The organism is Streptomyces sp. NPDC000075, assembly GCF_040301925.1.
GTDB lineage: Bacteria > Actinomycetota > Actinomycetes > Streptomycetales > Streptomycetaceae > Streptomyces > Streptomyces polychromogenes.
The window spans coordinates 56,473-98,321 of record NZ_JBEPFL010000033.1; the positions used below are offsets into that span (position 1 = coordinate 56,473).

The 41,849-nt window shown below is 74.4% G+C and carries 41 protein-coding genes and 1 pseudogene (1 of these 42 running past the window's edge); 24 read left to right on the forward strand and 18 right to left on the reverse strand.

Annotated elements, in window-relative coordinates; all coding sequences use genetic code 11:
* The 3 genes from ABT403_RS30425 to ABT403_RS30435 form a co-directional block, all read right to left on the reverse strand.
* On the reverse strand, positions 1–150 hold the 5' portion of the coding sequence (locus ABT403_RS30425) for a YncE family protein (protein ID WP_344166898.1). The gene continues 1,008 nt to the left of window position 1, outside the view; 150 of the gene's 1,158 nt are visible here — the first part of the coding sequence; its start codon is at positions 148–150; its stop codon lies off the left edge, out of view.
* Positions 147–785 (reverse strand): ankyrin repeat domain-containing protein, encoded by a 639-nt coding sequence (locus tag ABT403_RS30430; RefSeq protein ID WP_344166896.1) that lies wholly within the window; start codon positions 783–785, stop codon positions 147–149. The genes ABT403_RS30425 and ABT403_RS30430 overlap by 4 nt, the downstream gene beginning before the upstream one ends.
* A gap of 118 nt (positions 786–903) precedes the next feature.
* The gene (locus tag ABT403_RS30435) at positions 904–1,485 is read right to left on the reverse strand and encodes a hypothetical protein (protein WP_344166894.1); all 582 of its coding nucleotides are present in this window, start codon (positions 1,483–1,485) and stop codon (positions 904–906) included.
* 278 nt (positions 1,486–1,763) lie between these two features.
* Here ABT403_RS30435 and ABT403_RS30440 point away from each other — a divergent pair, with 278 nt between their 5' ends.
* Together ABT403_RS30440 and ABT403_RS30445 are read left to right on the forward strand one after the other, a co-directional pair.
* Positions 1,764–2,876: a glutamate--cysteine ligase gene (locus ABT403_RS30440; protein WP_344168374.1), complete on the forward strand. Its 1,113-nt coding sequence runs from the start codon at positions 1,764–1,766 to the stop codon at positions 2,874–2,876.
* A gap of 97 nt (positions 2,877–2,973) precedes the next feature.
* Complete coding sequence (locus ABT403_RS30445; RefSeq protein WP_344166892.1) at positions 2,974–4,002, forward strand: S66 family peptidase; 1,029 nt, start codon at positions 2,974–2,976, stop codon at positions 4,000–4,002.
* Positions 4,003–4,008: 6 nt separating this feature from the next.
* On the opposite strand, the gene ABT403_RS30450 is transcribed toward ABT403_RS30445, so the two are convergent.
* Positions 4,009–5,010 carry a rhomboid family intramembrane serine protease gene (locus ABT403_RS30450; protein WP_344166890.1) on the reverse strand — a complete coding sequence of 334 codons (1,002 nt, stop codon included), beginning with the start codon at positions 5,008–5,010 and terminating at the stop codon, positions 4,009–4,011.
* A 116-nt stretch (positions 5,011–5,126) separates the two neighbouring features.
* On the opposite strand from ABT403_RS30450, the gene ABT403_RS30455 reads away from it, so the two are divergent.
* The 4 genes from ABT403_RS30455 (at position 5,127) to ABT403_RS30470 (ending at position 8,354) form a co-directional block, all read left to right on the forward strand.
* The gene (locus tag ABT403_RS30455; protein ID WP_344166888.1) at positions 5,127–5,771 is read left to right on the forward strand and encodes an ArsR/SmtB family transcription factor; all 645 of its coding nucleotides are present in this window, start codon (positions 5,127–5,129) and stop codon (positions 5,769–5,771) included.
* Positions 5,768–7,108, forward strand: coding sequence for an MFS transporter (locus ABT403_RS30460; RefSeq protein WP_344166886.1), 1,341 nt, complete (start codon positions 5,768–5,770; stop codon positions 7,106–7,108). The genes ABT403_RS30455 and ABT403_RS30460 overlap by 4 nt, the downstream gene beginning before the upstream one ends.
* A gap of 40 nt (positions 7,109–7,148) precedes the next feature.
* Positions 7,149–7,688: a GNAT family N-acetyltransferase gene (locus ABT403_RS30465; RefSeq protein ID WP_344166884.1), complete on the forward strand. Its 540-nt coding sequence runs from the start codon at positions 7,149–7,151 to the stop codon at positions 7,686–7,688.
* 96 nt (positions 7,689–7,784) lie between these two features.
* Positions 7,785–8,354, forward strand: a complete 570-nt coding sequence (locus tag ABT403_RS30470; RefSeq protein ID WP_344166882.1) for an LppU/SCO3897 family protein — start codon at positions 7,785–7,787, stop codon at positions 8,352–8,354.
* A 62-nt stretch (positions 8,355–8,416) separates the two neighbouring features.
* On the opposite strand, the gene ABT403_RS30475 is transcribed toward ABT403_RS30470, so the two are convergent.
* Complete coding sequence (locus tag ABT403_RS30475) at positions 8,417–8,821, reverse strand: MerR family transcriptional regulator (RefSeq protein WP_344166880.1); 405 nt, start codon at positions 8,819–8,821, stop codon at positions 8,417–8,419.
* Positions 8,822–8,947: 126 nt separating this feature from the next.
* Here ABT403_RS30475 and ABT403_RS30480 point away from each other — a divergent pair, with 126 nt between their 5' ends.
* From ABT403_RS30480 to ABT403_RS30495, 4 genes are all read left to right on the forward strand, one after another.
* Positions 8,948–9,616: a class II aldolase/adducin family protein gene (locus tag ABT403_RS30480; RefSeq protein WP_344166878.1), complete on the forward strand. Its 669-nt coding sequence runs from the start codon at positions 8,948–8,950 to the stop codon at positions 9,614–9,616.
* A complete protein-coding gene (locus tag ABT403_RS30485; protein WP_344166876.1) occupies positions 9,613–10,092 on the forward strand; it encodes a carboxymuconolactone decarboxylase family protein in 480 nt (159 codons plus the stop codon). The genes ABT403_RS30480 and ABT403_RS30485 overlap by 4 nt, the downstream gene beginning before the upstream one ends.
* Before the next feature lie 261 nt (positions 10,093–10,353).
* Complete coding sequence (locus tag ABT403_RS30490) at positions 10,354–10,779, forward strand: subtilase-type protease inhibitor (RefSeq protein WP_344166874.1); 426 nt, start codon at positions 10,354–10,356, stop codon at positions 10,777–10,779.
* Between the two features lie 62 nt (positions 10,780–10,841).
* Positions 10,842–12,893, forward strand: a complete 2,052-nt coding sequence (locus ABT403_RS30495) for a hypothetical protein (protein ID WP_344166872.1) — start codon at positions 10,842–10,844, stop codon at positions 12,891–12,893.
* Positions 12,894–12,918: 25 nt separating this feature from the next.
* Here ABT403_RS30495 and ABT403_RS30500 read toward each other — a convergent pair whose 3' ends face one another.
* The gene (locus ABT403_RS30500; protein ID WP_344166870.1) at positions 12,919–13,164 is read right to left on the reverse strand and encodes a hypothetical protein; all 246 of its coding nucleotides are present in this window, start codon (positions 13,162–13,164) and stop codon (positions 12,919–12,921) included.
* Positions 13,165–13,475: 311 nt separating this feature from the next.
* On the opposite strand from ABT403_RS30500, the gene ABT403_RS30505 reads away from it, so the two are divergent.
* Entirely contained in the window at positions 13,476–14,117 is a 642-nt protein-coding gene (locus ABT403_RS30505; RefSeq protein ID WP_344166868.1) for a dihydrofolate reductase family protein, read from the forward strand.
* Between the two features lie 42 nt (positions 14,118–14,159).
* Here ABT403_RS30505 and ABT403_RS30510 read toward each other — a convergent pair whose 3' ends face one another.
* Positions 14,160–14,795 carry a TetR/AcrR family transcriptional regulator gene (locus ABT403_RS30510; RefSeq protein ID WP_344166866.1) on the reverse strand — a complete coding sequence of 212 codons (636 nt, stop codon included), beginning with the start codon at positions 14,793–14,795 and terminating at the stop codon, positions 14,160–14,162.
* An 88-nt stretch (positions 14,796–14,883) separates the two neighbouring features.
* On the opposite strand from ABT403_RS30510, the gene ABT403_RS30515 reads away from it, so the two are divergent.
* The gene (locus ABT403_RS30515) at positions 14,884–16,494 is read left to right on the forward strand and encodes an FAD-dependent monooxygenase (RefSeq protein WP_344166864.1); all 1,611 of its coding nucleotides are present in this window, start codon (positions 14,884–14,886) and stop codon (positions 16,492–16,494) included.
* A gap of 20 nt (positions 16,495–16,514) precedes the next feature.
* Here the strand turns inward: ABT403_RS30515 and ABT403_RS30520 are convergent, their stop codons facing one another.
* Positions 16,515–18,146 carry an amidohydrolase gene (locus tag ABT403_RS30520; RefSeq protein ID WP_344166862.1) on the reverse strand — a complete coding sequence of 544 codons (1,632 nt, stop codon included), beginning with the start codon at positions 18,144–18,146 and terminating at the stop codon, positions 16,515–16,517.
* 27 nt (positions 18,147–18,173) lie between these two features.
* Entirely contained in the window at positions 18,174–18,902 is a 729-nt protein-coding gene (locus ABT403_RS30525) for a TetR/AcrR family transcriptional regulator (RefSeq protein ID WP_344166860.1), read from the reverse strand.
* A 70-nt stretch (positions 18,903–18,972) separates the two neighbouring features.
* On the opposite strand from ABT403_RS30525, the gene ABT403_RS30530 reads away from it, so the two are divergent.
* Positions 18,973–20,430, forward strand: a complete 1,458-nt coding sequence (locus ABT403_RS30530; RefSeq protein ID WP_344166858.1) for a purine-cytosine permease family protein — start codon at positions 18,973–18,975, stop codon at positions 20,428–20,430.
* A gap of 19 nt (positions 20,431–20,449) precedes the next feature.
* Here the strand turns inward: ABT403_RS30530 and ABT403_RS30535 are convergent, their stop codons facing one another.
* Positions 20,450–21,706: a serpin family protein gene (locus tag ABT403_RS30535; protein ID WP_344166856.1), complete on the reverse strand. Its 1,257-nt coding sequence runs from the start codon at positions 21,704–21,706 to the stop codon at positions 20,450–20,452.
* A gap of 73 nt (positions 21,707–21,779) precedes the next feature.
* Positions 21,780–22,214 (reverse strand): VOC family protein, encoded by a 435-nt coding sequence (locus tag ABT403_RS30540; RefSeq protein WP_344166854.1) that lies wholly within the window; start codon positions 22,212–22,214, stop codon positions 21,780–21,782.
* Between the two features lie 350 nt (positions 22,215–22,564).
* Between ABT403_RS30540 and ABT403_RS30545 the strand changes: the two genes are divergently transcribed.
* Complete coding sequence (locus ABT403_RS30545; protein WP_344166852.1) at positions 22,565–24,154, forward strand: TROVE domain-containing protein; 1,590 nt, start codon at positions 22,565–22,567, stop codon at positions 24,152–24,154.
* A gap of 50 nt (positions 24,155–24,204) precedes the next feature.
* On the opposite strand, the gene ABT403_RS30550 is transcribed toward ABT403_RS30545, so the two are convergent.
* Together ABT403_RS30550 and ABT403_RS30555 are read right to left on the reverse strand one after the other, a co-directional pair.
* Positions 24,205–25,023, reverse strand: a complete 819-nt coding sequence (locus ABT403_RS30550; RefSeq protein WP_344166850.1) for a M15 family metallopeptidase — start codon at positions 25,021–25,023, stop codon at positions 24,205–24,207.
* A gap of 146 nt (positions 25,024–25,169) precedes the next feature.
* Positions 25,170–26,406 (reverse strand): annotated as a pseudogene (locus ABT403_RS30555) (glycosyltransferase).
* A 142-nt stretch (positions 26,407–26,548) separates the two neighbouring features.
* Here ABT403_RS30555 and ABT403_RS30560 point away from each other — a divergent pair.
* The gene (locus tag ABT403_RS30560) at positions 26,549–27,739 is read left to right on the forward strand and encodes an alpha/beta hydrolase family protein (RefSeq protein ID WP_344166848.1); all 1,191 of its coding nucleotides are present in this window, start codon (positions 26,549–26,551) and stop codon (positions 27,737–27,739) included.
* Between the two features lie 25 nt (positions 27,740–27,764).
* Here ABT403_RS30560 and ABT403_RS30565 read toward each other — a convergent pair whose 3' ends face one another.
* Entirely contained in the window at positions 27,765–28,328 is a 564-nt protein-coding gene (locus ABT403_RS30565; RefSeq protein ID WP_344166846.1) for a pyridoxamine 5'-phosphate oxidase family protein, read from the reverse strand.
* Between the two features lie 240 nt (positions 28,329–28,568).
* Here ABT403_RS30565 and ABT403_RS30570 point away from each other — a divergent pair, with 240 nt between their 5' ends.
* Positions 28,569–29,246, forward strand: coding sequence for a macro domain-containing protein (locus tag ABT403_RS30570; RefSeq protein WP_344166843.1), 678 nt, complete (start codon positions 28,569–28,571; stop codon positions 29,244–29,246).
* 73 nt (positions 29,247–29,319) lie between these two features.
* Positions 29,320–30,978 carry an ADP-ribosyltransferase domain-containing protein gene (locus ABT403_RS30575; protein ID WP_344166841.1) on the forward strand — a complete coding sequence of 553 codons (1,659 nt, stop codon included), beginning with the start codon at positions 29,320–29,322 and terminating at the stop codon, positions 30,976–30,978.
* A gap of 60 nt (positions 30,979–31,038) precedes the next feature.
* Here ABT403_RS30575 and ABT403_RS30580 read toward each other — a convergent pair whose 3' ends face one another.
* Complete coding sequence (locus ABT403_RS30580; protein WP_344166839.1) at positions 31,039–32,052, reverse strand: polysaccharide deacetylase family protein; 1,014 nt, start codon at positions 32,050–32,052, stop codon at positions 31,039–31,041.
* Between the two features lie 217 nt (positions 32,053–32,269).
* Here ABT403_RS30580 and ABT403_RS30585 point away from each other — a divergent pair, with 217 nt between their 5' ends.
* Positions 32,270–33,892 (forward strand): putative glycoside hydrolase, encoded by a 1,623-nt coding sequence (locus ABT403_RS30585; RefSeq protein WP_344166837.1) that lies wholly within the window; start codon positions 32,270–32,272, stop codon positions 33,890–33,892.
* Positions 33,893–33,958: 66 nt separating this feature from the next.
* Here the strand turns inward: ABT403_RS30585 and ABT403_RS30590 are convergent, their stop codons facing one another.
* A complete protein-coding gene (locus ABT403_RS30590; RefSeq protein WP_425580310.1) occupies positions 33,959–34,747 on the reverse strand; it encodes an SDR family NAD(P)-dependent oxidoreductase in 789 nt (262 codons plus the stop codon).
* A 95-nt stretch (positions 34,748–34,842) separates the two neighbouring features.
* Here ABT403_RS30590 and ABT403_RS30595 point away from each other — a divergent pair, with 95 nt between their 5' ends.
* The 3 genes from ABT403_RS30595 (at position 34,843) to ABT403_RS30605 (ending at position 36,372) form a co-directional block, all read left to right on the forward strand.
* Positions 34,843–35,439, forward strand: coding sequence for a TetR/AcrR family transcriptional regulator (locus ABT403_RS30595; RefSeq protein ID WP_344166833.1), 597 nt, complete (start codon positions 34,843–34,845; stop codon positions 35,437–35,439).
* 74 nt (positions 35,440–35,513) lie between these two features.
* Positions 35,514–35,900, forward strand: a complete 387-nt coding sequence (locus ABT403_RS30600) for a VOC family protein (protein ID WP_344166831.1) — start codon at positions 35,514–35,516, stop codon at positions 35,898–35,900.
* A gap of 97 nt (positions 35,901–35,997) precedes the next feature.
* Positions 35,998–36,372, forward strand: a complete 375-nt coding sequence (locus ABT403_RS30605; RefSeq protein ID WP_344166828.1) for a hypothetical protein — start codon at positions 35,998–36,000, stop codon at positions 36,370–36,372.
* 172 nt (positions 36,373–36,544) lie between these two features.
* Here ABT403_RS30605 and ABT403_RS30610 read toward each other — a convergent pair whose 3' ends face one another.
* On the reverse strand, positions 36,545–38,359 hold the full coding sequence (locus ABT403_RS30610) for a DUF8508 domain-containing protein (protein ID WP_344166826.1): 1,815 nt from the start codon (positions 38,357–38,359) through the stop codon (positions 36,545–36,547).
* A 223-nt stretch (positions 38,360–38,582) separates the two neighbouring features.
* Positions 38,583–39,212 (reverse strand): TetR/AcrR family transcriptional regulator, encoded by a 630-nt coding sequence (locus ABT403_RS30615; protein ID WP_344166824.1) that lies wholly within the window; start codon positions 39,210–39,212, stop codon positions 38,583–38,585.
* Between the two features lie 68 nt (positions 39,213–39,280).
* Between ABT403_RS30615 and ABT403_RS30620 the strand changes: the two genes are divergently transcribed.
* From ABT403_RS30620 to ABT403_RS30630, 3 genes are all read left to right on the forward strand, one after another.
* Positions 39,281–40,894: an FAD-binding oxidoreductase gene (locus ABT403_RS30620; RefSeq protein ID WP_344166822.1), complete on the forward strand. Its 1,614-nt coding sequence runs from the start codon at positions 39,281–39,283 to the stop codon at positions 40,892–40,894.
* Between the two features lie 118 nt (positions 40,895–41,012).
* Positions 41,013–41,285 (forward strand): DUF6400 family protein, encoded by a 273-nt coding sequence (locus ABT403_RS30625; RefSeq protein WP_344166820.1) that lies wholly within the window; start codon positions 41,013–41,015, stop codon positions 41,283–41,285.
* On the forward strand, positions 41,272–41,535 hold the full coding sequence (locus ABT403_RS30630; RefSeq protein WP_344166818.1) for a hypothetical protein: 264 nt from the start codon (positions 41,272–41,274) through the stop codon (positions 41,533–41,535). Before ABT403_RS30625 ends, ABT403_RS30630 begins: the two co-directional genes overlap by 14 nt.
* Positions 41,536–41,849: the final 314 nt, after the last annotated feature.

The window sequence follows — 41,849 nt, forward strand, 5'->3', positions numbered from 1 at the left end:
CGGGGCGGCGGTGCGGGGCGCGCCCGCCCCCGCGCCGCCCTCGGCGCCGCCGGCCGCGGTGCCGGCCGTGGTGCCCGCCGTGGTGCAGCCGCCCAGCAGGGCGGCGACGGCCGGCACGACGGCGAGCAGCGCCCGCGCCCGGCGGCTCACCGGGCGCCCCCGGTGCCCCGGCCGTCACGGCCGGAGCGTTGCTGCGCCGCCCGCAGGAGCAGCGCCAGGCCGTCGAAGCCGCGTCGCACCGCGTGCTCGTACGCGGTCACGCCCTGGGAGTCGGCGAGCCACGGGTCCGCGCCGGCGGCCAGCAGCAGCCGGACGACCTCCTCGTGGCGGGAGCCGCCGTCGCCGAGGATCACCGCCTCCAGCAGTGCGGTCCAGCCGAGCCGGTTGACGTGGTCGACGTCGATGTCCGTCTCCGCCAGCACGGCCCGCACGTAGGCGACGTGCCCGCGTTCGGCGGCCGGGATGACGGAGATCCCGCCGAACCGGTTGCGCCGGGTCAGGTCGGGGCCGGCCGGGAGCAGGGCCCGCATCATGCGGACGCTGCCGGTCACCCCGGTGACCAGCCAGGCGGTGTCCTCACGGGAGTCGGCGGCGTCGGGGTCGGCGCCGGCGGCGACCAGCACCTCGGCGACGTCGACGTGGTCGCCGAGCGCGGCGAGCAGGAGCGGTGTGCGGAGGTCCTCGTCGCGGGTCCCGGGAGCGGCGCCGGCGGCGAGCGCGGCGCGCACCCCGTCCGCGTCCCCGGCCCCGGCGGCGTCGAGCAGCAGTCGGTCGTGCGGGTTCATGCCCCCATCGTGCTCCGGCCCGCCGGGGCGGCAGGTCCCCCCGCCGTCCCCTCCTCCCCGCTCACCCGGCCGACCCGCGCGTCATCCGATCGGCCGATCCGCGCCGTCCCGGTGTCCGCTACGCCGTCGTGGGGGAGGCGGCCGCCGGGTCCGGCAGTCCCGCGAGCAGCCGGAGGTCCGCGCGGAGCTCGGAGTCGAGCACCTCGTCGGGCAGGCCCGCGTCGTCGACCAGCTCGCGCACCAGGTGCGCGTTCGCCGCGAACGCGGCCCTGCACCGTTCGCCCTCCGGCTGCTCGTCGCCGCTGAACCAGAAGTCCTCCTCGCCCGGCCTGGCGGGACGGCTCAGTTCGGCGGCGAAGCCCAGGAAGCCGAGCAGGGGCCCGCGCGCCGGGAGTTCCGGCTCGACGGCGAGCCTCAGGAGGAAGGGCAGGGCGGCCGGCGTCGCCGGGCCGAGCAGGAGCATGTGGCTCATCAGGGTGTTGGTGAGGACGCGCTGGGCCTCGTGGCCGGCGGCCGGGTCGAGCAGCCCGTGCAGCAGCGCCGGTATCTGCGCGGTGCATCCGGTCAACTCGGCCCAGGGGACCTCCTCGCAGCCCCGCAGCGCGGGGTGTTCACCGCCGCCGGGCCGCCCTGCCCCCGGGTACTCCGCCAGGAACCGCGCCACCATGGCCTCTCTGGCCGCGCAACTCAGCGTGCACATGAGCCCGCCCCTCTCCGTCATCCTTCATCGATCACATGATCCTCTCGCAGGCCGGGACCGCCGACGAGCGGGGGCGGTCCGGCAAGGCGATCCCGCGCGCCCGGCCCTCACGGGTGCCCGCGTCCGCCGGAGCCGAGAACCGTCCGGGCGGCGTGGCGAACGGCCGCCTGCGGGGCAGGAGCGTGGTCGCTGGGCATCGTTGCACCCGGCGCGTGCGCGGCCGGCCCGGGCGCGCGCCACCCGTACGGAGCCGATGAGAGAGGGACGCGATGACGAACATGCGCACCGTCGGTGTCGAGGAGGAACTGCTGCTGGTCGACCCCCGGACCGGCGAGCCGCTCGCGCTGTCGGCGGCGGTGATGTCGGCCGCCTCCCGGGAGGGGAACGGGAAGGACGGGCCGGCGGCCGGCGCGCTGGAGTCGGAGCTCAAGTGCGAGCAGGTGGAGTTCGCCACCCGGCCCGTCCTCGGGATGGGGGAGCTGGCCGAGGAGATCGTCCGCTGGCGCGCCGAGGCGGCCCGGCACGCCGCCGACGCGGGCGGGGCCCTGGCGGCCCTGGCCACGTCCCCGCTGCCGGTGACGCCGTCCACGATGCCCGGCGAACGGTACGGCTGGGTGAGCCGCCAGTTCGGCCTGACCGCGCGGGAGCAGCTCACCTGCGGCTGCCACGTCCACGTCTCGGTGGCATCGGACGACGAGGGCGTGGGCGTCCTCGACCGGATCCGGCCCTGGCTGCCGGTCCTGACCGCCCTCAGCGCCAATTCGCCGTTCTGGCAGGGCCAGGACAGCGAGTACGCCGGCTACCGCAGCCGCGTGTGGAACCGCCTGCCCTCCGCCGGCCCCACCGAACTCTTCGGCAGCGCGGAGAACTACCACCGGCAGGTGCGCGACATGATCGCCACCGGGGTGCTGCGCGACACCGGCATGATCTACTTCGACGCCCGCCTCTCCGCCACCTACCCCACCGTCGAGATCCGCGTCGCCGACGTCTGCCTCGAACCCGGCACCCCCGTCCTGCTCGCCGCCCTGTGCCGCGCGCTGGTGGAGACCGCCGCCCGCGAGAGGCGCGCCGGACGCCCGCCGGCCCCGGTCGGCGTCGGCATGCTGCGGCTCGCCGCCTGGCGGGCGGCCCGATCGGGCCTGGACGGCCCCCTGCTCGACCCGCGCGACATGAGCCCCGCCGCTCCCGAAGCGGTCCTCGACGTGCTGGTGGAGCACGTACGGGACGCCCTCGACGACCACGGCGACCTCGACCTCGTACGCGAGGGGCTCGCCCACCTCCTCGCCCACGGCAACGGCGCCCGCATCCAGCGCCGCCTCCTGCGCACCACCGGCGACCTGGGCGCCATGGTGGCGGAGTGCGCCCGCCTGACGGTGGCGCGCACGCTGTAGGGACGAGGCCGGCGCGGGCGGGTGACCGGGCCCCGGCCGCGCGCGGCCCGCGGAATTCGGTGATCTTCGCGCGCCCCCGCGTGCCAGAATCCGCCGTATGCCCATTCGATATCCACGTCCCCTGCGTCCCGGCGACCGCATCGGCGTCACCTCTCCGTCCAGCGGGGTCGCGGAGGCGATGCGCCCCCGCCTCGACGTCGCCGTCCGCGACCTGGAGGACCGGGGTTACGAGGTCGTCGTCGGCCGGTGCATGGACGGCGCCGGGCACATCAGCGCCCCGGCCGCAGACCGGGCGGCGGAACTGACGTCGATGCTGACCGACCCGGGCATCCGGGCCGTCGTACCGCCGTGGGGCGGCGAGACCGCGATCGACCTGCTGCCGCTGCTCGACTGGGCCCGCCTGCGCGAGGCGGAGCCGACCTGGATCGTCGGGTACTCCGACATGTCGACCCTGTTGACGCCGCTGACCCTGCTGACGGGCACGGCGACCGTCCACGGGACCAACCTGATGGACACGCCCTACCGCGTGCCCGAAGGCCTGCGGTCCTGGCTGGACATCGCCGAGGCGCCGCAGGAGCACGGCTTCACCCAGACCCCGCCCGGCCGCCACCGGGCCCCCGGATTCGACGACTTCGCGGCCTTCCCCGGGATACGCGAGCACACCCTCGACCGCGCGGGGACCTGGACCCGGCTCGACGGGAGCGGCGACGTCATCGCGGAGGGGCGGCTGATCGGCGGCTGCGTCGAGACCCTGTGCAACCTCACGGGAACCCCCTACCTCGACGTCGCGGCCTTCGCCGACGCCGAGGCGCCCGACGGGCTCCTCGTGTACGTGGAGGCGGGGGGCGACGATGCGTTCACCATCTGCCGCAACCTGCACGGCATGCGGCTCGCCGGGTTCTTCGACCGGGCGAACGCGGTGCTCGTCGGCCGCACTTACGCACCGGACAACCGCTCCCTCAGCCAGCACGAGGCCGTCCTCGACGCCCTGGGCCCGCTCGGCGTGCCCGTCATCGCCGACGTCGAATGCGGGCACGTCGCACCGTACCTGCCCCTCGTCAACGGGGCGCACGGCCGCGTCGTCCACACCCCGGGCCGGAGCGAACTCACCCAGACCCTGCGCTGACGGCTGTCAGCGCCCCTGCGGCGCCCGGGACTCCAGCAGCTCCCCGGCGCGCTCCAGCAGCACCGGCATCAGCCTCTCCCGCCACGCGTCGAGGGAGACCGAGCCGCTGGACATGCCGCCGTGGGGCTGTGCGTACCGCTCCAGGTACACGGACGACGCCGCGCTCTCGTAGAGGTCCTCCCCGACGAGCTCGCGGAACGCCACCCGCAGGCGGTGGGCCACGGCCTCGGGAGAGGCCGGGAGGTCGGTCCCGGACAGGGCGTCGCGCAGCGCCCGCCACAGGTACGGGTCGCCCCGCAGGCCCCACCGGCCGGGCTCGGGGTCGAAGAGCACGGACATCCGGGGGAGCGGCACCTCCACAGGTGCCCCGGCGGCGAGGCCGGCCAGGGCCGCACCCAGCCCGCCGCCCACGAGCAGTCCCACTCCGTGGTTGTCGGCGAGGAGGCACAGCACCAGTCCGGCGGCGGGGACGAGGAGGGCCGCCCCCCGCCGCGCTCCGTCACCGCGCACCACGTACCAGGCGGCGAGCGCGCCCACGAGGCCGCAGATCGCCACCGAGTCGCCGCCCCCGCGCGGGCTCCAGCCGGCCATGCTCACCGCCTGCGCCGCGACCCCGCTCACCGCGAAGACCAGCACCGTCCGCCAGGCCCCGAACTGCCGCTCGGCCACCGGCGCGACCACCGCGAGCGCGGCCAGGTTGAGCAGGAGCTGGCCCCATCCCGACGACTGCACCCCCAGGGCGGTCACGGCCCGCCACCACCCGCCACCGGGTTCCCGCTCCAGCGCGCCGACCATCCCGGGCACGACGTTCTGCGCCACCCCGAGCACCACCATGACGGCCACCATCCCCGCCGCGACCGGCGGCACGGGCCGCCGCCACGCCCGTATCAGGGCCACCGGAGGAGGCACGTTCCCGTCGTCCCGCGCGACGAGCGCCGCGAGCACCCCGACCCCCGACGCGACGACGGCCACCGCGCACCCATAGAGCACCACCCTGTGCATGTCCATGATCAAAGCCTGTCAGACCCTCCGGCCATCCCCGCCAGGGGCTTGCGTCGACCAACTCCCAAATAAATTCTGCAAAAATACTTTTGGAAAGTCGGCGGGGGTCCTAACCTGCCGTCATGGTCAGCGAAGAACCCAGACGCGTCCTCGATCCCGAGCGCGACGCCGCGGCCCTGAAGGCCCTCACCCACCCCTTGCGCATCAAACTGCTCGGGCTGCTGCGCCAGCACGGACCGGCGACCGCCAGCGAACTCGCCGTCAGAACGGCCGAGTCGTCCGCTTCCACCAGCTATCACCTTCGTGTCCTCGCCAAGTACGCGTTCGTCGCCGAAGCCGAGCACCGTGACGGGCGCGAACGCCGCTGGCAGGCGGTGCACTCCGCGACCTCATGGAGCGGCGAGGCCATGAGCGCCACGCCGGCCAGCCGCGCCTACGTCGGCGTGTCACGCAGGGTCCAGATCGAGCACCTGGAGACCTCCCTCGTCCGGCACGAGGCCGACGTCGCCGACGGGCGGCTGGGGGAGGAGTGGGTGGGCCCGTCCGGGATCAGCGACCGGCTCCCCCGGCTGACCCCCGAGTCGCTCGCCGAACTCTGGGACGCCCTCGACCGGAAGCTGGAGGAACTGACCGCCCGTGACGCGGCGGACCCGCGCGCCGCGCAGGTCGTACTCCTCACCGCCGGACTGCCCCTGGCACCCGCACCCCGGCCCGTCGACGCTCCCCAGGCCCCCGGCGCACCGTCCGATGCCGAGAGTGCGATATGACCAGTCCGCCGCTGGACCTACCCGCCGCGCGCCGCCGCTACGTCACCGTCTGCGCGCTCTTCTGGCTGCCGCTGGGCCTGACCATCGCACCCCTGATCCTGCTGTTCACCGAGCGCGGGATGACGACGGCGGCCATCGCGGGCTTCCTCGCCGCGCACTCCCTCACCGCGGCGGCGCTGGAACTGCCCACCGGGGGACTGTCCGACGTACTGGGACGCCGTGTCGTCCTGGCCGCCGCCGGCCTGCTGGACCTGGCCGCCCTGACCCTCCAGGCGCTGGGCACCACGCCCTGGCTGCTCGCCCTCGGCGCGGCCCTGATGGGTGCCGGCCGCGCACTGTCCAGCGGACCGGCCGAAGCCTGGTACGTCGACACCGTCCACGCCCACGCCGGCCCCGGCGCCGACCTGCGTACCGGCCTGGCCCGCGGCTCCTCCGCGACGTCCGCCGCGCTCGCGGCCGGCACCCTGCTCGGCGGCGTCCTCCCCTGGCTGCTCGGCCTCGGACCCGATCTCGGCTCCCGGCTCGGCGAGGCCACCTCCGGGCTGGTGCTGCCCCTGTCCGTCCCGCTGCTGCTGGGCGCGGTGGTGGAGATCGCCTTCGTGCTCTACGCGTGGACCGCGCTCCCCGAACCGCCCCGCCCGGCGGCCGCGCTGCGTGACGTGCTCCGGGACGTCCCGGCCACGGTCGCGGCCGGGCTGCGCCTGGGCGGCGGTGACGTGCTGGTCCGCCGGGTGCTCCTCAGCGCGGGGGCCGCGGGCGGCGCCGTGGCCGCGGTCGAACTGCTCGTGCCGGGCCGCGCGGCCGCCCTCACGGGTGCGCCGGAGTCTGGGGCGGTGCTCTTCGCCGCCCTGGCCTGCGCCGGGTTCGTCTGCGCGGGTCTCGGCAGTCAGCTCGCACCGCTGACCGCCCGCCTCGCGGGCGGCGGTGAGCGCGCCGTCCTGGCCGGCCTCGCCGCCGGCGCCTGCGGGCTGTTCCTGCTCGGAGCCACCTCGGCGTTCACGGGCGCGGTTCCCGTGGTGCTCGCGGTCGTGGGCTACGGCCTGCTCTACCTCGGGCTCGGCTCGGCGGGCCCGAGCGAGAACGAGGCCCTGCACCGCCGTGTCGACGGCGCGGGACGGGCGACGGCGCTGTCCGTCCAGTCCCTCGCCCTGCAACTGGCCGGCGCCCTGGCCGGGTTGATCACCGGTGTCCTTCCGAAGGGCCCGCTGCCCTGGCTGCTGGGAGGTGCCGCGCTGCTGTCGGCGGCCCTCCTGTGGGTCCGGCCGCCCGCACACCCCGAGCCCGGTGCTGCGGACGCCGCACCCCGGCCGCACGCGGGACACCGAGCCGCGTCGTAAATCGGTTCCCCGCCCGCGACCCCGGCCCTAGAGTGCGGCCGTGGAGATCACCTATGAGCGTGTCGAGCCCGCCCACGCGCGGCAGTTGGCCGAGTTCCTCTGCGGTGACACCTGGCCGTTCCACGGCTCGGAGGTCGTCGGCGAGGAGCAGGCGCGGGGGTGGGTCGGGGACGGTGCGGGCGACCGTGTCTTCTGGATCACCCTGGCCGGCGAACGGGCCGGGCTCGTCCGGCTGATGGACCTGGGCGACCCGACACCGCTGTTCGACCTGCGGATCCGTACCGAGTACCGGGGGCGGGGCCTCGGGGGAGCGGCCCTGGTCTGGCTCACCGGGTACGTGTTCACGCAGTTCCCGGACGTCCGGCGGATCGAGGGCACCACCCGCCGGGACAACGCGGCGATGCGCCGCGTCTTCCGGCGCGCGGGCTACGTGAAGGAAGCGCACTACCGGGACGCCTGGCCCGCGGCCGGCGGACGGGTGCACGACGCCGTCGGGTACGGCGTCCTGCGCCGGGACTGGCTCTCCGGCACCACGACGGCTCCCGACTGGGACGACGAGCCCGCCGCCAGGGGCGATTGAGGTCTGGCCAGTGGACGGATTCAGCCGATGGTGATCGATTGATATAGCGTGCCCACGTCAATCAGACGTAGCGCGTGACCATCGAGGGATTCCCCTATGACCTACCCGCCGCAGCAGGGCTCCGGCCCCTACGGCCAGCCCGGACCTTACGCTCAGCAGCCGCAGGGGTACCCGCCGCCGCAGCCCGGGTACGCGTACCCGCCGCCGCAGGCCCAGCCGCCGTACGGCGGGGCGCCGCAGCAGCCGGTGTACCCGAACCAGCCGCACCCGCAGATGCAGCCGCCCCCGCAGCAGTGGGCCGCGCCCCCGGCGCCCCCGGCCCGGAGCGGGGGCATCGGGCCGATGAAGATCCTCAAGGGCATCGGCATCGTGCTCGTCCTCATCGTCGCCGCCGTGGGGTACTTCCTCAGCCAGGACGACGCCGACCACGCCGAGGTCGGCGACTGCCTGAAGAACAACGGCACCTCGGCGGCCACCCTGGACCTCCAGGTGGTCGACTGCGGCACCGCCGGCGCCACCTACAAGGTCGTCGACGTCATCTCCGGCACGCTGGACACCAACCGCTGCCAGGGCAAGTCCGACATGGGCTACTACGAGCAGACCCGGGGCTCCCGCCGCCACTCCGGCAAGCAGTTCGTGCTCTGCCTCAACCAGATCAAGAAGTAGGCACCTCGGCGCCCCGCGGGGGCCGCGCCGGTCATCCGACCCGGCGCGGCCCCCGCCCGCGTTCACGGCGCCGGATCGGCCGTCCGCCAGGAGGCCATCTGCTCCCGGAACTTCGGGCAGACGACGATGTCCTCCTCCCCGCACCTGAGGGCGTGCGTCAGGAGCTGGTGCGCGTGTTCGAGGTCGACCATGCGCTGCTCGATCTCGCCGATCTTGGCGCGGATCATCGCCTCCCTGAGCGGCTGGTCCCGCTGGAACTCCTTGATCTCGACCAGCGTCAGCCCGGCCTGCTGGCAGGTGCGCAGCACCGTGATCCGCTCCGCGGCCTCCGGCGGATAGCGCCGCTGCCCGCTCACCCGCTCCGGCGCGGGCAGCAGCCCGTTGCGCTCCCAGTACCGGATGGCCGACGCCGGCACCCCGGTGAGCCCGGCGAGCCGGCCGATCGTCATCCGTGCGTCGCTCCGCATCCCCGCCCCTCCTCCTCGTCCCCTCGTCCCTCGTCTTGACTTGAACCTTAGTTCAAGTTGAAGAGTGGTCCGCAGGACGGCGGGGGCGAACGGGCCACCGCCTACAGGACACCGGGAGGTGCCCCCATGGGGGAGACGTACGCACGGGCCGAGAGGGCCGAGCAGCTGGTGGAGGCCGCGGAGGCGCTCTTCGAGGCCGGGGTGATGTCCCACTCCGGGCACGCCAACCTGAGCGCCAGGCTCGACGGCGGTGACCACTTCCTGCTGACGCCGGGATTCGTCCGCGGACTGCGGCCCGGGCAGCTGGCGACCGTCTCGTTCGACGGCCGCGTACTCGACGGCGAACTCCGCTCCGTCAGCGCCGAGATCACCGCCATGCACACCGCCGTCTACGCGGCCCGGCCGCACGTGGGCGCGATCATCCACACCCATTCGCCCTCCGCGACCGCCTTCGCGGTGGCCCACCGGCCGCTGCCCTGCCGCACCGAGCCGATGCTGCGCTTCGGGCAGGCCGAGGAGGTCCCCGTGGTCCCCTGGGGACCGCGCGGATCGGACGTCTCGGTCCGCGGCATCGCCGAGGTGCTGGAACGCCGCCCGACCACGGCCGCGGTCCTGCTGGCCAACCACGGCCTCCTGGTGTTCGGCCCGGATCCGGCGGCCACCGCCCACCTCGTGGTGGCGATCGAGGAGAGCGCCGAGGCGGAGATCGCCGCCGCGGCGATCGGCGGGGCCGTGGACTTCCCCCCGGGCGCCCAGGAGGCCGTGCGCGCAGCGATCGCGCGGGCCGCGTCATGACGGACGACACCCTCACCACCCGTACGGAGGCGGTCCGCGACCGGTACCGCTCCACCCTCGGCACCGTCCCCGGCGGCGTGCAGGACAGGCTGCGCCTGGCGGCGCGGTACGACCGGCTGCCGACCGAGGAGGCGCTCGCGGCCCTGCGCCACATCGTGCTGACCGGCAATCCGCTGGGCGCGCGGGTGCAGCAACTCGTCCACTTCGGGCAGCTGCTGGCCCTCGGCCGGGCGCACCCCGCCCGGATCCACGCCCAGGGCGCCCTGCACGCCGGAGCCGCCATCGCCGACCTCATCGGCGTCGCCGAAACGGCGCTCATCACCGCGGGCGTCCCGGCGTACGCGCTCGGCACCGAGATCATCGCCGAACTCCTGCCGCAGGAAGGCGGGGACGGGGACGACGGGGACGGGGACGGCGCGGGCGGCGCGGACGGGGACGGCGGCGGCCGCGCGGACGGGGAGCCGGCCCGGTTCTGATGCCGGGGCGGTCGCGCCGGGGCCGCCACCGCACTGATCCGGTCACCCTGGACGGTCAGTGCGGGCGCCCCGGCACCACCGCCACCAGCACACCGGGGAACGGCGGCGCCCCCACCTGCGCGCTCCGATATCCGAACCCCCTGTCCGTAACCCGATCGTCGGCATGCGGCCTCCCTTCGAATCTGAAAGCCTCGACCCTGTCGGGCCGTCGCTACGGTCTTCACGGTCATCCAACGCCTTCGATCCGAAAGGGATGTGATCATGCGTCACCGTCTGGCCGCCACTTCCGCCGCCACCCTCCTCTGCCTCGGCGCGGCCGCGGGTGCGGCGCAGGCCGCGCCCGCGAGCCCGTCCGCCCCCTCCGCCATGGTCCTCACCGTCACCCGGGGGAACGACGCGGCCTCGGGCACCGTCCTGCGGGCGGCCGTCCTCAGCTGCGCCTACACCGCCGAGGGCACGCACCCCGACCCCAGGGCCGCCTGCGACGCCGCGAACGCCACCGGCGGCCGGTTCGACCGCCTCCTGGCCGCCCCGGACGCGGGCCGCGCCTGCCCGAAGCACCTCGACCCCGTCACGGTCACGGCGGACGGCAGCTGGCAGGGCGGACGGGTCGCCTGGAAGCACACCTTCGCCAACGCCTGCGTGATGTCCGCGGCCCTGAACGGCAATCCGCTCTTCGCCTTCTGAAGCCCCCTCGGGCTTGACCGGTTTCGCTGATGCGCGGCGGCGTCCTGCGGTAGAAGTACCGCATGATGCCCGTAGAGGAAGCCCAGGACGAACTCAAGCACCTGCTGAGCCGTTGTGAACGCTGGTTATGCGACGAGGACGGAGCGCGCGACCTTCTCGACGACGCGGCCGGCCTGGCCGGCGACGCCGCCCGCATCGAGGCCCTGCGCACCCGTGTCCTGTCCTCCATGCTCAACGTGGCCCTGCTCGGGCGGCAGTCGTCCGGCAAGAGCTTCCTGATCAGCGGCCTCCAGGGCGGCCTGGAGTACATCCCCATCACCGACGAGGACGGGATGCCGTCGGCGGAGTTCCTCGGGGTCCTCCCGTCGTCCGCGCGCCCGACCACCGCGTGCCCGTGCACGGTCATCCCCGTCGGAGACGAGCCCGCCGGGACCGGGGAGGGCCGGGCGATGCTGCGCGCCCGGTTCGCGGGCGGCAGGGTGGAGGACATTGGCACGGACCTGCCGCCCGCCGTGGTCTCCGCGTACGGGGCGGTGGACGGCGACATCACCAACCGCCGCCGCGAACACATCAACCTGCGCGTCGAGTCGATCGAAGTGCTCCTCTCCGACGCCCGCCTGCCGGTCAAACTCTTCGACCTGCCCGGCTCGGAGTCCCCGATCGAGGAACACGAGATCATCATGCGGGAGGCCTGGGCCAAGGCCGACTGCTTCATCTACGTGAGCCACGCGACCTCGGCCCTCACCGCCAACGAGCTCCAGCTCATCCGGGACCTCTACGCCCACCACATGCAGAGCAACGCGAACAAGAAGGTCCTGTGGGTCCTCAGCGGGATCGACCTGGCCACCCAGCGCGAACAGGGCCAGGCCGCCTGGAAGAGCGTGCTCGCCACGAACAACGCCTATCTGCGCACCCACTTCGGCGGCCCCGGCGGGCAGTTCATCGGCGAGGGGTTCCTGCCGGTCTCCGCCGCCTGGGAGGCCGAGGGCGAGTTCAAGAAGGCCCAGGGCGAGGACGGTGAGACCCTCGGGCGGCTCAGCGGCATGGAGACCCTGCGCGAGCACCTCCGCGACCTGATGGAATCCGGCGCGGGCCACGCGCACCTGCGCCAGGTCGCCGACGAGGCGCGCTGGCTGATGCGGCGCCGCCAGCGGCAGCTCGCCGACATGCTCGACACCCACCAGCTGGCCGTGGAGGACCTGGAGGTCCAGATGGGCAGCCTGCGCAGCCGGATCGCGGGCGCGGAGAACTCCCTGGAACACATCCGGACCGAACTCGGCCGCGAGCTGCAGCGCAGGATCCGCTCGGCCCGGGGCCCGTTCGGCGGCCTGGCCGAACTGCTGCACCAGCAGCTCGATCCGCTGATCGACCGCGGCAACCTGAGCGCCGAGCACGCCAACGAGGTCGACGTCCTCCAAGTCCAGCTGTTCAGCCGGTGGATGACCTCGCCGGACGGCCCGGCCACCCTCTGGGAGCGCGAACTGCGGGCCTTCGACACGAGCGCCCGGCAGCTGCTGCGCGCGGACCTCGGGGTGGACACGGGCTCCCAGCTCGTGGCCCCGGAACCGCTCGACACGAGCTACTTCCCGATGCAGACGGACGGCCGCCAGCCCCTGACGGCGTACGGGGTCGTCCAGGCGGCGGCGAACACCCTGGGCGTCGCCAGCCCGCTCGCGGCGGGGGCCGTATGGCTCACGACCAGCCTCAGCCTCGCCACCATCGCGGTCCCGGCGGGCGCCGCCGTCCTGGCGGCCATCGCCATCGCCAAGGTCACCGACCTCCTCAAGGACCGCGAGACCCAGGTCCAGAGGGCGCGCCAGGAACGCAAGGACATGATCGACGAACACGTGAGGCAGGCCCGCAGCGCCTTCGAACGGGTCACCCAGAGCCAGGGCCGGCTCCTGATCGACGCGGTCGAACAGCACCACGCGCAGCACCAGGCCCGCCTGAAGTCGACGCTGGCCCAGATCATGGACCGCATCAACGCGGAGGACACCGTCCGCAGCCGCGCCGTCATCGACCGCCTCACCCCGGTCAACCAGACCGGCCAGGCCCTCGTCACCGAACTGCAGGACCTGCGCGACGCCCTCGGCAACGACCACACCGGCCGCTGACCGGAAGCCCACCTCCCGCCGCGCGTTACTGCGGGATGCCTCCGTGGTAGCTGTTGCGGCACTCGATGATCTCGTCCCTGGTGTGGGTGTTCACGTAGTCCCGGCCCGCCTGCTTCTTCTCGCGGAGGGACACGTTCGGGTCGGAGATCAGGTTGATGAGCGCCGCACAGTCCCCGCCGGGCTGGGCCGGGACCGCCCCGGCCGGCGCGGCGGCGGGGAGTACGGCGACGACCGCCGCGACGAGCGCGGCGAAGGCGAGTCGTCCCTTCATCGGTCTGTCCTCTCCGGACGGCGGAGCGCACCACCGTGCCCGCGCTCCTCGATCGGGCGGATCCCGCGCGGGGGTCACTGCGAACGTAACCCCCGGGAACCGGATCCGCATGCCGGTGGACACCCCCCAGGGCACGGGGGCCGTACGAGTCCGCCGCGAGCCGGGCCGGGGCCGGTCCGCCCGGCCCGCCGGCCCCGGCGGAATCCGGGTCCGGCGGAACCCGGGTTCGGCGTGGCGATGAGTCCACGGCCCCGCGAGGGTCTACCTATGCGACGGGAACAACCGACCCCGAGACTCCCCGGGAGCACACCATGGGCCTCATCCACATCGAACTGTTCGCGACCCTCGACCTGGTCGGGCAGGCTCCCGGCGGCCCCGACGAGGACCCGGAGGGGTTCCCGTTCGGCGGCTGGCAGGCACCCCTGCTCCACGAGGTCACCGGCGCGCAGATCGCCGCCGCGTATGAGGACACGGACGCCCTCCTTCTCGGCCGGCGGACCTACGACATCTTCGCCGCCTACTGGCCGCACCAGAAGGGCGGCCCGGACAACGAGATCGCCGACCTCTTCAACCGTGTCCCGAAGTACGTCGCCTCCCGCGGGGAGCCGGACCTCTCCTGGGCCGGATCCACGCGGCTCGGCCCGGACCTCGCGGCCGCGGTCCGTGAACTCCGTGACCGCCACGAGCACGTGAAGGTCGTCGGCAGTCTCGACCTCGTACAGTCCCTGCTGCGCGAGAAGCTCTTCGACCGCCTCGACCTCTGGGTGCACCCGATCACCCTCGGCGTCGGGAAGAAGGTCTTCGACACGGGCGCGGTCCCCACCAACATGACCCTCCTGGCACCCCCGGCCGCCAGCCCCAACGGCACCGTCTACCTCCGCTACGGCCTCGCCGACGGCACGCCGGCCACCGGTGACATGAGCGCCCCCGACCGCGGCCTGGCGAGCTCCTGACGACGGTCGCACCGGCGGCCGGGGCGTCAGGCGGCCGGGGCGTCAGGCGGGCAGGGCGTCGGCCAGGCCCTCGCCGAGGAGGCGGAAGGCGCGGTCGGCGGCGGCCACGGCCTCGGGGTAGACCTCGTCGGCCGGGCGGCCCGCCTGGACCTGTTCGCTGTTGCGGTGGGCGAGGGTGCGCAGCACGGTGACGATCTGCACGGCGGCGAGCCGCGCGGTGAGCTCGTCGGCGCCGGCCTCCTCCAGCGCCTCCGCGAGGGCCGCGATGCCGCGCTCGGCGTACCGCAGCAGCCGCTCGCTGAGGCTGGCCGTCGTGCTGAGCAGCCGGGCGAAGGCCACGGCCTCGGGGTCGGAGGTGAGTCCGGTGTTCGGGTCCCGCCGGGCCAGGGCGTCGAGCTCGTGCGCGTGCAGGGCGGCCAGGGGACTCGTACCGGCCGGGCGGGCGCGGACCACGCGGGCTGACTCGTCCTCGTGGTCGGCGAACACGTGCAGGACGAGGTCTTCCTTGGTCGGGAAGTAGGTGAAGAGCGTCCGCTTGGAGACCTCGGCCGCCTCGGCGATCTCCACGATCGACACCTCGTCGAAGCCGCGGCTCAGGAACAGGCGCAAAGCCGCTTCGAAGATCGTCTGCCGCGTGCGCTGCTTCTTGCGTTCCCGCAGCCCAAGTTGTTCAGCCATGCGCACACGATAGCAATGGGGGTACCGAGGGGAAACTTGCACCTGGTATAGTTTTCTACCGAGTGAGGGAATCTTCCGAGGAGGCTCCATGAACGCGCAGGTCACCCACGTCTTCGACGCACCCGCCGCGCCCGGCGCGGCGGACGTCACCGGTGTCACCGATGTCATCGTGGTGGGGGCGGGAGGTGCCGGGCTCACGCTCGCCACCGAGCTGGCCCTGGCCGGTGTGCCGGCCGTCGTGCTGGACCGGCTGCCCGGCCGCAACCTCCAGTCCCGCGCCGGCGCGATCCAGCCACGGACCGCCGAGGTGCTCGCGCTGCGCGGTCTGCTGGACGACGCCCTCGGACGGTCGATCGACTTCGAACTGGTCGGCGGCCACTTCGCCGGACTGCCCGTCCCGCTCGACTACACGGCGTGGGACACCCGCTACCCGCACCCCGTCCTGCTGCCGCAGGACCAGCTGGAGGCGGTGCTCGAGGAGCGGCTCGCCAGGCTCGGCGGCCGGGTGCTCAGGGAGCACCGGCTGACCGGCCTGCGGCAGAACGCCGACGGCGTCACGGTCACGGTGAGCACGCCGGACGGCGCCGAGCGCTCGCTGCGGGGCCGCTACCTCGTCGCGTGCGACGGAGCCCACAGCAGTGTGCGCAAGATCGTCGGTGCCGCGTTCCCCGGCCAGGCCGCCACGCTCCGCATGGCCACCGCCGACCTACTGCTCGCCGGCGACGTCGACGACAGCTCCGGCGGACACATCAGCTCGCGGATCCACACTTCGCCCGAGGGCCACTTCGCCATGATCACGCCCCTGGCGGGCGGGCTGCACAAGCTCATCTTCAGCGGCCCACGGACCATGGAGGCCGAGCGGGACGCCCCCGTGACGCCGGAAGAGGTCCGCGAAGTGCTGCGCGCCACCCACGGCGGGGCGCTCGACGTGGCCGAGATCCGCTACTCCTCCCGGTTCAGCGACGCGAGCAGGCAGCTGGAGCACTACCGCCACGGCCGGGTGTTCTTCGCCGGGGACTCCGCCCACATCCACTCTCCGGCCGGCGGCCAGGGGCTCAACCTCGGCGTCCAGGACGCGTTCAACCTGGGCTGGAAGCTCGCCGCCGTCCTGCGCGGCGAGGTGGGCGAGGAGCTGCTGGACACCTACGAGTCCGAGCGGCATCCCGTCGCCGCCCGGGTGCTCGCCCTCACCCGGGCCCAGGGCGTCGTCATGGGGCCGCAGCGCGACGGCGGGCTCGCCGAGCTGCGCGACGTGCTCACCGACCTGCTGCGCCTGCCCGATGCCAACCGGTACATGGCCGGGGTGATGGCCGGGCTCGACCTCTGCCTCCCGTCTCCCGACGCGGCCGCCCATCCGCTGCTGGGCCTGCGCATGCCCGACCTCGACCTCGACCTCGTCGCCGGCGGGGCGGAGGGCGGCGGGGACGGAGGCGAGGGTGAGGGTGATGGCGAGGGGAAGCGGGTCCGGTTCAGCGACCTGACGCGCGACGGGCGCGGCGTCCTGCTCGTCCTCACCGACACCCCTCTGGCCGACGCGGCACCCTGGGACGACCGGGTCACCCGGGTGCGGGCCCGGGCGGAACCCGGCGCGGCCGCCGGCGCCGAGGCGATACTCGTCCGCCCCGACGGGTACGTCTGCTGGGCTGGCGGCGCCGGCCTCACGCAGACGCTCACCCGCTGGTTCGGCCCGGCCGCTTAGGCCCCGGTCTCAGCCCGCGGTCACACGCCGTCGGCGCGGTGGGTCGGGCGTCCGTCCGAGACGGTGAGCAGTACGGGAAGGTCGGGGAGTTCCTCGGCGGGGGTAGTGAGCGGGTCGGCGGCGAAGACCGTGAGGTCCGCGCGGAAACCGGGGGCCAGGCGCCCCGCCTCGTGCTCGGCGCCCTCCGCGAAGGCGGCGGCCGTGGTCATCCCGCGCAGCGCCTCCAGGGCGGTCAGCGCCTGCTCCGGACCGTGGGGCGCGAGCGTCAGGTTCCGGCTCGGCCGGCGGTGGCGGGCCCCGGCCATCACGCCCAGCGGCGGGAACGGGGCGATCGGCCAGTCCGAGCCGAGGACCACCGTCGCCCCGGAGTCCCACAGGTCGCGGCAGCGCCAGGCCCGCGAGGCCCGCTCCTCGCCCAGCCGGCGCGACCAGTTGTCGGTGTGGTCGGCGCGGGTGAAATCACAGCAGTGGGTGGGCTGCATCGACGCGATGACGCCCAGGGCGGCGAAGCGGCGCAGGGTGTCGTCCGGGACGGTCTCGATGTGTTCCACCCGGTGGCGCACCCCGGCCGGCCCGCCGCCCGCCCGCGCCTTCTCGACGGAGTCGAGCACGTGCCGTACGGCCGCGTCGCCGATCGCGTGCGTGGCGGTGGGCACGCCCGCCCGGTGCAGCTGCCCGATGGCCTCGGTGTACGCGGCCGGGTCCGGCCAGAAGGCGCGGGTGGACTCGCCGTGCCCGTCGGGGCGTTCCAGCCACGCCGTGCCGTTGTCGATGGTCCCGTCCATGAACAGCTTCACGCCCGCGACCCGCCACAGCGCTCCGCCGGTGCCCTGCTGCCCGATGAGCGCGCGCACCCCGTCGGCGTCGGTGCCCGGCTGGCACCAGGGGGCGACCCGCAGCCGCAGCGGCAGTTCCCCGGCCGCGTCGAGCTCCGCGTACAGCTCCAGGCTCTCGCCGTTCGCGTCCATGGCGTGGCCGCCGGTCAGACCGGCGGCGGCCATGGCCCGCAGGGCCGCCGCGAGCCGCTGCCGGCGCTGCTCGCGGGTGGGCCGGGGTGCGACCCGTTCGACGAGTTCGCAGGCGGCGTCCTCCTGGAGCAGGCCCGTCGGGCGCCCGTCGGCGTCGCAGACCACCTCGGCGGAAGCCTGGCCGAAGGTGCGCGGGCCGTCCACACCGGCCAGTTCGAGGGCGCGGCGGCTGGCCAGCGCCGAGTGGGCGTCGAACAGCAGCAGGAACGCCGGGATCCCCTCGAGTACGGACTCGAAGGGCGCGGTCCCCACCGGCCCGTCCCCGAAGACGTTGGGGTCCAGGCCCCAGCCGGACAGCCACTCGCCGGGCGCGAGGGAACGCACCCGGCCGGCCAGCTCCCGCCGTACGCCGTCCAGGTCCGTGCAGCCCGACAGGTCGAGGCCGTGGGTGAGTTCGGCGCCGGAGACCGGGTGCAGGTGGCCGTCGGTGAGTCCGGGGCTGACCACGGCCCCCTTGACGTCGACGACCGTGGTCGCGGGCCCGGCCAGGGCCCGGACCTCCCGGTCGTCGCCCAGGGCGAGGATCCGGCCGTCCTCCCCGGCCGCGAGCGCGGTCTGCGGCAGGAAGAGCCCGGTGGCGGGGTCGAGCAGGCGGGCGGAGAGCAGGACGAGACGGGCGCGCACGGCGACTCCTTGGGGGAGGGGAGGAGGTCAGGCGGGGGTGGCGGGGGAGGGTGCAGCGGGCGGCTCCCGGTCGGTGCCCGGGCCGCCGGGGAGGTTCAGATCCGGCTCCAGGGCCCCCGGTGGCAGCCCGAGCCCCTGCTCCGCCGTCGTGACGGCCATCCGGGCGACCGCTGCGGGACGCCCGGTGGTGTCGGTGTTGGCGTGAGCCCCGAGCCCGTCGAGGACGACGAGGATCTGGATGGTGGTCACGTACGGGTCCGGCGTACGGAACTCCCCGCGCTCGACGCCTTCGCGGATGAGCCCTTCCAGGCGCCCGCGCCAGGCGGCCTCCTGCTCGGCGACCCGGTCGCGCAGGACGGGCCGGTAACGGCTGAGGTGGCGCGCGTTGATCCAGAGGCGGCTGATGGCGTCGTAGGCGTCCCCCGTCGTATGGGCGAGGAACCGTGCCAGGCGCCGGGTGGGCGGCTCGGCACCGGCAACGGTTCCGGCGCCGGAACCGTTGCCGACACCGTCCGGGACGAGGCGGTCCAGCTCGGCGCTCGCGGCGCTGCCGAAGGCCTCCGCCACCAGATCCTCCACGGAGGGGAAGTAATGGCTGATCAGACCGGGCCGGACGGCGAGCTCGTCGGCGATCCGCCGGAGCGTGACGCACTCCAGCCCCTCGGCCAGCGCGACCTGGGTCGCGGCCTCGACGATCTCCGCCCGACGGGCGTCGGGGGACTTGCGAACTCGTTTGCGCGGGACGCTTGACGACATACCGGCGATGCTATTGAGTGTGCGACCAATAAGCAAGCAGGCGGGATACGCACGCACACCGGAGCACCCCATGGCATCCACGAACCCCGACCCGCAGCCCCTCCGGGGCGCCGCACCCGAACCGGCCCGGCCGGCCCCGGAACGCGCGGGGCGCATCGAAGCCCACGGCATCGACCTCATCCCCGAATCCGAACGCCACGGCCGCCCCCGCGACCTGTTCGCCGTCTGGGCGGCGGCGAACGTCAACTACCTGAGCCTCGTGATCGGCGGCGCGCTGGTCCTGATGGGCCTGAGCCTGGGGCAGGCCGTCGCCGTGCTCGTCGCCGGCAACCTCTTCTGGCTGCTCACCGGGCTCCTCGCCACCTCCGGACCGGCGGCGGGAGCGCCCAGCGAGGTGATCACCCGGGCGCTGTACGGGGTCCTCGGCAACCGCGTCAACAACGCCGTCGGCGGCTGGCTGGTCTCCGTCTGCTACTTCGCCCTGAACCTGGCCGCCGCCGCGACCGCCGCCTTCGCCCTCGTGGAGGAGGCGGGCATCACCGCGAACACCGGGGTCAAGGTGGCCGTGATCCTGCTGATCGCCGTCCTCACGCTCGCCATCAGCGTCTACGGCCACGCGATGATCATGAAGCTGTACCTTCCGATCACCCTGGTCCTCACGGCGGTCTTCGCCGTCGTCGCCGTCGCGGTGGCCCGGCACGCCGACCTTTCCCACCACCCGGCCCAGCCGCTCACCGGCACCGCCCTGTGGGCCGCCCTGATCGCCGGCACCACCCTGACCGCCTCCGGCCCGCTGTCCTATACCACCAGCGCCGACTTCTCCCGTTACCTGCCCCGCACCGCGTCCCGGTGGGCCGTCACCGGCTGGACCGCCCTCGGAGCCTTCCTGCCCAGCGTGCTGGTCTCCGCCCTGGGCGCGCTCGCCGCGACCGCCGTCGACATGACCGACCCGCAGAACGCCCTCCAGGCCATCCTGCCCGGCTGGTTCAACCCGGTCTTCCTGCTGGCCCTGGTCCTCGGCACCATCGCCGTCAACGCCCTCACCGCATACAGCGCGGGCCTCGCGCTCCAGGCCGTCGGCCTGCGGATCCGCCGCTCCGTCAGCGTGCTCTTCGACGGGACCGCGGCCGTCGCCCTCACCCTCTACGGGCTGTTCGTCTCCCGCTTCCTCGACACGGTCAGCAACGCCCTCCAGGTGATCGTCGTCCTGATCGGCCCGCTGACGGCCGTCTACGCCACCGACGTCCTGCTGCGACGGGGGCGCTACGACGGCGCCGCCCTCCGCGACGAGAGCCCGGGCGGCCCCTTCTGGTACACGAGGGGCTTCAACCTGGCGGGCGCCCTCGCCCTCCTGGCCGGGGTCGCGGCGGCGGCCCTCTGCGTGGACACCCTCTACACCGGCCCGGTCGCCGCCGCCCTCGGCGGCGTCGACCTCTCGCTCCCGGCGGGCATGCTCGTCTCCGCCGCCCTCTACGCCGCCCTGATGCGCACCGACGGCGCCGTCCGCGCCGCCCGCCGGGGTGACTGAGCCCGCCGCGCCGGCCGCGTCACCAGTCCATCGGGGCCGCGCGGTAGGGCTGCGGATCGGTGACCCAGCCGGACGCGAGGACCAGCCGGGAGGCCTGGTGGACGGCGAGGAAGCCGAAGGGCCGCTCGAAGTGCGCGTGCACCTCCGTGCTCCGGTACTTCAGCTCGGGCTCGGGAGCGCTCCCCTCACCCAGCTCGACGGCGGTGACCACCGCCGCTTCGAAACCCTCGTCGGTGAAGGCCGCCGTCGCGGACTGCCGGGCCCGCGCGACGGCGAGCCCCTCGTCGGCGATCCCGGGGAAATGCCCCGCGGCCCGGTCGGTCGCCGAGCGCAGCCCGAACACCTCGGGGCAAGAGGTCAGATCGTGGCCGGCCGTGACGTCGAAGGCCACGGTGTGCACGTGCAGCCTCGGCCGTAGGGGGTACCAGCTGCGGACCGTGTCCACGCTCAGGCCGGGGCCGGCCTCACCGGGCGGCAGCCGGTCGCCCGTCACGAGCTCCCGCCGCCCGGCGAGGACGTCCACGCCCGCGGCGAGCACCCGGCCCGCCGCCATGCCCGGCTCCCCGAGGAGCAGGTGGACATCGATGCCGCGGTCACCCACGACGCGCAGGGCCGTGACATGGCCGTCCGGGGTGTCGGCGACGCCGACCCGGTGGAGCAGGCGCGTGGTGCGGGACAGCCCCGCCAGCCGCCGGCCGTTCCAGGGACCCGTGCGCGGGTAGGCGGATCCGGTGGTGAAGGGGCGGACCCACCGGGTCGCCACCGTGAGCGCACTCGCCAGCAGCAGCCGAGTGTCGCGGCCGAGGTCGGCCGGCATCGCCGGGATGCGCCCGCCGGTCCGCTCGGCGGCCCAGGCGTCGAGTGCCCGCCGGTCGACGGCGCGCCAGCCGGTCAGCTTCCGGTGGGTGTGCGGCCCCAGCTTCGCGGCCCACTCCTCACGGACCCTCAGCCGACGGTGGGTCCACAGGCCCAGGGCCGCGTCGACGCCCCGCAGCCCGTCCAGTGCCGCGACGAACTCCCGCGCCCGGTCGGCCGCCTCGCCGGCCGGCAGTCCGACGGCTTCCGCCAGCTCGGCGCGCGCGGGCCCGGTGGCCGCGTCGGCGAGGAACGCGAGCAGCGGCCACACCCCGGCTGCGGAGAAGACCGTACCGCTCTGCCCGGATCCCGCGGCCCGGGCGTCTTCCGCCGCCTCGGCCGCCCACCGCGCGGTCAGCGCGTTGACCGCCCCGACCGTCTCGTCGACCGTTCCCCGCGTCCACGCCGTCGTCACCGACACCTGCCCCCCGTTCCCCGTTCCCCGTTTCTCGTCCGTCCGCGCCACCGTGGCGGCGCCCCCCGACCGGCGCGGCTCAGTCGAGACAGAACTCGTTGCCCTCGACGTCGCGCATCACCAGGCACGACTCGTTGAAGCCGTCCGCGCGCAGGAGTTCCACCCGGGCCGCGCCGAGCGCGATCAGCCGTGCGCACTCGGCCTCGAGCGCGGCCACGCGCTCCTCGCCGACGAGTCCGGGGGCGGCCCGCACGTCCAGGTGCAGCCGGTTCTTGACGGTCTTCCCTTCGGGAACGCGCTGGAAGAACAGGCGCGGGCCCACGCCCGACGGGTCCTGGCAGGCGAACGCCGAACCCTGCCGTTCGGGCGGCAGCGTCCGGTTGAACTCGTCCCAGTCGGCGAAGCCCTTCGGGGGCGGCGGTACGACGTAACCCAGCACCTCGCACCAGAAACGGGCGACGCGCTCGGGATCCGCGCAGTCGAAGGTGATCTGGACCTGCTTGATCGATGCCATCAGGCCACCGTAACAGGGGAAGAACACTGAATTCCCGCCGGGAACAAGCGGGTTGCCGAGGCCCTGGCCCGCCCGGCGGACCCCGGTCCGGGGCGGGAGACAATTCGCTGGCGCGGCCGCCGGCGGCCCGCCTAGGGTGACGTCGCGGACCGCGCCCCCCGATGCGCCCGGCTGCGGCTACTTCCTTCTGACGACAAAGTGCCGCCGCGGCCTTCCTGAACTCGGGGGCCGCGGCCCGTCCTTGTCCCGCAGCCGGCGGAGCTCCCCGGCTGCCGGAGCCCTCCCTTCACCGGATCCTGGGGGATTCACTGCCTCGTCACACCCAGCGCGTCCCGAAGACCTGGTCCGAGATGCTCGTGGCCCCGCAGATCGCGGCCGCCGCCCGCAACCTGCCCGCGCCGGGGGCGCACCACCGCCGTCACCGGCCCTCCCGCACTTACGCCGGCGGCCCGGCCTTCGACCGGGAGCCCAGGGAAGAGCTCTTCCTCCTGGCCGTCGGCAACTTCGTCTCCGAGCAGACCTTCTACGAGAGCGGACGGGAACGCGACGAGCGCTACGTCCGCCTCGTGGCCACTCTCGCCGTCGAGGACCCCGAATGGACGGCCGGCCTGCTGCGCTGGCTGCGCGCCGAGGGCAACATGCGGACGGCGTCCCTCGTCGGGGCCGCCGAGTACGTCCGTGCCCGGCTCGCCGCCGGTGCGTGTGACGGCCCCACCAACCGGTCCGTCGTCGACTCGGTGCTCCAGCGGGCCGACGAGCCCGGGGAGTTCCTCGCCCACTGGGTCGGCCGGTACGGGCGCAACCTGCCGCAGCCGGTGAAGCGGGGGGTCGCCGACGCGGTGCGCCGACTGTACTCCTCGCGGGCGCTGCTGAAGTACGACACCCCGTCCAAGGACTTCCGCTTCGGCGACGTGCTCAACCTGGTGCACGCCTCCCCCGACCCCCGAAAGCCCTGGCAGGGCGCGCTCTTCCGGTACGCCCTGGACCGCCGCCACCACCCGGAGCGGGCGATGCCGCCGTTCTCCGACCCGGTGCTGAACGCGCACCGGGAGCTGGCGGAGCTGCCCGTGGCGCAGCGGCGGGCCGTGGTGACCGGGCCGGGCGGCGCCGAGCGGCTGGCCGCGGCCGGGATGACCTGGGAGGCGGTGGCGGGCTGGCTCCAGGGGCCCCTGGACGCCCCCGTGTGGGAGGCGTTGATCCCCTCGATGGGGCCGATGGCGCTCCTGCGCAACCTGCGGAACTTCGACGAGGCCGGCGTCGCGGACGAGACTGCCGCCCTCGTCGCCGCCAGGATCTCGGACCCCTCCGAGGTCACCCGCTCCCGGCAGTTCCCCTTCCGCTACCTGGCCGCCCACCGCCACGCGCCGTCGGCCCGCTGGGCGGCCCCGCTGGAACGGGCGCTGGGGCACGCGCTGGCCAACGTACCGGCCCTGCCCGGCCGGACGCTGGTCCTGGTGGACCGCTCCGACTCCATGTTCTGGGACACCGTCTCCGAACGGTCCACGCTGACCCGGGCCGACGCGGCCGCCGTGTTCGGTGCCGCGACGGCCCTGCGGGCGGAGCAGGCGGACCTGGTGCAGTTCGGCTGGCACAGCGCGGAGGTCCCGTTCCGGGCGGGGGAGCCGGTGCTCGATGTGCTGAAACGATTCCGCGCCCTCGGCGGCACCAACACCACGACGGCGCTGCGCGCCCACTACCGGGGGCACGACCGGGTCCTGATCGTCACCGACGAGCAGACGGCCCACCACCACCCGGGCGGGGCGGCGGAACCGGTCCCGGCGGACGTCCCGGTCTACACGTGGAACCTGGCCGGATACGAGCCCGCGCACGGGCCGTCGGGACCCCGCCGTTACACGTGTGGAGGCCTCACGGACGCCGCGTTCCGGATGGTGCGGCTCTTCGAGGCGGCTGGCGCGGCCGCCTGGCCGTGGACCGCCTGACCCGCCTGACCCGCCTGACCCGCCGGAGGCGGCTGCGGAGCCGCGGTGTCTCAGGGGCGGTGTCCGGAGACCGACCGGCGGGAGACAGGGAAGTCGAAGTAGGTGTCCGGGAAGAGTTCGGGCTTGTACGTGAAGTGCCACCACTCCTCGGGCAGGTTGACGAAGCCCTCCGCCGTCAGTGCCGACTTCAGCCGCTGGCGGTTCGCGCGCTGTGCTCCCTGGACGCGCGGGTCGTCGGTGTGCGAGAGGGTGTCGAAGCAGTCGAAGCCGGTCCCCATGTCCACTGAGTTGTCGGGATACCGCTGTGCCTGCGGCGCGAAGCAGGGCACGGACTCCTGCCCTGGCCCCGGCGGGGGAGCGGGGAGCGCCGGGAGCGGGACGATCGTCAGGTCCATGGTGCCGCCCCGGCTGTGCCCGGACTTCGCGGCGATGTAACCGTCTTCGAACAGGCGTGACTTGTCGACCCGCGGATAGAACTCCGCCTTCTTCCGCTCGTCGGCCAGGTCCTTCGCCCACCGCACGAAGTGGTCGACGGCCCGCTGCGGCCGGTAGCAGTCGTACACCTTGAGCGTGTACCCCTGGGTGAGCAGGCGCGTCTGGGCCCGGTGCAGGGCCTCGGCCGCCGGCCGCGTCAGGATGCAGACGGGCTGCCGGTAGCCGTCGATCCGCTCGCCGACGAAGTTGTGCGCGGACACGTAGCGCATCTCCTGGCGGATCGTGGGGTCGACGGAGTCCAGCGCGACGAACTCCCGTGGCGCCCTGGGCTCCTGGGGCCGGGCCGCCGCGCCGGCGCTGAGGGGTGGGGTCGTCGCGAACACGGTCGTGGCCGCCACGGTCACGGCCAGCCGCGCCGTCGTCGACATGAGCATCGGTGTCTCCCTGGGACTGGACCGGCGTACGGACATCCGGTCTGCTCGTCTCCTCGTCCGCTCCGGCGCCATCCATGCCCCGGCCCCGCGGTCTGTCCGGCGGAGCACCCCCGATTGGCGCAGACCGCACCCCCGGGGCGCCCGGGTCAGCGGCCGGCCAGGGCTTCGAGGGAGGCGGCGACGCGGGCGACGCCGTCCTCAGCCGCCAGCAGTCCGGCGATGTGCCGGGCCCGGTCCCGGTAGGAGGGGTCGGTGACGGCCCGCCGGAGTGCGGAGCCGAGCGTGGCGGAGTCGAGGCGGCGCAGGGGGACCGCCTCCGGGGCGGTGCCCAGTTGCACGAGGCGCGCGGCCCAGAAGTGGGCGTCGAACTGGACGGGTACGGGCACGCAGGGCACACCCGCGCGCAGGGCCGCGCCGGTCGTGCCGGCCCCGGCGTGGTGGACGACGGCCGCCATGCGCGGGAAGAGCAGGGAGTGCGGGACCTCGCCGATGGTGATCACGTCGTCCCGGCCGGTGGCCGACAGGCCCGCCCAGCCCCGCTGGATCACGCCGCGCAGGCCGGCCGCGCGCAGGGCGGCGACGACGTGGGCGCTGACCCGCCGGGGGTCGGGCGTGGTGGCGCTGCCGAGGCCCACGTAGACGGGGGCGGGTCCGGCGTCGAGGAACTCCTCCAGTTCGGCGGGGAGCCGGCCGCCCGCCTCGTGGGGCCACCAGTAGCCGCAGACCTCCAGCCCGGGACGCCAGTCGCGGGGCCTGGGAACCACCAGTTCGCTGAAACCGTGCCAGACGGGCCAGCCCTGCCGCTCGCGGTCGCGGCGGGCGGCGGACAAGCGGCGCGCGGGGAGGCCGTGGTCCGGGGCCAGGGTGCGGGCGGCCCGGGTGAAGACGTGGTCGACGGCGACGGCGACGGCGTCCCCGCAGATCCGGTTGCCCAGCGGGCCCAGGGAGGGGGCGGCGAGCATCGGCGGAGGGAACGCGCGGGTCCCGTGCAGGGGTTGGAGGAAGAGGCCCATGCTGGGCCGGCCGAGCCCCTCCGCGATGGCGTGGGCGAGCGGCGCGACCGTGCCCCCGGCCAGTACGACGTCCGCCTCGCGCGCGGCGCGGACCAGCGGGGGCGTCATATCGGGCGCGATCCGGCGCGCCAGCGCCACGGGCCCGCAGCAGTTTCACGGCCCCGGTCCGGCTCCGGTGCAGGCCCCGGCCGCGCGCCGAGTGCAACTCGGCCTTCGGGTCGCCGGCGACGGCGCGGAAACGCACCCCGGAGCCGGCCACCAGCGGTTCGAACACGGCGTGGGTCACCAGGGTGACCTCGTGTCCGGCGCGGACCAGCCCGGCCGCCAGGCCCGTGTACGGAGCGACGTCGCCGCGCGAACCCGCCGTCATGATGGCTACCTTCACGACGCCAGTGTGGCGGCCGGACCCGGCCCGGCGGAGGCGCACCGCTGGGAGGTCCGGGAAACGGCTGATTCCAGCCAATCCAGATTGAGTTAGGTCAGCCTTGCCTAAGTTCGCTTAGGGTGCGGGCATGAACAAGATCATCCGCATGGCCGCCGCAACCGCGACGGCAGGGATCCTGCTGGCCGCCGGCCCGGCCACCGCGGCCGCCGCCCCCACCGGGGCCGCCGCAGTCCGGGCGGACGCCCCCGCCGCAGCCGCCCGCCTGGAACTGCCCCGCCCCACCGGCCCCTTCGCCGTCGGCCGCGACACCCTCCACCTCGTCGACGGCGCCCGCAAGGACCCCTGGGTCCCGGCCGCCGACCGCGAACTCATGGTGTCCCTCTACTACCCCGCCGTCGCCCACACCGGCAGCCCGGCCCCGTACATGAGCGCCGCCGAGGCGCGCGCCCTGCTCACCGACCGCGGCGACCTCGCCACGTACGCCACTCCCGAACAACTCGCCGCCGTCCGCGCGCACGCCCGCGAGGGCGCCCTGCCGCGCGCCGGACAGGGCCGCTACCCCCTGATCGTCCTCTCGCCCGGATTCACCTTGCCGCGCTCCTCGCTCACCGTGCTCGCCGAGGACCTGACCTCCCGCGGCTACGTGGTCGCCGCCCTCGACCACGCCTACGAGTCCGACGGCACGACCTTCTCCGGCGGCCGGCTGCTCGGCTGCACGGCCTGCGAGCAGGTGTTCCCCGACCACGCGCTGAGCCGTGTGTCCGACGCCCGCGCCCGTGACGTGACGTTCCTGCTGGACCGGCTCACCGGGGACCGCCCCGCCTGGCGCCACTCCCGGCTGATCGACGCCCGGCACATCGGCATGGCCGGCCACTCCATCGGCGGCGCGTCCGCCGCCGCGGCCATGGCCGCCGACCCGCGCGTGGGCGCCGGGGTGAACCTGGACGGGACCTTCTTCGCCACGCTGCCCGAAGCCGGCCTCGGCAAGCGGCCGTTCCTCCTGCTCGGCGGCGACCCCGCCCTGCTGCCGCCGGACCTCGAGGACACCAGCTGGGCCGACGCCTGGCCCCGGATGGACGGCTGGAAGCGCTGGCTGACCGTCACCGGCATGGGCCACCCGGGCTTCACCGACTGGCCCGTCCTCTCCGACCAGGCCGGCGCCCCCCATCCGCAGACCCCGCTGTCGGGCACCCGCTCGCAGCAGATCACCCGCGCCTACACCGGCGACTTCTTCGACCGGCACCTCAAGGGCCTGCCCGCGCCCCGCCTGGACGGCCCGACGGCCGCCGACCCCGAGGTGGTCTTCCAGCGGAGCTGACGACCACGGCCGCCCCCGCCCCGGCTCACGCGCCGAACCGCCAGCGGGTCTGGCTGAACTCCGCGCCCCGTCCGAAGCCGAACACGGTACGGGGCGCCACCTCGAAGACCAGCGCCCGACCCGCCTCCTCGCCCCCCTCGGTCGGCGGGGGAGCGGCGGCGGCCGACGTGCTGTTGAACGCCCCGTCGCGGACCTCGAAGTGCCAGTCCGGCCCGTACTTCGCCTCCCAGGCCGCCGCCAGCGCGGCGAGCCGCGCCTCGTCCGAGACCCGTACCGCCTCGCCCTCGACGACCACGTCCAGCCCCTGACCGTAGTCGTTGGCGCCGGTGGTGAGGACGACCTGCGGGTTGGCGGCGAGATTGAGCCCCTTGCGCTCCTGCGGGCCGGTGGCGAAGTGCAGCGCCCCGCCGTCCCAGACGGCGAGCAGCGGCGTGACGTGCGGCCGGCCGTCCGGGCGCACCGTCGTCAGCCAGAAGATCCCGGCGCCCTCCAGCTGCGCGGCGGCCCGCGCCCACGGCGTCGCCGTGGCCCCCGGTGAGCTGTACCGCGCGTCCAGCTCCGCCCGCGGCTCCCGTGCCCGTTCCGGCATCGCGGACTCCTCTCGCTCCGTCGGATGTGCCCCGTGGACGCATCATCCCCGCCCGGCCGCCCCGGACGGCGCAGGGCGGCACCCGGGCCGGCGGCCGCCACCCGGACGGGCCAAGGGGCCCGGGCCGCCGTCCCGCACACGGTGACGGCAGGTCAGCCACCGGCCGCCGGAACGGCGTTGTCAGTGGTCGCCGTTAGCGTCGGAGGTGCTGGAAGGGCCGTTTCCCGACAGGAGTGGACGATGACCGACAACCGTGTGCAGCCCGTGCTCAGGGTCGTGCTGACCGATGTCAACGAGCGGGTGGTGCAGGCCTGGCGGGCGGCCTTCTCGGACACCCCCGGCATCGAGATCCGCAAGGGGTCGATCCTCGACGAGGACGTCGACGCCTGGGTCACCCCGACCAACTCCCTGGGCCGGATGGACGGCGGGGTCGACGCCGCCGTCAAACGGCACCTCGGAGCAGGCATCCAGCTGCGCGTACAGCGGGCGATCCGCGACCGGTTCGCCGGCACGCTCCCCGTCGGCAGCGCGGTCTGCGTCCCCTCGGGCGCGACCGTCCCCCGCTACCTGATATCGACGCCCACCATGGTGCGGTCCTCGCAGGACGTGAAGGACACGCTGAACGTGGCCCTGGCGTGCGCGGCCGCCTTCCAGGCCGTCCACCGGCAGAACCGCGAGGCGCCGGGCAGCATCCGCTCGGTGGCGCTGGTCGGGATGGGCGCGCAGACCGGCCGGGTCCCCGCCCGCGTCTGCGCCAACCTGATGTGGACCGGCTACACCCTCTTCCACGACCACTGGTTCGAGGACGACGACGAACTGCGCGCAGTGATCACCACCCAGCTCGACGGCATCGAGGACGAGCCGGTCGCGCGGCGGGTGCGGATCGTGCCACCGAAAGGGCATTCCTTTCGCCGCTGACGGCGCCCAGCCCGGCGGTCCGCCCGCCGGCCCCCACCACCTTGCGACCACGAAGACCGGGAGCCCTTCCCCCATGAGCGACGCCGCCGCCACCCCGCCCGCCCAGTCCGACCCGAATGACCCGAACGACCCCAACGACCCGCTGAACCTCGCCGGACTCTTCCAGGGCGGCGGTGAACCCTGGCTCCCGCTCCTCAAGCCCGTCATCGAGGCCCAGCCGGAGGCCTCCCGGTTCATCGGCCCCGGCCGCAGCCCGGAGGTCGTCCCGGTCCGGGAGCTGACCTTCCAGGCGCTCAAGCCGAACCCGCCGCACAAGTGGAAGGTCGTCGTCTTCGGCCAGAACCCCTATCCGCGGCCGGAGAGCGCCACCGGCATAGCCATGTTCGACAACACCTTCAACGACTGGAAGGACAGCCAGTTCGGCAGGGTGGTCAGCATCCGCTGCATCATCAAGGCGGCCGCGATGTGGAAGTACGGCATCGCCAGGAAGACGCCGATCGCCGACGTCCGCGCCCTGCTGAAGGAGCGGGACACGGTCCAGCCGCCGGAGTGGTTCCAGGCGATGCTGACCCAGGGCGTGCTGCTGCTGAACGCCGCGCTCACCGCCAGCGCCGACGGGGCCATGGGCGCCGACCGGCACACCGCGTTCTGGCGGCCCGTCGCCGAGCGGATCGTCGAGGAGATCCTCAAGGCCAAGCAGGACGCCGACGAGGAGGACCGCAGCGTCGTCTTCGCCTGGTGGGGTGCGCACGCCCGCAGCCTGAAGAAGGTCGTCCTGCGCCTCCAGACGAAGTACCCGGACGTCGAGGTCCGCCACATCGACCACGCCAATCCCGCGGCCCAGGGCGACGTTTTCTGCGAGGGCGACCACTTCGCCACGGTGAACGACGCCCTCGCCTCGCTGGGCGCCGAGCAGGTCGACTGGCTGCCCAGCAAGGGGTGGAACGAGGCGGCGGCCGGATCCGCGGCCGGCGGCGGCGACGGGGACGGGGACGTCGCGGCCCGGATGGGCGCCTTCATCGCCTCGACCATGGAACTGCACCAGCTCTATCTGGAGCGTCTCACCAGCGTCAAGGACGAGGGCCTCGTCCTGCCCGCGATCACCGGGGTGTTCGACACCCCGCTGATGGATTTCCGGGGCGCGGTCGCACCCGTCGCCGAGGTCCTGTCCGGGCTCGGCGGCCACATCGACCGCTCGGTGGAGTTCGGCAAGCGGCGGGCCGACGAGACGGACGAGGCCGGCCGGCTCTCCGCCGACGCGATCGCCGCGCTCCACCTGTACACCTGCGAGTCCGCCTTCTACCGCGAGATCAACGCCGTCCTGCGCTCCCCGGACCGCTCCCGCGTGGTGCCCTACCTCCCTTACCTGAGGCTGCTGTTCTCGGCGGTCTCGCGCCTGCCCGCCCGCACCGAGCCGCTGTGGCGCGGTGTCTCGCTGGACCTGCGGGCGCAGTACCCGGTCGGGGAGACGGTGACCTGGTGGGGCGTGTCCTCGTGCACCTCCGAGCTGAGCGTGGCGCGCTCCTTCCTGGGCAGCCGGGGCAAGCGGACGCTGTTCGAGGTGACGCCCTCGCGGGCGGTGGGGATCCGCCGCTTCTCGGCCTTCACCGGGGAGGAGGAGTACATCCTCGCGCCGGGGACCCGGCTGAAGGTGACGGAGGTGAAGGCCGAGCGCGGCGGGCTGTGCACGGTCAGGCTGACCGAGGCGCAGGAGGGCCCCCTCGTGTCCTGACCCCACCGGCCGGGCCGGCTGGCCGGCGGGGGGGCCTGGGCGGGCCGCCGCCCCGGCGGTTCAGTACGGCAGGGCCCGCTTCGTGAAGGCCGGCGCCAGTTCGCCGGCCAGGGCGCGCGGGAAGGCGACCGTGTCGGGGTTCCCGTCCGAGACGTACCGGTTCTTCCCGGCGGCGAGCTTGTCCAGCCAGCGCGAGGAGCCGAACTCGGCGTCCTCGTCCTTCGGCCCCGCCGAGCGGATCCGGGGGATCGCACCGGGAGTGAAGGCCCTCGCGAACGGCGAGGCCGACGGGTTGGCGCCCACGAGGTACACCCCGTCGTAGCGGTAGCCCGTTCCCCGCACGGCCACCCCGGCGGGCTCGGGCATGGCGCCGAAGGGCAGGGCCAGCGAGGTCACCCGGGTCCCCGGCGCGGCCTTCTCGATGGCCTGCTGGCCGGCGAGGATGGCCCGGGCGGCGCCCGCCTGGTCCAGCGAGCGCAGGTTCTCGTGGCGGCCGGTGTGGTTGGCGACCTCGTACCCGTGCTCCTTCAGCCAGGTCAGGGCCTTGGCGGAGCCGGTGGCCGAGAAGCCGTCCGCGTTGACGAAGAAGGTCGCGGCCGGCTTGAACGCCGGGTACTTCCTCGCCGTCTGCTCCAGGACGGCGACGGCGGTGTCCGGCGCCGGGGCGCCGTCCGCGCCGAGCCGCACCTGGCTGTTGGTCGAGTCGTCGAAGGTGAGGACCACCGGGTGCGCGCCGGCGGGGATGTCGATGCGGCCCGTCTGGAAGTCCCGCGCGGTCACCGGCACGTAGCCCTCCCGTGCGAGGCGCTCCAGCTCGGCCCGGAAATCGGCCGGGGTGCGGTCGTAGACACTGGCCGGCTTCTCGGTGAGCTGGTGGTACATCAGCACCGGCACCTGGCCGAGTTCGTTGGCCCCGACCGCCGCCGGGTCCTTGGCGACGACGGGGGCGGCCGCCGCCGGCGAGGCGGCCGGCCGGGGCTGCCCCGTGGCGGTCGAAGGGCCCGGCGCACAGCCGGCGGTGAGCAGCGCGGCGGCGCCCGCCAGGGCGCCGAGGGGGACGAGCGGGTGGCGCATCGGGGGGCCTCTCCACGACGAAGGTGTCGCGTCATACCTACCGGCGCCGGAAGCCCTCCTACCGCACCGTCCCCTGCATGGCGTAGCCGCCACGCCGGGGCCGCACGGGGCCGTTCGCATGAAATGTCGCCGGAAGGGGCCGACCGGACCGCGGGGCGGCAATGAATGGAGGCAACATCCGGCCCGCACCCCCGCGCACGGCACGAAGGACCCCACGATGTCCCGTACCCGCATACCGTATTCCGGCCCCTCCACCCGCCGCCGTCCCGCTCGCCGGGGCGCCCTCATCGCCACGGCCGGGGCGCTCGCGCTGGCCGGTACGGGCATAGGGGCCTGGACGCTCCTCGCCCCGGGGCCGGGCATCGAGGGGGTGAGCGACGGCGCCGTCCTCGGCGGTCGCGCGGCCTCGCAGGTCAGCGCCTACCTCGCCGCCGGCGCCCCCGGTGGCGGCAAGGGACTGCACGCCACCCTCGACGGCGCGGCGGTCCCCTTCACCATGGAGGGCGCCCGCCTCAGACTCGGCCTCCCCGCCCTCAAGGAGGGCCCGCACACCCTGGTGGTGGCGGGCGAGAGCAGCCTCCCCTTCGCCTCGCGCCGCAGTGTCGTCGGCTTCAGCGTGGACACCACCCCGCCCGAGCTGAAGGTCACCGACCCCGAGATCAAGAACGCTTCCGCCCCCGTGACCATCAGCGGCACGGCCTCCACCGACGCCGAGGTCAGCGTCAACGGCAAGAAGGTCCCCCTCGACAAGGCAGGCGCCTTCAGGGCGACGGTGCCCAAGGGCACCCCCGTCGTCACGGTCACGGCCGTGGACCGCGCCGGAAACACCACCACCAGGGCCGTGTCCGGCCGGGGCCGCCGCCCCATGGTCCGGGCCGCGCACATCACCGCCATCGGATGGGGCGACGACACCCTGCGCGGCGGCATCCTCGCCCTGGTCCGCAGCGGCAAGCTCAACGCCGTCGAACTGGACGTCAAGGACGAGGACGGCGAGGTCGGGTACGCCTCCCAGGTGCCGCTGGCCCGGCAGATCGGCGCGGCCAAGGGCTACTACGACGCCCGCAAGGCGATCGACGAACTCCACGCCGCGGGCGCCCAGGTCATCGGCCGCATCGTCGCCTTCCGCGACCCCAAGCTCGCCGCCGCCTCCTGGAAGGCCGGGCAGCAGGACCGGCTCGTGCTGACCCCGTCCGGGCAGCCCTACGACGGAGGCCACTACGGGGCCCTGTCCTTCACCAACTTCGCCGACCCGGCGGTCCGCAAGTACAACCAGGACCTCGCCGTCGAAGCGGCCCGGCTCGGCTTCGACGACGTCCTCTACGACTACGTGCGCCGCCCGGACGGGCCGCTGTCGCAGATGCGTTTCCCCGGCATCGGCAGTGCCACCCCCGAGCAGTCCATCACCTCGTTCGTCGCCGACACCCGCGCCGCGCTGCGCCCCCACGGCACCTACCTCGGCGTGTCGGTCTTCGGGATCGCCGCCACCCGGCCCACCGAGATCGCGCAGGACATCGGGGCCCTGGTCAAGGTCACCGACTACATCGCGCCGATGGTCTACCCGTCGCACTGGGCTCCGGGGGAGTACGGGGTCGCGCAGCCCGACACCTCGCCCTACGCGATCGTGCAGCGCTCCCTCGCCGACTTCGCCCGCCAGGCGAAGGGCACGCAGACCGAGATCGTCCCGTGGCTGCAGGACTTCTCCATGGGCAGCACCTACGGGCCGGCCGAGGTCGCCGCACAGATCAAGGCCGCCGAGGCCAACAAGATGGAGTCCTTCATCCTGTGGAACGCTGGCGCCCGCTACCAGGGGGCCGCGCTCCAGCAGATCTCCGCGCACTGACGCGGCCGGCGGCGGCCGCCGCCGCGACGGGCGGGTCCCCGGTCCCCGGGGGCCCGCCGGCGCGTGTCAGGCCTTGAGGATCCGTCCCGAGACGGCCAGGGTGAGGCGGCGCGGGGTCAGCGAGGCGGCGAGGGTGGAGACCCGGTTGGCCAGGCCCGCGACGATGCTGGGCGGGGTCTTGCCGCGCTCCAGCGCACGCCGCGTGGCGGTCACGACCTGCTCGGGGGTGGCCATCCGGCCGACGGCCGCGTCACGGCTGCCGACGACGTCGAAGAACTCGGTGCTGACCGGGCCCGGTGACACGGCGAGCACCCGCAGGGCAGAGGCGCGGGTCTCGTAGGCGACGGCCTCGGTGAAGCTGAGGACGAAGGCCTTGGAGGCGCCGTAGACCGCCATCGCGGGGGTCGGCTGGTACGCGGCCGCGCTCGCGACGGTGACCAGCGCCCCCCGGCCGTCGGCCGCGAGAGCGGGCAGGAAGGCCCGGGTGAGCTCGGTGACGGCGACGACGTTCAGCTGGATCATCTCGTTGATCTGCGCGAGATCCTGGCGGACGAAGGGGCCGTGGCTGCCGAAGCCGGCGTTGTTGACGAGGGTGTGGACGGTGATCCCGCGGGCGTCGAGTTCCGCGCGCAGGGCGGCCGCCGCGCCGGGGAGGGCGAGGTCGGCGGCGACCACGTGCGCCGTGACGCCGTAGCGCTTCTCGAGGTCCGCCGCGAGCCCTTCGAGGCGGTCGAGGCGGCGGGCCACGAGGACGAGGTCCGCTCCGCGCTCGGCCCACTGGCGGGCGAACTCGACACCGAGGCCCGCGCTGGCCCCGGTGATCAGGGCCACGGTTCCCTGGTATGTCATAGGCATCGTCGGCTGCTCCGTTTCCATCGTGCTGGACGGACATGAATGTAGGCGGCGTCATCATTGTAGTCAATGACAACATCAGGAGAGGGGAGCCCGCCTTGACCGAGGGGCCCTACCACCACGGCAACCTCAGGGCCGCCCTGCTGGAGCGTGCGGAGACCGTCCTCGCCGAGTCGGGCGCGGACGGCCTGTCCCTGCGCGCCCTGGCCCGCGACCTCGGCGTCAGCCACGCCGCGCCGTCCCGTCACTTCCGCGACCGCCGGGCACTGCTGGACGCCCTCGCCGTCAGCGGCTTCACCCGGCTGAACGAGCGCCTGCGCGCCGCCGCCGAAGCGCCCGGGCCGGTGCCGGCCCGCCTGGCCGGGCTGGGACGGGCGTACGTGGAGTTCGCCGTCGCCCACGCGTCCCTGCTGGACCTGATGTTCAGCGCCAAGCACGCCGACGACTCCAGTGCCGAGCTCAGGGAACTGGGGCACCGCAGCCTCGACACCACCGCCGCTCTCATCGCCCGGGCCCAGGAGGAGGGGACCGTCCGCGCCGGGGACCCGGCCCGCCTCGCCCAGGTCGCCTTCTCCACCGTCCACGGCCTGGCCACCCTGGCCGTCGGCGCCCTCCTCGACGACACCCCGCTGGCGGAGGCCACCGACCTGGCCCTCGACGTCCTCCTGACCGGCCTGGGCCGCCCCGGCGGGTGACATTCGAGCGACCCTCCCCCGCCGAAAGGGGCGCGGGCGGTATCACCGCCGCCGGAACGGGGCAGGGTGGGGCCATGGTTCACGTACTCGGCAGCCGGATCCTGCTGCGCCCCACCGATCCCGAGCGTTCGCGCGCCTTCTACGGGGGCACCCTCGGCCTCGCCGTGTACCGCGAGTTCGGCACCGGCCCCGAGCGCGGCACCGTCTACTTCCTCGGCGGCGGGTTCCTCGAGGTGTCCGGACGGGCCGACGCGCCGCCCGCGCCCGGGATGCGGCTGTGGCTCCAGGTGGCCGACGTGGAGGCGGCCCACCGCGAGCTGCGCGCACGCGGCGCCGAGGTGCTGCGGCCCCCGCTCCAGGAGCCCTGGGGGCTGCTCGAGATGTGGATCGCCGACCCCGACGGCGTGCGCATCGCCGTGGTGGAGGTCCCGGCGGACCACCCCCTGCGCTTCCGCCCCTGAACGGACCCGGCACCGCCGCGGGAGGCGCCCGGCGGATAATGGGCCGACCGGAGCCGCCCCCGGGCGGCCGCGCATCGACGTGAGGGACGAGGGACCGATGACCCTGAGGGAAGGCCAGCGGGTGCGGCTCGCCGCGGACATCGGCGTGGGCGAGGCGACCGCGCGGCCGGACGGCGCCGTCGTCGCCCACCTGTCCCTCGCGGCGGGCACCGCGGGCACGGTCGAACGGGTGGACGGGCAGCGCCCGCCGGGTCACGTGGTCCTCGAGTACGAGCGGCTCATGTCGCTGCTCGGCGACTACGGCCACACCATGCCCGCCGAGAGCCGCAAGCGGCTGGAGGAGGAGGTCGCGGCCCTGGAACCCGAGTGGCGGGCCTTCGAGGAGGAGGGCGCCCGGGTGACCGTACGGGTCCGCCTCGACAACGGGTTCGTCCTCGACGGGGCCCACGAGGACGTCCTCACCCCCGCCTGATCGCCCCCGCCGTCCTCAGGCCCCGCCGAACCGCAGCACCGCGATGCCCGCCAGGACCTGGTGTTCGGACCGGAGACGGTCGCCGGCCGAAGCCGCGCTGCGGCTGTCGGCCGACGTGACGGTCGACCACTCGTACTGACCGCCGCCCCGGCGGCGGCCGCCCGCGCGGGCGTTACGGCCGCACGCGCACGATCTGCGGGTCGTGGTCGCTGGCCTGGTCGGAGAACTCCGCGTTGACGTGGACGATGTCGTAGTCCGGGGCGGTGAGCGCCCGGCTGGTCAGGATGTGGTCCAGCACCTGGGAGTCGCCCTGGTAGACGTAGGTGTAACGCTCGCCGGCGGGGAGGGTGGCGGGCAGGTCGGTCAGGCCGGTTCCGGCGGTGAGGGTGGACAGCGTGCCGGAGAACTCGTAGTCGTTGAGGTCCCCGAGGACGATCACCCGCGCGTCGGCCTGCACGGCGAGCAGCTGCTTGACGAAGGCGTTGACCTGGGCGGCCTGCTGGGCGCGCTGGGTCTCGGAGGGGCGGGCCGGCGGCTGGACGCGGGCGTCGAGCGGCTGGTCGCCGCCCTTGGAGTTGAAGTGGTTGGCGATGACGAACACGGTCTTGCCCTGGAAGGTGAACTCGCCGGCCAGCGGCTTGCGGCTGGAGTTCCAGGCGGCCGAGCCCGGGTTGATCCGGCCGGGTGAGAACGACAGCGCGGCGGTTCCGCCGGCACCGGTCACCGAGACGGCCGCGGTGGAGGTGCCGCCGGGGCGGTCGGTGAAGCCGACGCGGGCCGGGTCGTAGAGGAAGCCGACGCGGATGTTGCCGCCGGGCTCGCCGCCGTCCTGGCCGTCCTCCGGGTCGATCTGCCGGTAGGCGTAGGCCGGGCCGCCGGCCGCCGTGACGGCGTCGATCAGCCGGCCGTAGGTGCGGTCGGCCGCGACCACGCCGTCGTCGGCGGCGCCGTCGTCGTCCTGGACCTCCTCCAGCGCCACGATGCCGGGCGAGGCGAGGTGGGTGACGATCCCGGCCGCCAGGCGGTCGAACTTCTCCTGCGGGTCGGTCGGGTCGAGGTTCTCGACGTTGTAGGTGGCGACGGCCAGTTCGCCGGAGGCCTGGGCGCGGGTGGTCTCCGGGGCGAGGCCGTGGGCCGCCAGGATGCCCAGGGCGGTGGCCCGGACGGTGTACCCGCCGAAGCCGTCGTAGTCGAGCGGGCCGGTGGTGGCGCCGGTCAGCACGTCGCCCACGTCGGCGGCGGGGAACGAGCCGGTCAGCGACGCGACCTTGACCCGGCCGGTGTTCGGGGCGGCGTAGGAGCCGTAGACGGTGCCGCCGCGCGGGGTGGGGTTCTCGTCGGGCTTGGCGGTGACGAACAGCTCGTCGTACGCGTTGCTCGCGCCGACCACGCGGGCGTCGGTGACCTGGACGCGCATGCCCTCCAGCGACTCGAAGAAGTCCTGGGCGTAGACGGTGGGCCGGAGGGTGAGCGGTTCGAGGCTGCCGGTGGGCGCGTAAGCGGCCGGTATGGAGGCGGAGTCGAGGACGACCGGGGCGGGCAGCGGGTTGCCCGTGGAGAGGGTGGACTGGATCGTCGGCCCGGTCAGCTCGGTGAGTGACTGGCCGCCCGCCGCGGAGCCGCCCGGGTAGTACTCGGAGACCCTGGCCCGCACGGTCACCTTGTCGCCGGCCTTGGCGGAGGGGGTGGTGCCGCCGGTGAAGGCGAAGACGCCGTCGCTGGTGGCCGGGTCTCCGTCGCCGGCGGGGTCCTGGATCCAGAAGCCGCGTGCGGAGCCGGTGGAGCGGACGGCGGTCACGATGCCGGTGACCACCACCGTCTGCCCGTTGTAGGCGGAGACGCGCTTGCCGCCCTGGAGGGCGGGGATGGTCAGCGTCGCCGCCGACGCGGACTGCGGGGCGACGAGGGTGGCCGCGGCGAGGACGCCGGTGAGCAGGGTGGCGGTGAGGAGGCCGAAGCGGGATCCGGACGGCTGCGGGGAGCCCATGTGTGTCCCTTCCTGGGGCAAACGGTGCGTGCGCGCGCTTGCGGCCCCGGCCGGTACCGACCGGCCGGGGTGCCGGCTCACGGAGACGGCTGGGACGTTCTACGTGCGTGGAGTGTCTGCCCGGTGACGCGCGGATGTTGACCGCGGCGCGCGCGGATGGCCGGGAACGGTGCCCCGCCCGGTGTTCCTCGCGGTGGCCGGGGTCAGCGGCCCCCGTCCGGGGTCAGCGGCCCCCGTCCGGGGTGAGCGCCGCGGCCGCCGCGAAGAGGCGGGCGCAGCGCTCCGTCATGGCCTCGGGGGTCTGGTCCGGATGCTTGACCCACCAGCGGACGAGGGTGGCGACCAGGTCCCGCCACACGTACATCAGCGCGTCGGCGTCCAGCGGGTCGGTGGATCCGGTGTCCCGCAGGAGTTCGGCGGTGCCGGAGGCGGCCAGCCGGTCGATGGACGACCAGTACGCGGAGGCGAGGCGGGCGGCCTCCCCGCCCGGCGGCAGGGTGGTGTCGTAGAGCACGAACCACGCCTCGCGCTGCCCCTCCAGCGCGGTGAAGAGTGCGCGCAGCACGCGCAGCGGGGTCTGGGCGGTGGTCCCGTCCGGCCCCATCGCCGTGCGCACGGCCCCCAGGATCCGGTCGCCGACCGGCACCAGGCAGGCCGTGTAGAGCTCCTCCTTCGTACCGAAGTACTGGTGCAGCAGGGTCTTGGTGACGCCGACCCGGGCGGCGATCGAGGGCAGTGAGGCGGCCGCGTAGCCGCGCGTGCCGAACTCCTCCGTGGCGGCGTCCAGGATCTGCCGCGCCCGCTGCTCCCGGGGGACTCCCTTGGTGCCGGCTTTTGAGGAAGGGGTTGCCATGCGGCGATCTTACCAGTAGGTAATTTACCGCAAGGTAAATTCATGCGACGCCACCTCTGGAGCACTCCATGGACGCCACCACCGCCCGGCAGCCCCTGCGCACCCGCTCCTGGTGGGGCTGGGGCTGGACGGACGCCCACCCCGACGACGCCGAATGCGCCGCGATGGGGGCACTGATCCCCGGCACCCTCGCCCGCCCCCTGCCCGTACCCGCCGTCCGCGACCTGCGGATCGGCGGGCCGGCCGTCGAGCCACCGCCGAGCCTCGCCCCTCTGGTCACCGCCGATCCGGCCGACCGCGCCGCCCACGCCATGGGAAAGGCCTACCGCGACGTGGCGCGCGCCCTGCGCGGCCGGCCGGGCCGCATACCCGACCTCGTCGCCCGCCCCGCCGGCGAACGGGGTGTGGCCGACCTCCTGGACTGGGCCAGCGCCCATGGCGTCGCCGTCGTCCCCTACGGCGGGGGCTCCTCGGTCACCGGGGGAGTGGAATACCGCGGCGACGCCCACCGGGCGGTGCTCTCCCTCGACCTGACCGCCATGCGGCGCGTGCTGGAGGTCGACACCGGGGGCCGCGCCGCACGCATCCAGGCCGGCGCGCTCGGCCCGGACGTCGAGGACCAGCTCCGCCCGCACGGACTGACCCTGCGGCACTTCCCGCAGAGCTTCGAGTTCTCCACCCTCGGCGGCTGGCTCGCCACCCGGGCCAGCGGCCACTACGCCACCGGGCGCACCCACATCGACGACTTCGTCCAGTCCATGCGCGTGGTCACCCCCGCCGGGACGAGCGGCTCCTGGCGGCTGCCCGCCTCCGGCGCGGGCCCCTCGCCCGACCGCCTCTTCCTGGGGTCCGAAGGGGCGCTCGGCGTCATCACCGAGGCCTGGATGCGCCTCCAGGAACGGCCCCGCCACAAGGCCTCCGCGGCCGTCGCCTTCACGGACTTCGACGCGGCCCTCCGCGCGGTCCGCGACCTGGCGCAGTCCGACCTCTCACCCGCCAACTGCCGCCTGCTCGACCCGGGCGAGGCCGCCTTGTCGGGCGCCGCGCACGACGGCTCCGCCGTGCTCGTCCTGGGCTTCGAATCGGCACACGAACCGGTGGACACCCGCCTCGCCAGCGCCGTCTCCCTGGCCCGCTCCCACGGCGGCCGCCACGACGGGAACACCGGCGGCCGGGGCACCGCCGGAACGCGGGGCGCCGACGCGGCCGTCGGAGCGTGGCGCGAGGCGTTCCTGCGGATGCCCTACCTCCGCGACGGGCTGGCCAGGATGGGCGCGGTGGCCGAGACCTTCGAGACCGCGGCCACCTGGGACCGCGTCCCGGGCCTGATCGACGCGGTGCGCGAGGAGGTCGGCGCGGCCGCCCTCAGGGCCACCGGGCACCCCGCCACCGTCAACTGCCGTCTGACGCACGTCTATCCCGACGGAGCCGCGCCCTACTTCACGGTCATCGCGGCGGGCCGGCCCGGCGACGAGGCCGCCCTCTGGGACGACCTCAAGGCCGTGGCCGTCGACGTCCTGCACCGGCACCGTGCCACCGTCACCCACCACCACGCCGTCGGCCGCGACCACCGCCCGGCCTACGACCGCCAGCGGCCCGGGCCCTTCGCCCTGGCCCTGAGGGCCGCCAAGGGCGCGCTCGACCCGCACGGCATCCTCAACCCCGGGGTCCTCGTTGACTGACGGGCGTCCGGCGCCCCCCGTACCCACGAAGCGCCCGATTCCTCGCCATTCGTTGCGGGATGTGACTCCGCCCACCCTCTCTTGACCCGGGAAGAAAGGCATACCTAAGTTCTGCCCCATGTCCTCGCACCCCCACACACCCCCCGCCGGCCCGGGCGACGCGGAACACGTCGACTTCGCCGTAGACCTCACCTCCCAGGAGATGCTCCGCCGCGCCCAGGTGATGGCCGCGCTGGGCCCCGACTGGGACCCGGTCGAGGTGCTGCGCGGCGAGGAGCAGGCGTACGACCTGCTCTACTCCGGCCTCGACGCCGAGCAGCAGCGCCTCTACGACGACCTGGTGGCCGCCGGCGTGCTGCCCGTGCGCGGGGGCGGCCATGCTGCCCCTTGACCCGCAGGCCGAGATCGGCCGCCGGGCGTGGGTGCCCTGCCCCAACTGCGACGACACCCGGGACTGCGAACCGTGCGGGGAGCGCCGGACCTGCTCCCTGCACTGGCGCTACCTGCTCACCAACAAGGGCAGCCTCCTGCACCTCCAGTGCCCGGGCTGCACCCACGTCTGGACGCACGAGAGCGGTTTCGGCGCCACCCGTTCCCTGTGGAGCCGTGTCACCAGCGGCCTGCCGGGGCAGCGTCCCTGAGGCTGGGAAACCCGCGTCCGGCGCGCCCGTTTCCTTTGATTCGGGGGCCGGAAGTGGCCCGGGACACGCACCCCACGGGGTATGAACCGGCACGGACGGTGACATCGGGGCCGCTGGGCGGTGAGGCGGCCCACAGGACCCAGGTCACATCCGACCCGCCCTAGTACCCCCGCCACCCCGTGCACGCCCGCATTCCACCCCAGCGAACCCCTCCGCCCAGGACCTTGAGCCCCTCCTCCTATCCCCGCTCGTAGCAGGGGGGCGTTGCCAGGGCGGCCGGGGCCTGGCTAACTGGTGTTGTCGCCGAGGCGGCC

Bases quoted from the DNA above. Each gene is read 5' to 3' on its own strand.
- ABT403_RS30615 (WP_344166824.1), bottom strand. From the start codon at position 39,212: ATGGCAACCCCTTCCTCAAAAGCCGGCACCAAGGGAGTCCCCCGGGAG.
- ABT403_RS30600 (WP_344166831.1), top strand. From the start codon at position 35,514: ATGGTTCACGTACTCGGCAGCCGGATCCTGCTGCGCCCCACCGATCCC.
- ABT403_RS30630 (WP_344166818.1), top strand. From the start codon at position 41,272: ATGCTGCCCCTTGACCCGCAGGCCGAGATCGGCCGCCGGGCGTGGGTG.
- ABT403_RS30430 (WP_344166896.1), bottom strand. From the start codon at position 785: ATGAACCCGCACGACCGACTGCTGCTCGACGCCGCCGGGGCCGGGGAC.
- ABT403_RS30490 (WP_344166874.1), top strand. From the start codon at position 10,354: ATGCGTCACCGTCTGGCCGCCACTTCCGCCGCCACCCTCCTCTGCCTC.
- ABT403_RS30475 (WP_344166880.1), bottom strand. From the start codon at position 8,821: ATGCGGAGCGACGCACGGATGACGATCGGCCGGCTCGCCGGGCTCACC.
- ABT403_RS30435 (WP_344166894.1), bottom strand. From the start codon at position 1,485: ATGTGCACGCTGAGTTGCGCGGCCAGAGAGGCCATGGTGGCGCGGTTC.
- ABT403_RS30485 (WP_344166876.1), top strand. From the start codon at position 9,613: ATGACGGACGACACCCTCACCACCCGTACGGAGGCGGTCCGCGACCGG.
- ABT403_RS30585 (WP_344166837.1), top strand. From the start codon at position 32,270: ATGTCCCGTACCCGCATACCGTATTCCGGCCCCTCCACCCGCCGCCGT.
- ABT403_RS30460 (WP_344166886.1), top strand. From the start codon at position 5,768: ATGACCAGTCCGCCGCTGGACCTACCCGCCGCGCGCCGCCGCTACGTC.
- ABT403_RS30610 (WP_344166826.1), bottom strand. From the start codon at position 38,359: ATGGGCTCCCCGCAGCCGTCCGGATCCCGCTTCGGCCTCCTCACCGCC.
- ABT403_RS30545 (WP_344166852.1), top strand. From the start codon at position 22,565: ATGCTCGTGGCCCCGCAGATCGCGGCCGCCGCCCGCAACCTGCCCGCG.
- ABT403_RS30510 (WP_344166866.1), bottom strand. From the start codon at position 14,795: ATGGCTGAACAACTTGGGCTGCGGGAACGCAAGAAGCAGCGCACGCGG.
- ABT403_RS30445 (WP_344166892.1), top strand. From the start codon at position 2,974: ATGCCCATTCGATATCCACGTCCCCTGCGTCCCGGCGACCGCATCGGC.
- ABT403_RS30625 (WP_344166820.1), top strand. From the start codon at position 41,013: ATGTCCTCGCACCCCCACACACCCCCCGCCGGCCCGGGCGACGCGGAA.
- ABT403_RS30530 (WP_344166858.1), top strand. From the start codon at position 18,973: ATGGCATCCACGAACCCCGACCCGCAGCCCCTCCGGGGCGCCGCACCC.
- ABT403_RS30575 (WP_344166841.1), top strand. From the start codon at position 29,320: ATGAGCGACGCCGCCGCCACCCCGCCCGCCCAGTCCGACCCGAATGAC.
- ABT403_RS30500 (WP_344166870.1), bottom strand. From the start codon at position 13,164: ATGAAGGGACGACTCGCCTTCGCCGCGCTCGTCGCGGCGGTCGTCGCC.
- ABT403_RS30560 (WP_344166848.1), top strand. From the start codon at position 26,549: ATGAACAAGATCATCCGCATGGCCGCCGCAACCGCGACGGCAGGGATC.
- ABT403_RS30550 (WP_344166850.1), bottom strand. From the start codon at position 25,023: ATGCTCATGTCGACGACGGCGCGGCTGGCCGTGACCGTGGCGGCCACG.
- ABT403_RS30495 (WP_344166872.1), top strand. From the start codon at position 10,842: ATGATGCCCGTAGAGGAAGCCCAGGACGAACTCAAGCACCTGCTGAGC.
- ABT403_RS30505 (WP_344166868.1), top strand. From the start codon at position 13,476: ATGGGCCTCATCCACATCGAACTGTTCGCGACCCTCGACCTGGTCGGG.
- ABT403_RS30480 (WP_344166878.1), top strand. From the start codon at position 8,948: ATGGGGGAGACGTACGCACGGGCCGAGAGGGCCGAGCAGCTGGTGGAG.
- ABT403_RS30565 (WP_344166846.1), bottom strand. From the start codon at position 28,328: ATGCCGGAACGGGCACGGGAGCCGCGGGCGGAGCTGGACGCGCGGTAC.
- ABT403_RS30440 (WP_344168374.1), top strand. From the start codon at position 1,764: ATGCGCACCGTCGGTGTCGAGGAGGAACTGCTGCTGGTCGACCCCCGG.
- ABT403_RS30455 (WP_344166888.1), top strand. From the start codon at position 5,127: ATGGTCAGCGAAGAACCCAGACGCGTCCTCGATCCCGAGCGCGACGCC.
- ABT403_RS30590 (WP_425580310.1), bottom strand. From the start codon at position 34,747: ATGCCTATGACATACCAGGGAACCGTGGCCCTGATCACCGGGGCCAGC.
- ABT403_RS30580 (WP_344166839.1), bottom strand. From the start codon at position 32,052: ATGCGCCACCCGCTCGTCCCCCTCGGCGCCCTGGCGGGCGCCGCCGCG.
- ABT403_RS30540 (WP_344166854.1), bottom strand. From the start codon at position 22,214: ATGGCATCGATCAAGCAGGTCCAGATCACCTTCGACTGCGCGGATCCC.
- ABT403_RS30620 (WP_344166822.1), top strand. From the start codon at position 39,281: ATGGACGCCACCACCGCCCGGCAGCCCCTGCGCACCCGCTCCTGGTGG.
- ABT403_RS30570 (WP_344166843.1), top strand. From the start codon at position 28,569: ATGACCGACAACCGTGTGCAGCCCGTGCTCAGGGTCGTGCTGACCGAT.
- ABT403_RS30515 (WP_344166864.1), top strand. From the start codon at position 14,884: ATGAACGCGCAGGTCACCCACGTCTTCGACGCACCCGCCGCGCCCGGC.
- ABT403_RS30450 (WP_344166890.1), bottom strand. From the start codon at position 5,010: ATGGACATGCACAGGGTGGTGCTCTATGGGTGCGCGGTGGCCGTCGTC.
- ABT403_RS30525 (WP_344166860.1), bottom strand. From the start codon at position 18,902: ATGTCGTCAAGCGTCCCGCGCAAACGAGTTCGCAAGTCCCCCGACGCC.
- ABT403_RS30605 (WP_344166828.1), top strand. From the start codon at position 35,998: ATGACCCTGAGGGAAGGCCAGCGGGTGCGGCTCGCCGCGGACATCGGC.
- ABT403_RS30470 (WP_344166882.1), top strand. From the start codon at position 7,785: ATGACCTACCCGCCGCAGCAGGGCTCCGGCCCCTACGGCCAGCCCGGA.